53 protein-coding genes and 3 pseudogenes (1 of these 56 cut by a window edge) are annotated in these 55858 nt (G+C 62.0%); 33 read left to right on the forward strand and 23 right to left on the reverse strand.

Translation table 11 applies throughout. The annotated features are described in order from the left end of the window. Positions 1-918, reverse strand: partial view of a bifunctional phosphopantothenoylcysteine decarboxylase/phosphopantothenate--cysteine ligase CoaBC gene (gene coaBC, locus BLO97_RS04390; RefSeq protein WP_003206865.1) — the 5' portion only. 291 nt of this gene lie to the left of the window's left edge; only the first 918 of its 1209 coding nucleotides appear in the window; its start codon is at positions 916-918; its stop codon lies off the left edge, out of view. 144 nt (positions 919-1062) lie between these two features. Between coaBC and radC the strand changes: the two genes are divergently transcribed. Then, entirely contained in the window at positions 1063-1737 is a 675-nt protein-coding gene (gene radC / locus BLO97_RS04395) for a RadC family protein (protein ID WP_092345148.1), read from the forward strand. An 84-nt stretch (positions 1738-1821) separates the two neighbouring features. Here radC and BLO97_RS04400 read toward each other — a convergent pair whose 3' ends face one another. Then, positions 1822-3411, reverse strand: a complete 1590-nt coding sequence (locus BLO97_RS04400) for an ABC transporter substrate-binding protein (protein WP_092345150.1) — start codon at positions 3409-3411, stop codon at positions 1822-1824. Positions 3412-3848: 437 nt separating this feature from the next. Between BLO97_RS04400 and rpmB the strand changes: the two genes are divergently transcribed. Continuing rightward, positions 3849-4082 (forward strand): 50S ribosomal protein L28, encoded by a 234-nt coding sequence (gene rpmB, locus BLO97_RS04405; RefSeq protein ID WP_003177273.1) that lies wholly within the window; start codon positions 3849-3851, stop codon positions 4080-4082. Between the two features lie 11 nt (positions 4083-4093). Next, positions 4094-4249, forward strand: a complete 156-nt coding sequence (rpmG, locus tag BLO97_RS04410; protein ID WP_003177274.1) for a 50S ribosomal protein L33 — start codon at positions 4094-4096, stop codon at positions 4247-4249. A gap of 90 nt (positions 4250-4339) precedes the next feature. Here the strand turns inward: rpmG and BLO97_RS04415 are convergent, their stop codons facing one another. Further along, positions 4340-4558 carry a peptidase inhibitor gene (locus tag BLO97_RS04415; RefSeq protein WP_063323806.1) on the reverse strand — a complete coding sequence of 73 codons (219 nt, stop codon included), beginning with the start codon at positions 4556-4558 and terminating at the stop codon, positions 4340-4342. A gap of 165 nt (positions 4559-4723) precedes the next feature. Beyond that, a complete protein-coding gene (locus tag BLO97_RS04420) occupies positions 4724-5086 on the reverse strand; it encodes a cupin domain-containing protein (protein WP_072343141.1) in 363 nt (120 codons plus the stop codon). Positions 5087-5320: 234 nt separating this feature from the next. Between BLO97_RS04420 and BLO97_RS04425 the strand changes: the two genes are divergently transcribed. Together BLO97_RS04425 and BLO97_RS04430 are read left to right on the forward strand one after the other, a co-directional pair. After that, positions 5321-6814: an aldehyde dehydrogenase gene (locus BLO97_RS04425; protein ID WP_057449428.1), complete on the forward strand. Its 1494-nt coding sequence runs from the start codon at positions 5321-5323 to the stop codon at positions 6812-6814. Between the two features lie 183 nt (positions 6815-6997). Then, a complete protein-coding gene (locus BLO97_RS04430; protein ID WP_092148288.1) occupies positions 6998-8140 on the forward strand; it encodes an MFS transporter in 1143 nt (380 codons plus the stop codon). Between the two features lie 120 nt (positions 8141-8260). Here the strand turns inward: BLO97_RS04430 and BLO97_RS04440 are convergent, their stop codons facing one another. Both BLO97_RS04440 and BLO97_RS04445 read right to left on the reverse strand, forming a co-directional pair. Further along, positions 8261-9826 carry a phospholipase D family protein gene (locus tag BLO97_RS04440; protein WP_092345152.1) on the reverse strand — a complete coding sequence of 522 codons (1566 nt, stop codon included), beginning with the start codon at positions 9824-9826 and terminating at the stop codon, positions 8261-8263. 61 nt (positions 9827-9887) lie between these two features. Next, positions 9888-11321, reverse strand: a complete 1434-nt coding sequence (locus BLO97_RS04445; protein ID WP_092148282.1) for an aminotransferase-like domain-containing protein — start codon at positions 11319-11321, stop codon at positions 9888-9890. 180 nt (positions 11322-11501) lie between these two features. Between BLO97_RS04445 and BLO97_RS04450 the strand changes: the two genes are divergently transcribed. Next, on the forward strand, positions 11502-11747 hold the full coding sequence (locus tag BLO97_RS04450; RefSeq protein ID WP_092221266.1) for a DUF1127 domain-containing protein: 246 nt from the start codon (positions 11502-11504) through the stop codon (positions 11745-11747). Positions 11748-11864: 117 nt separating this feature from the next. Here BLO97_RS04450 and BLO97_RS04455 read toward each other — a convergent pair whose 3' ends face one another. Next, positions 11865-13178 (reverse strand): NAD(P)/FAD-dependent oxidoreductase, encoded by a 1314-nt coding sequence (locus BLO97_RS04455; RefSeq protein ID WP_092345154.1) that lies wholly within the window; start codon positions 13176-13178, stop codon positions 11865-11867. A gap of 145 nt (positions 13179-13323) precedes the next feature. On the opposite strand from BLO97_RS04455, the gene BLO97_RS04460 reads away from it, so the two are divergent. Continuing rightward, a complete protein-coding gene (locus BLO97_RS04460) occupies positions 13324-13677 on the forward strand; it encodes a YkgJ family cysteine cluster protein (protein ID WP_063323814.1) in 354 nt (117 codons plus the stop codon). Between the two features lie 64 nt (positions 13678-13741). On the opposite strand, the gene BLO97_RS04465 is transcribed toward BLO97_RS04460, so the two are convergent. Continuing rightward, positions 13742-14230, reverse strand: coding sequence for an Lrp/AsnC ligand binding domain-containing protein (locus BLO97_RS04465; protein WP_003206849.1), 489 nt, complete (start codon positions 14228-14230; stop codon positions 13742-13744). 155 nt (positions 14231-14385) lie between these two features. Between BLO97_RS04465 and dadA the strand changes: the two genes are divergently transcribed. From dadA to BLO97_RS04495, 6 genes are all read left to right on the forward strand, one after another. After that, positions 14386-15690, forward strand: a complete 1305-nt coding sequence (gene dadA, locus BLO97_RS04470; protein ID WP_092148276.1) for a D-amino acid dehydrogenase — start codon at positions 14386-14388, stop codon at positions 15688-15690. Further along, complete coding sequence (locus BLO97_RS04475; protein ID WP_003206844.1) at positions 15662-16015, forward strand: RidA family protein; 354 nt, start codon at positions 15662-15664, stop codon at positions 16013-16015. Before dadA ends, BLO97_RS04475 begins: the two co-directional genes overlap by 29 nt. Before the next feature lie 97 nt (positions 16016-16112). Then, complete coding sequence (alr, locus tag BLO97_RS04480; RefSeq protein ID WP_092148273.1) at positions 16113-17186, forward strand: alanine racemase; 1074 nt, start codon at positions 16113-16115, stop codon at positions 17184-17186. 128 nt (positions 17187-17314) lie between these two features. Further along, positions 17315-17863: a cupin domain-containing protein gene (locus BLO97_RS04485; RefSeq protein WP_003206841.1), complete on the forward strand. Its 549-nt coding sequence runs from the start codon at positions 17315-17317 to the stop codon at positions 17861-17863. Positions 17864-18045: 182 nt separating this feature from the next. Further along, positions 18046-18459: a c-type cytochrome gene (locus BLO97_RS04490; protein WP_063323817.1), complete on the forward strand. Its 414-nt coding sequence runs from the start codon at positions 18046-18048 to the stop codon at positions 18457-18459. A gap of 136 nt (positions 18460-18595) precedes the next feature. Continuing rightward, the gene (locus tag BLO97_RS04495) at positions 18596-20518 is read left to right on the forward strand and encodes an acetyl-CoA hydrolase/transferase C-terminal domain-containing protein (protein WP_092345156.1); all 1923 of its coding nucleotides are present in this window, start codon (positions 18596-18598) and stop codon (positions 20516-20518) included. A gap of 54 nt (positions 20519-20572) precedes the next feature. Here BLO97_RS04495 and BLO97_RS04500 read toward each other — a convergent pair whose 3' ends face one another. Together BLO97_RS04500 and rep are read right to left on the reverse strand one after the other, a co-directional pair. Next, entirely contained in the window at positions 20573-21145 is a 573-nt protein-coding gene (locus BLO97_RS04500) for a xanthine phosphoribosyltransferase (protein WP_092148267.1), read from the reverse strand. Between the two features lie 57 nt (positions 21146-21202). Continuing rightward, entirely contained in the window at positions 21203-23212 is a 2010-nt protein-coding gene (gene rep, locus BLO97_RS04505; RefSeq protein ID WP_092148264.1) for a DNA helicase Rep, read from the reverse strand. 273 nt (positions 23213-23485) lie between these two features. On the opposite strand from rep, the gene BLO97_RS04510 reads away from it, so the two are divergent. Beyond that, positions 23486-25156: a putative bifunctional diguanylate cyclase/phosphodiesterase gene (locus tag BLO97_RS04510; protein WP_063323821.1), complete on the forward strand. Its 1671-nt coding sequence runs from the start codon at positions 23486-23488 to the stop codon at positions 25154-25156. 50 nt (positions 25157-25206) lie between these two features. Here the strand turns inward: BLO97_RS04510 and BLO97_RS04515 are convergent, their stop codons facing one another. Continuing rightward, positions 25207-26601, reverse strand: a complete 1395-nt coding sequence (locus BLO97_RS04515; protein ID WP_063325198.1) for a NorM family multidrug efflux MATE transporter — start codon at positions 26599-26601, stop codon at positions 25207-25209. Between the two features lie 159 nt (positions 26602-26760). On the opposite strand from BLO97_RS04515, the gene BLO97_RS04520 reads away from it, so the two are divergent. From BLO97_RS04520 to BLO97_RS04530, 4 genes and pseudogenes are all read left to right on the forward strand, one after another. Then, a complete protein-coding gene (locus tag BLO97_RS04520; protein WP_063323822.1) occupies positions 26761-27681 on the forward strand; it encodes a LysR substrate-binding domain-containing protein in 921 nt (306 codons plus the stop codon). A 346-nt stretch (positions 27682-28027) separates the two neighbouring features. Then, positions 28028-28942 (forward strand): annotated as a pseudogene (locus BLO97_RS32180) (Cache 3/Cache 2 fusion domain-containing protein); the annotation flags it as partial. Positions 28943-29122: 180 nt separating this feature from the next. Then, on the forward strand, positions 29123-29845 hold the full coding sequence (locus BLO97_RS32185; RefSeq protein ID WP_371856170.1) for a methyl-accepting chemotaxis protein: 723 nt from the start codon (positions 29123-29125) through the stop codon (positions 29843-29845). 237 nt (positions 29846-30082) lie between these two features. Further along, a complete protein-coding gene (locus tag BLO97_RS04530; protein WP_092221277.1) occupies positions 30083-31297 on the forward strand; it encodes an aldose 1-epimerase family protein in 1215 nt (404 codons plus the stop codon). Here BLO97_RS04530 and BLO97_RS04535 read toward each other — a convergent pair whose 3' ends face one another. Continuing rightward, positions 31298-32791: a YifB family Mg chelatase-like AAA ATPase gene (locus tag BLO97_RS04535; protein WP_063323825.1), complete on the reverse strand. Its 1494-nt coding sequence runs from the start codon at positions 32789-32791 to the stop codon at positions 31298-31300. It abuts the gene before it with no gap. Between the two features lie 265 nt (positions 32792-33056). Between BLO97_RS04535 and BLO97_RS04540 the strand changes: the two genes are divergently transcribed. Then, positions 33057-34334, forward strand: coding sequence for a sensor histidine kinase (locus BLO97_RS04540; protein ID WP_092148252.1), 1278 nt, complete (start codon positions 33057-33059; stop codon positions 34332-34334). Positions 34335-34352: 18 nt separating this feature from the next. Here the strand turns inward: BLO97_RS04540 and BLO97_RS04545 are convergent, their stop codons facing one another. Next, positions 34353-34613, reverse strand: a complete 261-nt coding sequence (locus BLO97_RS04545) for an accessory factor UbiK family protein (protein ID WP_063323829.1) — start codon at positions 34611-34613, stop codon at positions 34353-34355. Positions 34614-35026: 413 nt separating this feature from the next. On the opposite strand from BLO97_RS04545, the gene glnK reads away from it, so the two are divergent. From glnK to sutA, 4 genes are all read left to right on the forward strand, one after another. Then, the gene (gene glnK, locus BLO97_RS04550; RefSeq protein WP_002555808.1) at positions 35027-35365 is read left to right on the forward strand and encodes a P-II family nitrogen regulator; all 339 of its coding nucleotides are present in this window, start codon (positions 35027-35029) and stop codon (positions 35363-35365) included. 33 nt (positions 35366-35398) lie between these two features. Then, positions 35399-36733: an ammonium transporter gene (locus BLO97_RS04555; RefSeq protein WP_063323830.1), complete on the forward strand. Its 1335-nt coding sequence runs from the start codon at positions 35399-35401 to the stop codon at positions 36731-36733. Between the two features lie 218 nt (positions 36734-36951). Next, a complete protein-coding gene (locus BLO97_RS04560; protein ID WP_092345338.1) occupies positions 36952-37377 on the forward strand; it encodes a secondary thiamine-phosphate synthase enzyme YjbQ in 426 nt (141 codons plus the stop codon). A 102-nt stretch (positions 37378-37479) separates the two neighbouring features. Then, a complete protein-coding gene (gene sutA / locus BLO97_RS04565) occupies positions 37480-37803 on the forward strand; it encodes a transcriptional regulator SutA (protein WP_003206813.1) in 324 nt (107 codons plus the stop codon). 207 nt (positions 37804-38010) lie between these two features. On the opposite strand, the gene BLO97_RS04570 is transcribed toward sutA, so the two are convergent. Genes BLO97_RS04570 through BLO97_RS04595 form a run of 6 tightly spaced genes read right to left on the reverse strand, consistent with a single transcriptional unit; the run spans position 38011 to position 42615 of the window. Beyond that, entirely contained in the window at positions 38011-38715 is a 705-nt protein-coding gene (locus BLO97_RS04570) for an HAD family hydrolase (protein ID WP_063323831.1), read from the reverse strand. Continuing rightward, positions 38712-39611: a tyrosine recombinase XerC gene (xerC, locus tag BLO97_RS04575; RefSeq protein WP_003206809.1), complete on the reverse strand. Its 900-nt coding sequence runs from the start codon at positions 39609-39611 to the stop codon at positions 38712-38714. The genes BLO97_RS04570 and xerC overlap by 4 nt, the downstream gene beginning before the upstream one ends. Before the next feature lie 2 nt (positions 39612-39613). Continuing rightward, entirely contained in the window at positions 39614-40336 is a 723-nt protein-coding gene (locus tag BLO97_RS04580) for a DUF484 family protein (protein ID WP_063323833.1), read from the reverse strand. Positions 40337-40349: 13 nt separating this feature from the next. Next, positions 40350-41180: a diaminopimelate epimerase gene (dapF, locus tag BLO97_RS04585; RefSeq protein WP_003206804.1), complete on the reverse strand. Its 831-nt coding sequence runs from the start codon at positions 41178-41180 to the stop codon at positions 40350-40352. Between the two features lie 4 nt (positions 41181-41184). Then, positions 41185-42432 (reverse strand): diaminopimelate decarboxylase, encoded by a 1248-nt coding sequence (lysA, locus tag BLO97_RS04590; RefSeq protein WP_092148247.1) that lies wholly within the window; start codon positions 42430-42432, stop codon positions 41185-41187. 9 nt (positions 42433-42441) lie between these two features. Then, positions 42442-42615, reverse strand: a complete 174-nt coding sequence (locus BLO97_RS04595) for an LPS translocon maturation chaperone LptM (RefSeq protein WP_092345158.1) — start codon at positions 42613-42615, stop codon at positions 42442-42444. Between the two features lie 185 nt (positions 42616-42800). Here BLO97_RS04595 and cyaY point away from each other — a divergent pair, with 185 nt between their 5' ends. The 3 genes from cyaY to rnk all read left to right on the forward strand — a co-directional run bounded on the left by cyaY (position 42801) and on the right by rnk (position 44067). Next, positions 42801-43133, forward strand: a complete 333-nt coding sequence (gene cyaY, locus BLO97_RS04600; RefSeq protein ID WP_092148244.1) for an iron donor protein CyaY — start codon at positions 42801-42803, stop codon at positions 43131-43133. Positions 43134-43137: 4 nt separating this feature from the next. Next, the gene (locus BLO97_RS04605) at positions 43138-43356 is read left to right on the forward strand and encodes a DUF1289 domain-containing protein (protein ID WP_092345160.1); all 219 of its coding nucleotides are present in this window, start codon (positions 43138-43140) and stop codon (positions 43354-43356) included. A gap of 300 nt (positions 43357-43656) precedes the next feature. After that, complete coding sequence (gene rnk, locus BLO97_RS04610; RefSeq protein ID WP_014340819.1) at positions 43657-44067, forward strand: nucleoside diphosphate kinase regulator; 411 nt, start codon at positions 43657-43659, stop codon at positions 44065-44067. Between the two features lie 7 nt (positions 44068-44074). Here the strand turns inward: rnk and BLO97_RS04615 are convergent, their stop codons facing one another. From BLO97_RS04615 to BLO97_RS04625, 3 genes are all read right to left on the reverse strand, one after another. After that, entirely contained in the window at positions 44075-46918 is a 2844-nt protein-coding gene (locus BLO97_RS04615) for a class I adenylate cyclase (protein ID WP_092345162.1), read from the reverse strand. 167 nt (positions 46919-47085) lie between these two features. Further along, positions 47086-47331, reverse strand: coding sequence for a TIGR02647 family protein (locus BLO97_RS04620; RefSeq protein ID WP_003206789.1), 246 nt, complete (start codon positions 47329-47331; stop codon positions 47086-47088). A 226-nt stretch (positions 47332-47557) separates the two neighbouring features. Further along, positions 47558-47842 (reverse strand): hypothetical protein, encoded by a 285-nt coding sequence (locus BLO97_RS04625; RefSeq protein WP_092148235.1) that lies wholly within the window; start codon positions 47840-47842, stop codon positions 47558-47560. Positions 47843-47966: 124 nt separating this feature from the next. Between BLO97_RS04625 and BLO97_RS04630 the strand changes: the two genes are divergently transcribed. Then, on the forward strand, positions 47967-48626 hold the full coding sequence (locus BLO97_RS04630; protein WP_092148232.1) for a glutathione S-transferase family protein: 660 nt from the start codon (positions 47967-47969) through the stop codon (positions 48624-48626). A gap of 132 nt (positions 48627-48758) precedes the next feature. On the opposite strand, the gene argH is transcribed toward BLO97_RS04630, so the two are convergent. Beyond that, the gene (gene argH / locus BLO97_RS04635; protein ID WP_063323839.1) at positions 48759-50153 is read right to left on the reverse strand and encodes an argininosuccinate lyase; all 1395 of its coding nucleotides are present in this window, start codon (positions 50151-50153) and stop codon (positions 48759-48761) included. Between the two features lie 316 nt (positions 50154-50469). Between argH and BLO97_RS32190 the strand changes: the two are divergent. The 6 genes and pseudogenes from BLO97_RS32190 to BLO97_RS04660 all read left to right on the forward strand — a co-directional run. Beyond that, a pseudogene (locus BLO97_RS32190) lies at positions 50470-50619 on the forward strand (sensor histidine kinase); the annotation flags it as partial. Beyond that, positions 50616-51362 carry a LytR/AlgR family response regulator transcription factor gene (locus BLO97_RS04645; protein ID WP_003206780.1) on the forward strand — a complete coding sequence of 249 codons (747 nt, stop codon included), beginning with the start codon at positions 50616-50618 and terminating at the stop codon, positions 51360-51362. The pseudogene BLO97_RS32190 and the gene BLO97_RS04645, both read left to right, overlap by 4 nt. Before the next feature lie 137 nt (positions 51363-51499). Then, positions 51500-52441 carry a hydroxymethylbilane synthase gene (hemC, locus tag BLO97_RS04650; protein WP_063323841.1) on the forward strand — a complete coding sequence of 314 codons (942 nt, stop codon included), beginning with the start codon at positions 51500-51502 and terminating at the stop codon, positions 52439-52441. Next, positions 52438-53184, forward strand: a pseudogene (locus tag BLO97_RS31845) (uroporphyrinogen-III synthase); the annotation flags it as partial. The gene hemC and the pseudogene BLO97_RS31845, both read left to right, overlap by 4 nt. A 36-nt stretch (positions 53185-53220) precedes the next feature. After that, positions 53221-54354 carry a uroporphyrinogen-III C-methyltransferase gene (locus BLO97_RS31850; RefSeq protein ID WP_256571678.1) on the forward strand — a complete coding sequence of 378 codons (1134 nt, stop codon included), beginning with the start codon at positions 53221-53223 and terminating at the stop codon, positions 54352-54354. Next, the gene (locus tag BLO97_RS04660; protein ID WP_072343040.1) at positions 54351-55598 is read left to right on the forward strand and encodes a heme biosynthesis protein HemY; all 1248 of its coding nucleotides are present in this window, start codon (positions 54351-54353) and stop codon (positions 55596-55598) included. Before BLO97_RS31850 ends, BLO97_RS04660 begins: the two co-directional genes overlap by 4 nt. Positions 55599-55858: the final 260 nt, after the last annotated feature.

The raw sequence follows: 55858 nt of genomic DNA on the forward strand, positions 1-55858 counted from the left end.
GTTGCGCACCATTTGCAGGAGCAGGCCGTCGCCGCTTGTAGGGTCTTTCTTCAATTTTTGCGGGGCGACGACTTCGGGGCGGTAGTCCGCCACCGCCGCCGAGGCGATGAACAGGTCGCAGGGGATGGCGGCCTCGCAGGCTGCGAGCATGTCCCGGGCGCTGACCACATCGATGCGCGTGACCCGGTCCGGAGTCGGCAGGTGCACGGGGCCGGTGATCAGTGTTACCCGGGCGCCGGCTTCTACCGCGGCTTCGGCCAGGGCGAAGCCCATTTTCCCGGAGCTGTGGTTGGTGATGTAGCGCACCGGGTCGATGTTTTCCTGGGTCGGTCCGGCGGTGATCAGCACGTGCTTGCCGGTCAGGGCCTGGCGCTGGAAGCAGTCGGCGGCGCACTGGGCCAGGTCGGTGGCTTCAAGCATGCGGCCCATGCCGACATCGCCGCAGGCCTGGCTGCCGGAGGCCGGGCCGAAGACTTTCAGGGCGCGGCTTTCGAGCAATTGCAGGTTGGCCTGGGTGGCCGGGTCGCGCCACATGGCCTGGTTCATGGCCGGCGCCACGGCGACCACCGCGTCGGTGGCGAGCACCAGGGTGGTCAGCAGGTCGTCGGCGATGCCCTGGGCCAAACGGGCGATCAGGTCGGCCGTGGCCGGGGCGATCAGCACCAGGTCGGCCCACTTGGCCAGTTCGATGTGACCCATGGCGGCTTCGGCCGCCGGGTCGAGCAAATCCAGGTGGACCGGGTGCCCGGATAGGGCTTGCATGGTCAGCGGGGTAATGAACTCGCTGCCACCGCGGGTCATGACGACCCGTACTTCCGCGCCCTGGTCGATAAGCCTGCGAACCAGCTCGGCGCTCTTGTAGGCGGCAATGCCGCCGCCGACGCCCAGAACGATGCGTTTCCGATACAGCCGCTGCATAGGCCTGCCTTTCGATTTCAGTGGTCAGTGCAAGACGAACCCCTTGGCAGCAGCTGCCAGGGTGCAAATCGCCTGCAAAAAAGATGGGCTACGATATCACAGCGACCGCTATGGAACAGCGGCGCTCACAATCAGGGAGATGCCATGAGTATTCGCGATTGGCCCGCGGCCGAGCGGCCACGGGAGCGGTTATTGGCGCTAGGGGCGGGGAGTCTATCGGACGCCGAGCTGCTGGCGATTTTTTTGCGCACCGGCGTGTCGGGCAAAAGCGCGGTGGATCTGGCGCGACAACTATTGATTCAATTTGGCAGTCTGCGCGCGCTGCTTGAAGCCGATCAGATCACATTCAGTAATCATATGGGGCTCGGACCGGCGAAGTTTGCCCAACTGCAAGCGGCTCAGGAAATGAGTCGTCGGCATTTGGCTGAACGGGCACGGGAAAAGACCACGCTGGAAAGCCCGTTCGCGGTGCGTGAGTACCTGAAATCGATGTTGCGTCACGAACCCCACGAGGTGTTCGGGTGCCTGTTTCTCAATGCCAAGCACCAGGTGCTGACCTTCGAGGCACTGTTCCGCGGCTCTATCGACAGCGCCAGTGTCCATCCCCGGCAGGTCGTCAAGCGCGCCCTGGCCCACAACGCCGCCGCGTTGATCCTGTGCCACAACCACCCCTCCGGCAACACCGAGCCCAGCCAGGCCGACCGGGTGCTCACTGAGCGGCTTCAGGAGGCGTTGGAACTGATCGATGTGCGGGTGCTCGACCACTTCATTGTTGGCGATGGGGAGCCGCTGTCGATGGCGGAGCATGGGTGGATGTGAGGCAGCGGCAAGCTGTCAGCTTCAAGCCGCAAGTTCAGAGCCGGGTGTGATCTGCTCTTGAGCTTGCAGCTTGCAGCTTGCAGCTTACGGCTTGAGCCTGACCTTCGAGTAATCCTGCCGCCCAAACGGGCTGACCGAGTAACCCTGCACATCCTTGCGGGCCAGGGCGAACGCGGTCGGGTGCGCCAGGGGCAGCCACAGGGCCTGTTGCTGGATCTGGGCCTGGGCCTGCTCGTAGAGCTTGGCCCGCACGCCTTGTTCGCCGGTGGTCTTGCCGGCGCTGATCAGTTTGTCCAGGTCGGGATTGCAGTAGCGGGCGAAGTTGGTGCCGGACTTGACCGCCGCGCAGGAAAACTGTGGCGTGAGGAAGTTGTCCGGGTCGCCGTTGTCGCCGGCCCAACCCATGAACAGCAAATCATGTTCGCCGGCCTTGGCGCGACGGATCAGTTCGCCCCATTCGATCACCCGGATCTCGGCCTGGATGCCGATCTGCGCCAGGTCGGACTGCAGCAGTTGCGCGCCGACGCTGGGGTTGGGGTTCAGCAGGCTGCCGGAAGGGCGGGTCCAGATGGTGGTCTGGAAGCCTTCCTTCAAGCCGGCCTTGGCCAACAGGTCGCGGGCCTTGGCCAGATCATGGGCGTAGCCGGGCAGGCTTTTGGCGTAGCTCCAGGTGTTGGGCGGGTAGGGGCCATTGGCGGCTTCGGCGGTGCCTTCGAAGACGCTCTTCAGGTAGCTGGCCTTGTCGAAGGCCAGGTTGATGGCTTGGCGCACCTCAGGCTTGTCCAGCGGCGGATGCTGGCTGTTGATGGCCACGAACGCGGTCATGAAGGCGTCGGTCTGCTCGACCTTCAGCGTAGGTTCTTGCTTGGCGGCTTGTACGTCCAGCGGCTTGGGCGACAGGGCGATCTGGCATTCGTTGCGACGCAGTTTCTGCAGGCGCACATTGGCATCCGGCGTGATGGCGAAGACCAGCGGGTCCACTTGGGGCTTGCCGCCGAAATAGGCGTCGTTGGCCTTGTAGCGAATCGAGGCGTCCTTCTGGAACCGGCTGAAAATGAACGGGCCGGTGCCGATCGGCAGGCTATTGAGCTTTTCCGGCGTACCGGCCTTCATCAACTGATCGGCGTATTCGGCCGAGTAAATGGAGGCAAAACCCATGCCCAACGTCGCCAGGAAGGTCGAGTCGGCGTGATCGAGGGTGAAGCGCACGGTCAACGGGTCCAGCGCATCGACTTTCTTGATCAGCGCTGGCAGTTGCATGGACTGGGCGTGGGGGAAACCGCTTTGCGCCACCTTGTGCCAGGGGTTCGCCGGGTCGAGCATGCGCTCGAAGCTGAACTTCACGTCCTCGGCGGTCAGGTCGCGGCGCGGCGTGAAGTAGTCGGTGTGGTGGAACTTGACCTGTGGCCGCAGCTTGAACACGTAGGTCAGGCCATCGGTGGAGACTTCCCAGCGCTCGGCCAGGCTGGGGACCACTTTGCCGCCGGCGGTATCGAAGTCCACCAGGCGGTTCATCAGCACGTCGGCGGAGGCGTTGGTGGTCGTCAGGGAGTTGTACTGGACGACATCGAACCCTTCCGGGCTGGCTTCGGTACAGACGCTCAGGGCGGCGGCCAAGGCCTGTGGGGTGATCAGCAGAGGGGCGAGCAACAATGGTAGGGCAGCGAGGCGCATGGTCGGTTTCCTGTGCAAGTCGAAGGCCCATCTGCGAGTGCAGTCTGGAAAAGGCCTACCCTAGTGGGCTCGCCGCTAAATGACTATCCCCTTTTTGCATTTTCCGGCACTCTGCGCCAACGCGTGGATGGACTAAAAATCGCCACAGGTGAAAAAAACCTGCATGCAGCGACGAGCGGTAAGGTGCTGTGCCAGCCTCTGCCCCCGCCGCCCGGGGCGGTTGGTCGATGATTCGCCATGAAGACAAATCACATCGGCTGTTGTTGCGCTGTGGTCTTTCTGGTATAAAGCAGCGCTCTTTTCTAGGGGCCCGGTTCCTTCACTGTAGGTGTAGCCGGTAAGACCCTTAAAGAAACGCGGCGCCTGGCGCCAAATGACTGAGAGATTAAGCGGCCAACCCATGCCGGGTTGGGCATGTGGTTTTAGAGGGCTGAGGCATGTCGAGAGTCTGTCAAGTTACCGGTAAGGGTCCGGTGACTGGGAATAACATTTCCCACGCAAACAACAAAACCCGTCGTCGTTTCCTGCCGAACCTGCAGCATCACCGCTTCTGGGTTGAAGAAGAGAAACGTTTTGTGCGTCTGCGCGTATCTGCCAAGGGCATGCGTATCATCGACAAGCGTGGCATCAGTGTCGTGCTGGCCGAACTTCGTCGCGATGGCAAGGTTTAAGGGAGCTAATCATGCGTGAATTGATTCGTTTGATCTCGAGCGCCGGTACTGGTCACTTCTACACTACCGACAAGAACAAGCGTACTACCCCGGACAAAATCGAGATCAAGAAATATGATCCGGTTGTTCGCAAGCACGTGATCTACAAGGAAGGCAAAATCAAGTAATTGATTTTTCCCTTCTTACGAAAAAGGCCCGTATCGCGAGATACGGGCCTTTTTTGTTGCGCTTGGATTGTGTGGTCAGCGACGAGGGGGTCAGCCGCAGTTGATGCTGACAATGATCCTGTCGGCGTCGGTGTGCAGGTTGATCCGGCGCGGACGCAGGTCCCAGCTCGACGGATATTTCGGGCCTGTGGCGCGGACGGGGGCTCCATTGGCCAAGGCGCGAACCTCTTCAAGCAATTGAGGGGTGCATTTTTGGCCGATGGTGTATTGGGCGATGGCGAGATCGCATTGATCGGGTACGACGGGCATATTGCCTCCTTGCAATAGTGATAGGGTCAGGGCGCTCACCTGTCGGTTGGCCGCACGTCCTGTGCGTGCCGTTGCGACGATAAAATACGTGATGCCCGTGAGCAGTCTTATCTGCTGCGCTGGTTTTTACCAGCGATAGAGTGTCAGCTTCTTTTTCGGCGGGGCTCAAGCCTTCTGCTCGAACACCACGTAAATCTTGCGGCACGGCTCCAGCACTTCCCAAGTGCCCTGGAAACCCGCTGGGATCACAAAGCGGTCGCCAGCCCGCAGGGTCTTGGCATTGCCATTGTCGTCCCGCAGCACGGAAACACCCTGGACGATCTCGCAATACTCATGCTCGGTGTAATTGACCGTCCACTGGCCGACGGCGCCTTCCCATACGCCCGCGTTCATCTGCCCGCAGGGGCTGCTGTAATGGTTGAACACGGTTTGCTCGGGGTCGCCCTTGAACACCTTGGCCGGGTCCGGGCGATAACGTTCGGCGGTGGTATTGGCCTGGCTGAAATCGACGATGTCCTGAATGCTCATGCGGGTGATCCCCAGTGATCGCTTGGAAGGCTTCGAGTCTATGTTTATTAAAACGAACATCGCAAGGTCGTTTGCCCGCGTTGTGTCAAATATATTGAAACATGACCAGCCGCTGGTTTAGGGTGGCGGGTGCCCTATGCCGAAAACGGCGCCGAAACCAGGCTGGTTGGGCAGAATACTTTTGAGCGCTGCGCACCGCGCGGCGTTCGTACTCAATAAGAGGAGGACACACGCATGACCACCCTGACTCGTGCCGACTGGGAACAACGCGCCCGCGACCTGAAGATCGAGGGCCGCGCCTTCATCAACGGCGAGTACACTGATGCGGTGTCCGGCGAAACCTTCGATTGCCTCAGCCCGGTCGATGGCCGCCTGCTGGGCAAGATCGCCAGCTGTGACGTCGCCGACGCCCAGCGTGCGGTCGAAAACGCCCGCGCCACATTCAGTTCCGGCGTCTGGTCGCGCCTGGCACCCAGCAAGCGCAAAGCCACCATGATTCGTTTTGCCGGCCTGCTCAAGCAGCATGCCGAAGAACTGGCCCTGCTCGAAACCCTGGACATGGGCAAGCCGATCAGTGATTCCCTGAACATCGACGTTCCCGGCGCGGCGCAAGCCTTGAGCTGGAGCGGTGAAGCCATCGACAAGCTCTACGACGAAGTGGCGGCTACGCCGCACGATCAGTTGGGCCTGGTAACCCGTGAGCCGGTGGGTGTCGTGGGCGCTATCGTGCCCTGGAACTTCCCGTTGATGATGGCCTGCTGGAAGCTCGGCCCGGCGCTGTCCACCGGTAACTCGGTGGTGCTCAAACCGTCGGAAAAATCCCCGCTGACCGCTATCCGCATCGCCGCACTGGCGATTGAGGCCGGCATTCCGAAGGGCGTGCTGAACGTGCTGCCAGGCTATGGCCACACCGTCGGCAAGGCCCTGGCCCTGCATATGGACGTCGATACGCTGGTGTTCACCGGCTCTACCAAGATCGCCAAGCAACTGATGATCTACTCCGGCGAATCCAACATGAAGCGTATCTGGCTGGAAGCCGGCGGCAAGAGCCCGAACATCGTGTTCGCCGATGCCCCGGACCTGCAAGCCGCCGCCGAATCCGCCGCCAGCGCCATCGCCTTCAACCAGGGCGAAGTTTGCACTGCCGGCTCGCGGCTGTTGGTGGAGCGTTCCATCAAGGACACGTTCCTGCCACTGGTGATCGAAGCCCTCAAGGGCTGGAAGCCTGGTAACCCTCTGGACCCGGCCACCAATGTCGGCGCCCTGGTCGATACCCAGCAGATGAACACCGTGCTGTCCTACATCGAGGCCGGTCACAGCGACGGCGCCAAACTGGTGGCCGGCGGCAAGCGCATCCTTGAGGAAACGGGCGGTACGTACGTCGAGCCGACGATTTTCGACGGCGTGAGCAACGCCATGAAAATCGCCCAGGAAGAGATTTTCGGCCCGGTCTTGTCGGTCATTGCCTTCGACACCGCCGAGCAGGCCATCGAGATCGCCAACGACACGCCGTACGGCCTGGCCGCGGCGGTATGGACCAAGGACATCTCCAAGGCCCACCTGACCGCCAAGGCCCTGCGTGCCGGCAGCGTCTGGGTCAACCAGTACGACGGCGGCGACATGACCGCGCCGTTCGGTGGTTTCAAGCAATCGGGTAATGGTCGCGACAAGTCGCTGCATGCGTTCGACAAGTACACCGAGCTGAAGTCGACCTGGATCAAACTCTGATCCCTTTTGTGGGAGCGGAAGATTTGCGGTAGACACACATCCCCTGTGGGAGCGCGCTTGCTCGCGATCGCGGTATGACAGTCGACGACTTTGTTGAATGTTGCGCCGCTATCGCGAGCAAGCTCGCTCCCACAATGTTTTGGGTGGCGCTTGGGATTGATAACTGTCCACAGGAGCGTGGAAATGCGTTGGGCGACCTATTTCGCCGTGTTGGCGTCTGTCCTGAGTGTCGGCCTGGCCTTGGGCGTGAGCATGCCGCTGGTGTCGCTGCGCCTGGAGGGCTGGGGCTATGGCTCGTTCGCCATTGGCGTGATGGCCGCCATGCCGGCCGTGGGGGTGTTGCTCGGGGCCAAGGTGTCCAGCCGGCTGGCGGCGCGGTTTGGCACGGCAGCGTTGATGCGTCTGTGCCTGTGGGGCGGCGCGGTGTCCATCGGGTTGCTGGCGCTGCTGCCCAGCTATCCGGTCTGGCTGCTGCTGCGCCTGTTGATTGGCGTGGTCCTGACCTTGGTGTTCATTCTGGGTGAGAGTTGGATCAACCAACTGGTCATTGAGAAATGGCGTGGGCGACTGGTGGCGCTGTACGGCAGCAGCTACGCCTTGAGCCAGTTGTCCGGCCCACTGCTGCTGGGCGCGCTGGGGACCGCTCATGACTACGGGTTCTGGGTGGGTGTCGGTTTGCTGCTGATCGCACCCTTACTGTTGCTGGGCCGTAGCGGTGCGCCGAGCAGCGAGGCCGGCAGCGTTACGTTTGGCGACTTGTGGACGTTTTGCCGGGGCTTGCCGGCGATTGCCTGGGCGGTCTCGTTGTTCGCTGCGTTCGAGGCCATGATCCTCACGTTGCTGCCGGTGTATTGCCTGCGCCAGGGCTTCACCGCCGACGTAGCGCTGGCCATGGTCAGCACCGTGGTGGTCGGTGATGCCCTGTTGCAGTTGCCCATTGGTGCCCTGGCCGATCGCGTGTCTCGTCGGGCGCTGTTGACGGGCTGTGCAGTGGCGCTGACGTTATCGAGCCTGGCGGTTCCGCTGTTGATCGATACCCTGTTGATCTGGCCGCTGTGGGTACTGTTCGGCGCCAGTGCCGGCGGTTTGTTCACGTTGTCGCTGATCCTGATCGGCGAGCGTTACCGTGACGATGCGCTGGTGCGGGCCAACGCCCACGTCGCGCAACTGTGGGGCCTTGGTTGCCTGATCGGGCCACTGGTGGCGGGAGCGGGCAGTCAGTGGATCAGCGGGCATGCGCTGCCCTTGTTCATGGCCGCAGGGGCGTTTGGCCTGGTGATCCTGCTGTTGCGCCAGGGGGCGTTCGGGGCGACCCAAGCGGCCTGAGCACACCAAACCCCGTGGCGAGGGAGCTTGCTCCCGCTCGGTTGCGCAGCAACCGCAAAAGCCGGGACTGCTTCGCAGTCCAGCGGGAGCAAGCTCCCTCGCCACAACAGCGGGGTGCCCCTACAGCATCCGCTCCAACCCGATCGTCGTGCTGAACCAGGCATTGAATCGGCGCCACCAACTGCCCGGTTCGCGGTTCAGGTCGTGCGTCTGGCCATTGTCTTCGGTGGTCCAGACGAGCGTTCCATCCTCCAGCCTGGCCTGATAGCTCAGGGCTGGCGCCATGCCCTGCAAGGCCAGTTCGCGCACTTGGCTGGCGAGTTCAGGGCTGTCCACCAGCACGCCGACTTCGGTGTTCCACAGCACCGAGCGCGGGTCGAAATTGAACGAGCCGATGAACGATTTCTGCTGGTCGAAGATGATCGCCTTGCTGTGCAGGCTGGAGTCCGATTCGCCGTAGGATTTGCTGTAGAACAGGTGCGGGCTGCTGCCGGTGTCGCCCGGTTGTCGTCGCAGTTCGAACAGGCGTACGCCATGTTGCAACAGGGCCTTGCGGTACGGTGCATAGCCGCCGTGCACGGCGGGCACGTCGGTGGCTTCCAGGGAGTTGGTCAGCAGGCTCACCGACACGCCGGCATCGGCGCGACTGGTCAGGTACACCAAGCCTGGCTGGCCGGGGACGAAGTAGGCGGAAATCATGATCAGTTCTTTGCTGACACCCGTCAGCTCGGGGGCCAGTTGGGTGGTCAACAACAGTTGAGGGTCCGGTTCGTCCTTGGCCAGCACTTTGCTGGGCGCGTCCCACAGTGCCTGGTTCCAGGCCCAGATCAGCTGATCGCGCCAAGTGTCCAGGCGCGGTTGGGTTTTGTAGGCGGTCAGCTGTTGGTAGAGCGCGTGATTTTCCTTTTGGGTCTGCTCCATGGATTCTTGCAGGCGCAGGCGGCTGTTGGCCAGTTCCTTGGGCGTGGGGCGATGGGACAGGAACTGCTCGATGGGTTTGCTCAGGGCGCTGTTCCAGTACTGGTCGAAGCTGTGACCCAGTTGTTCGGCCACCGGGCCGACACTGAGCAGGTCGATGTCGGTGAAGTTCAGGTTGGGTTCGGCGTCGAAATACTCATCGCCCAGGTTGCGACCGCCGACGATGGCCATGCTGTTATCCGCCAGCCACAGCTTGTTGTGCATCCGGCGGTGTTGCTGCGAAAGGTTGAGCAGGCGCCCGAGGCTGCGAGTCACGCCGGTGGCACGTCCCAGGTGCAGCGGGTTGAACAGGCGGATCTGGATCTGCGGATGAGCGGCGAGGGTGGCGATGATCTGATCCTGGCCATCGCTGGTGGTGTCGTCCAGCAATATCCGTATGCGCACGCCCCGGTCGGCGGCCTTGAGCAATTCATCTACCAGCATCCGCGTGCTGATGCCGTCATGGACGATGTAGTACTGCAAATCCAGGCTGCCTTGGGCGTGGCGAATCAACTCGGCCCGGGCAATGAACGCGTCGGTGCTGTCCGATAGCAGCCGAAAGCCCGAGCGTCCTTCATGGGCGGCAGCCTGGGCCTGGACCGAGCGGCCGAACGAAGATTCGGCGGCCGGTAAGGCCTGGGAGGGCTCGCGGGTGACATCAAGACCGGCGCAGCCGCTCAGCAGTGAGGCGACTAACAGCAGCGCAGGCAGGATCGGTCTGGATCTCACGTAGGATCGTTCCGCTTGTTCACGTTGATCGGCTGTTGGGTGCTGCTTCCCTGGGTAAAGTTCAGACGACGTCGCGCTGGGTTTCGTTCAACAACGCGATAGCGGCGGTTCCCACCTTGCGTACGGCGTCTTCGATCTGGGCCGTTGGCTTGGCAGCGTAGTTCATCCGCAGGCAGTTGCGGTACTTGCCCGATGCCGAAAAGATGCTGCCGACAGCGACCTGCACGCCTTGGTCGAGCAGGACCCGATTGAGCTTCAGCGTGTCGAAGCCTTCCGGCAATTCGACCCACAGCATGAAGCTGCCCCGCGGGCGACTGGCCCGGGTGCCCGGTGGGAAATAGCGGCTGACCCAATCGATCATCACGTCGCGATTGCGCTGGTATTGCGTACGCATCCGGCGTAAATGGGGTTCGAAATGCCCACCCTTGAGAAATTCGGCAATGGCGATCTGCGGTTGTGGCGCGGTGGAGCCGGTGCTGATGTATTTCATGTGCAGTACCCGCTCCAGATACCGGCCCGGCGCGACCCAGCCAATGCGCAGTCCTGGCGCCAGGGTCTTGGAAAAAGAACTGCAGAGCAGGACGCGGCCGTCTTCATCGAAGGACTTGATGGTGCGCGGGCGAGGGTAGGTGTAGGCCAGCTCGCCATACACATCATCTTCGATGATCGCCACGTCGAAGCGCTGTGCCAGGGTCAGCAGCGCGCGTTTATTAGCGTCGGGCATGATGTAGCCCAGCGGGTTATTGCAGCTGGGAGTCAACTGTATGGCCTTGATCGGCCATTGCTCCAACGCCAGTTCCAGGGCATCGAGGCTGATGCCGGTGAGCGGGTCAGTGGGGATTTCCAAAGCCTTCATGCCCAGGCCCTTGAGGGTTTGCATGGCCCCGTGAAAGCTGGGTGAATCCACTGCGACGATATCGCCTTGTTCGCAGGTGGCACGGATGCTGACCGACAGGGCCTCATGACAGCCAGTGGTGACGATCAAGTCGTTGGGCCCCAGCTGGCAGCCGGAGTCCAGCGACAGCCGGGCGATCTGTTCACGTAGCGCGAGGTTGCCGTAGATGTTGTCGTAATACAGGCCGGGCATGTCTTGTCGGCGGCTGATCTGCGCCAGGCTGCGCAGCAGCGGTTTCATGGTCGGCGAATGGATATCCGGCATGCCGCGTCCCAGTTGCACCACGTCCGGGCGCGGTACGGCGCGGATCAGTTCCAGCACCTGGTCCCACTGGGAAATATCCACTGGGCGCTGGGCCGGACGGCCTACCACCGGCAGGTCCGGCAGTTCGCGGCCCACGGGTACGAAATAGCCGGACTTGGGCCTCGGCATCGCCAGCCCGCTGTCTTCCAGCACGCGATAGGCCTGCTGCACCGTACTCAAGCTGACCCCATGTTCCGTGCTCAATGCCCGCACTGATGGCAGCCGGTCGCCGGGGCGGTAGAAGCCCTGTTCGATGCGGGTACCGAGCAATTCGGCGAGGTTCACGTAGAGGGTCATGGTGCGCTCCCGATGAGATGAGGCAACTGCAACCAATACAGTTGGGGCGGAAAATGGCAATTCAGTGCCGTTAATGCTGAATCTGTATGCTTATAAAAGAAATCAGTTGAATCTGTATCGCTTCAAGCCGTCCGCGCATCATGAAACCTCTGGCTACCCAAGTAAACAGGAGCGATCAAAATGAACGGCTTGAGCGATGTGCGGCTGACGTTACACAGTCAGGAATTGGCGGCAGGGCGGGAGAAAGGGCTGCGCAGCGCGACATTGCGCAATGCGCCGTCCGGCCTGAACCGCTGGGCCCTGTTCTGGCATCGTCTGCATACACGCAAGGCCTTGTTGGAACTTACACCCGAACAGTTGCGTGACATCGGGCTGAGTCGGGAGCAGGCACGGGAGGAGGGGCTCAAACCGTTCTGGCGGCTTTGAAGCAATAGGAACCCGGTGGCGAGGGAGCTTGCTCCCGCTCGGTTGCGCAGCAACCGCAAAAAGAAGGTCTGCTACGCAGCCCAGCGGGAGCAAGCTCCCTCGCCACCGGATCCAGGACTAAACCAGCTCTTTCAACCGATGCCACAACATCCCCAGCGCCAACAGCGGTGAGCGCAAATGCTTGCCTCCCGGGAAGGTCATGTGCGGGACCTGGGCGAACAGATCGAAACCGCTGCTGTGTTGCCCGCTGATGGCTTCGGCCAACAATTTGCCAGCCAGGTGCGTGGCATTCACCCCATGGCCGGAATAGGCCTGGGCGTAATACACATTGGGTTGGTCCTTGAGCCGACCGATCTGTGGCAAACGGTTGGCGCCGATACCAATCATCCCGCCCCATTGATAATCGATTTTCACATCCGCCAATTGCGGGAACACCTTGAGCATCTTCGGACGCATGTAGGCGCCAATATCCTGCGGGTCGCGACCGGAATAGTGACAGGCCCCGCCGAACAGCAAGCGGCGATCCGCCGAAAGCCGGTAGTAGTCCAGGGCCACGCGTTGATCGCAGACCGCCATGTTCTGTGGCAACAACGCCTGCGCCTGGGCCTGGCTCAAGGGTTCGGTGGCGATGATGTAGCTGCCAGCGGGCAGCACTTTGCCGCCCAGTTGCGGATTGAGTCCATTGAGGTAAGCGTTGCAGCCCAGCACCAGCGTTTTGGCGCGGACCGAGCCCTGTTGGGTGTGCACCTTCACTTCAGGACCGTAGTCGATGTGTGTGACCGCCGATTGCTCGAACAGCCTGACCCCCAGCTGTTGCGCGGCGGCGGCTTCGCCCAGGGCCAGGTTCAGTGGATGCAGATGCCCCGAGCCCATGTCGATCAACCCACCGACGTAGCGATCCGAACCCACGACGCTGCGCATTTCGTTGGCTTGCAGCAGTCGGGTCGAATGGCGATAACCCAGGCTGCGCAGTTCTTCGGCGTCTTCGGCGAAGCCCTCCAGGTCGCTGGGCTTGTTGGCGAGGTCGCAGTAACCCCAGGTGAGGTCGCACGGGATCTGGAAACGCTCGACGCGCTGTCGGACGATTTCCACGGCCTCAAGGCCCATGAGCTTCATCTGGCGCACGCCGTCGGCGCCGATGATCGGCGCAAACTGATCGAGGCCATGGCCGACGCCACGAATCAATTGGCCGCCGTTGCGCCCGCTGGCGCCCCAGCCGATCCGGTGCGCTTCCAGCAGCACCACGCTCATGCCGCGCTCGGCCAGTTCGATGGCCGTGTTCAACCCGGAGAACCCGCCGCCGACCACGCAGACATCCGCCAGCAGTTCACCCTGCAGCAGCGGATGGTCCGGTTGCGGCAGGCTGCTGGCGGCGTAATAAGAGGCGGCGTGCGCGTGGCTCGGGACAGGTTGCTGAACACGGGCGTTCATGTGCGTAATCCTGATTTTTGTGTTTGAGAAATTTTACGGAGCATAAGCTGGCGATTCCTTACTGGGCAACACCGGTCGGCTGGCGCTGTCTGGTGCGCGGCTTTTAAGGCAGAATCCTGGACCGTCTCCTTCGGTAACCGCCTCGATGAGCTGCAACAGTCAAAAAATCCGCACGCTACGCCAGCAGATTCCCTCGTTCGAGTGCGTACCGGGCTGCCATGACTGCTGTGGTCCGGTGACCACCTCGCCCGAGGAAATGGCCCGCTTGCCCCGCAAGACCCGGGCCGAACAGGACGCGGCCATGGACGCACTCGACTGCGTGCACTTGGGGCCCGACGGTTGCACCGTCTACGACGAGCGCCCGCTGATCTGCCGGCTGTTCGGCACCACGGCGACCTTGCCGTGTCCCAATGGACGGCGGCCGGTGGAATTGATTCATCCGCGGGTCGAAAAGCAGATTCATGAATACATGGCTGCTAATCGGCAGGTTCTAGTCTAGTGAGATCGTTCCCATGTTTCGCGTGGGAATGCTGCCCGCTCGCGAAAGCGGTCCGGAGCCAGGCTCAATCCGGAATCGGCAGGTTCAAGCTCTCCTTCACCTCTTCCATCACGATGTAGCTCTTGGATTCACGCACATGGGGCAGCTTGAGCAGGATGTCCCCCAGCAGCTTGCGGTACGAAGCCATCTCGGAAATCCGTGCTTTCACCAGATAGTCGAAATCCCCTGACACCAAGTGACATTCCAACACGTGAGGCAGTTTCAGCACGGCGCGTCGGAACTCTTCGAACGTGTCGCCGGATTTGTAGTCGAGGCTGATCTCGACAAACACCAGCAGGCTACCCTTCAAGTGCTGCGGATTGAGCCGGGCGTTGTAGCCCATGATGATGCCCTCACGCTCCAGGCGCCGTACCCGCTCGGTGCAGGGCGTGGTGGAGAGGCCGACCTTTTCCCCCAGCTCGGTGAAGGAGATGCGCCCGTCCGCCTGGAGAATGCGCAGGATATTGCGGTCGATCTTGTCCAGCTCACGTTTGGTCTGGGTGTTGGTACGCACAGGTGATGCGCCTCCGTGAAAAGGGTTTTTGCCGAGAATTCTCGCCAAATATAGGCGTTTATATAGTGAAAAGCACTGGCTGATCTTTTTTACACTGCGACCATCAAAGCTATGTACAACAAACGTCAGCGGTTATCCGCGATGAGGGCATCAACATGCGCGTTCTGGTCTTGGGTAGCGGCGTCATCGGTACCGTCAGTGCTTATTATCTGGCCCGTGCCGGGTTTGAAGTGGTGGTGGTCGACCGTCAGCCAGCGCCTGCCATGGAAACCAGTTTCGCCAACGCCGGCCAGGTGTCGCCGGGTTATGCCTCGCCGTGGGCCGCGCCGGGCGTGCCGCTCAAGGCCATCAAGTGGCTGCTGCAGCGCCACGCGCCGCTGGCGATCAAGGCCACGGCCGATATTGACCAATACCTGTGGATGGCACAGATGCTGCGCAACTGCACCGCCAGCCGCTATGCGATCAACAAGGAGCGTATGGTGCGCCTGTCCGAGTACAGCCGTGACTGCCTCGACGAGCTGCGCGCCGAAACCGGCATTGCCTACGAGGGCCGTAGCCTGGGGACCACCCAGCTGTTCCGCACCCAGGCCCAGCTCGACGGCGCGGCAAAAGACATCGCCGTGCTGAAAGAGTCGGGTGTGCCGTTCGAAGTACTCGACCGCGAAGGCATCGCCCGGGTCGAGCCGGCCCTGGCCAATGTCACCGACATTCTGGCCGGTGCCTTGCGCCTGCCCAACGACCAGACCGGCGACTGCCAGATGTTTACCACGCGCTTGGCGGAAATGGCCGAGAAGCTCGGAGTGCAATTCCGCTTCGGCCAGGATATCCAGCGCCTGGACTTCGCCGGTGACCGCATCAACGGTGTCTGGATCGACGGCAAGCTGGAAACCGCCGACCGCTACGTCCTCGCCCTGGGCAGCTACTCGCCGCAACTGCTCAAGCCTCTCGGGATCCGTGCACCGGTGTATCCGCTCAAGGGCTACTCCCTGACCGTGCCGATCACCAACCCGGCGATGGCGCCGACTTCGACCATTCTCGACGAAACCTATAAGGTCGCGATCACCCGCTTCGACAACCGTATTCGGGTGGGCGGCATGGCGGAAATCGCCGGTTTTGACCTGTCTCTCAACCCACGTCGGCGCGAAACCCTGGAGATGATCGTCAACGACCTTTATCCTCAGGGCGGCAATCTGGCCGAGGCGAGTTTCTGGACCGGCTTGCGCCCGACCACTCCGGACGGAACGCCAATCGTGGGCGCCACGCCCTTCAAGAATCTGTTCCTGAACACCGGCCATGGCACCCTTGGATGGACCATGGCCTGTGGTTCCGGTCGCCTGTTGGCCGACCTGATGGCGAAGAAAAAGCCGCAGATCAGCGCCGAAGGCCTCGATATTTCCCGTTATGGCAGCAAACACCAGGAGTCTGCAAAACATGTCAATCCAGCGCCAGCTCACCAATGACCGCATGAGCCAGGTTGTCGTGCACAACGGCACCGTTTACCTGGCCGGACAGGTCGGCGACGACATGAACGCCGGTATTGAACAGCAGACCCGCGAAAGCCTGGCCAATATCGAGCGCTTGCTGGACCTGGCCGGAACCGACAAGAATCGTTTGCTATCGGTGACGATCTACTTGAAGGACATCGAGGCTCACTTCGAAGGCATGAACGCGGTCTGGGACAAATGGTTGCCCAAGGGCGTCGCCCCGGCCCGCGCCACGGTGGAAGCCAAGCTGTGCGAACCGGAGATCCTGGTAGAGCTGTCCGTCGTGGCCGCGTTGCCTTAAATACCGGCCCAAACGATCCCTCTCCCGGTGCTGTTGGTGGTTCATGCTGTCAGCCAGCACCGGTTTTTTATTCATGACCGCCTAGAAGCCTGCCGCCATGCGTCCTGCCCGTGCCCTGATCGATCTCCAAGCCCTGCGTCACAATTACCAATTGGCCCGCGAAGTCACGGGGGCCAAGGCCCTTGCGGTGATCAAGGCCGACGCCTACGGGCACGGCGCGGTGCGTTGCGCCGAGGCGCTGCAGGACACGGCAGACGGGTTTGCCGTGGCCTGCATCGAAGAAGCCCTGGAACTGCGGGCCGGTGGGATCCGCGGACCGATCCTGCTGCTGGAGGGTTTTTTCGAGGCCAGTGAGCTGCCGTTGATCGTCGAGCACGATTTCTGGTGCGTGGTGCATTCGTTGTGGCAGCTCGAAGCGATTGAAAAAGCCGCGCTGAGCCAGCCGATCACGGTCTGGCTCAAGCTCGATTCCGGTATGCACCGGGTCGGCCTGCATCCGGCGGATTACCAAGCGGCCTACCGTCGCCTGCTCGCCAGCGGCAAGGTGGCGAAGATTGTCTTGATGAGTCACTTCGCCCGTGCCGATGAACTGCACGATCCCAGCAGCACTGAGCAACTGGCGATATTCGACAAAGCCCGCCAGGGCCTGGTGGCGCAGATCAGCCTGCGCAACTCACCGGCCGTGCTGGGCTGGCCGCAGGTACCCAGCGACTGGGTGCGCCCGGGCATCATGCTCTACGGGGCCACGCCCTTCGACGAGCCCAACGCCGTCGCCTCGCGCCTGCAACCGGTGATGACGCTGGAGTCGAAGATCATCTGCGTGCGCGAATTGCCCGCTGGCGAACCGGTGGGCTACGGTGCCCGTTTTGTGACCACGCAACCGACCCGGGTCGGGGTGGTCGCCATGGGGTATGCCGACGGCTACCCGCGCCAGGCGCCGAACGGTACGCCGGTGCTGGTGGATGGGCAGCGCAGCCAACTGGTCGGGCGGGTGTCGATGGACATGCTGTGTGTCGACTTGACCGATGTCCCCCAGGCCGGGCTCGGCTCGACCGTGGAGTTGTGGGGCAAGAACATCCTTGCCAGCGACGTTGCCAAGGCCGCCGACACGATCCCCTATCAGATTTTCTGCAACCTGCGGCGGGTGCCACGGCTCTATTCCGGGCATTGACGTACGGCGTCGGCTACCGAAAGTCGCTTCACCGCACAGGATTCGGGTCCAAGTGTTGTAAATACTGAACGCTGTCGCCATGATAACGCTCACTTTCCTCACAACCTGATTCCCTGGAGGCTCCAGCATTGGACGTCGGTGAACGACTGCAATCCATTCGTAAACTCAAAGGCCTTTCCCAGCGTGAGCTCGCCAAGCGTGCGGGCGTCACCAACAGCACTATTTCAATGATCGAGAAGAACAGCGTCAGCCCCTCGATCAGCTCGCTGCGTAAGGTCCTTGGCGGGATTCCCATGTCCATGGTCGAGTTTTTCTCCGAAGAAATCCTTCAGGAGAAACCGACTCAGATCGTTTATAAAGCCAACGAACTGATCGACATCTCCGACGGCGCCGTGACCATGAAGCTGGTGGGCAGGGCACACCCAAGCCGGGCGATCGCCTTCCTCAACGAAATCTATCCGCCTGGCGCCGACACCGGTGAAGAAATGCTCACCCATGAGGGCGAGGAAACCGGGATCCTGGTGGAGGGGCGGCTGGAACTGGTGGTTGGTGTCGAAACCTTCGTGCTCGAAGCGGGCGACAGCTACTATTTCGAAAGCACCAAGCCCCACCGTTTTCGTAATCCGTTCGACGTGCCGGCGCGACTGATCAGCGCAGCCACGCCGGCCAATTTCTAGAAAAAGCGGCGCCGGCCCCTGCGGCAAAGGCGCCCAGGGAAGTAACCGTCATTGCAAACAAGACCCTTGCGACTTTGGGGTTGTTTCAGTGTGACGGCCTTACCGCTATACTTGCGCCCGCCTGCAAACCGTGGCCGCAGGCGTGACTAGCCACCATTGAGGGTGTACGCGTGAACCTAATTATGAAAATGCTGGCTGCACCAGCAACCGTATTGGCCCTATGGGCAGTCAGTGCCCAAGCGGCGACCACCGACGAAATCGCCAAGCGCCTCGAACCGGTTGGCCAGGTCTGCGTCCAGGGGAAAGAATGCAAAGGCATGGAAGTTGCCACTGCCGCTGGCGGCGCGGGTGGTGCCAAGAAGCCGGCTGACGTGATTGCAAAGCATTGCAACGCTTGCCACGGCACAGGCCTGCTGGGCGCGCCGAAAATCGGTGACAAGGCGGCCTGGAAAGAGCGCGCCGATCACCAGGGCGGCCTCGACGGCATCCTGGCCAAGGCCATTACCGGCGTCAATGCCATGCCGCCGAAGGGCACCTGCGCCGATTGCTCGGATGACGACCTCAAGGGCGCCATCAAAGAGATGTCCGGCCTGTAATACGCCGATATCTTGCGCAAAAAAGCCGCTTACGAGCGGCTTTTTTGTGCCCCGGGGTTTTCCAGGGCTGTTCATCGCAACCAAGACCCGGCAAGCTCGGTCCAACCCACATTCATGGAGTGTCCAGGAGGGTCCGATGGTGCAGTTGTGTTCAATCGAACAGGCGGTGGATGACGTGCTCGAGCGCCTGCCCGCGCATATTCATCTCGGCATGCCCCTGGGGCTAGGCAAACCCAACCTGTTCGCCAACGCGCTGTACCGGCGCATTGCACAACTGCCCGAGCGGCAGTTGACCATCTACACGGCCCTGAGCCTGGGCCGACCGAAATTGGGCGATGGTCTGCAGAAGCGCTTCCTCGAGCCCTTTGTCGAACGGGTCTTCGGCGACTATCCCGAACTGGATTACCTGGCCGACCTGCATCAGGACAGTCTCCCACCCAACATACGAGTCGAGCAGTTCTTCATGCAGCCGGGCAGCCTGCTGCACAGCGCCTCGGCCCAGCAGAGCTACGTCAGCAGCAACTACAGCCATGCTGCCCGGGACATCAACGCTGCCGGCTTGAACCTGGTGGCGCAGTTGGTGGCGAGCGATCCTGAGCATCCGGATCGCCTGAGCCTGAGCTGCAATCCGGACATCACCCTCGACCTGCTGCCGATGATCGCCAAGCGGCGGGCGGCCGGGGAGACCATCCTCCTGGTCGGCCAGGTGCACAACGATTTGCCCTACATGCCGGGCGACGCGGAAGTCGGCATCGACGCCTTCGACCTGTTGATCGACGAGAAGGACGGCCACACGTTGTTTTCCACGCCGAACATGCCGGTGGGCTTCCAGGACCATCTGATCGGCCTGCACGCCAGTACCCTGGTGCGCGACGGCGGGACGCTGCAGATCGGCATCGGCGCCATGGGCGATGCATTGACGGCGGCGCTGTTGGCGCGCCAGGCCGATAACGCCGGTTACCAGGCGTTGCTGGCGGACCTGAACCTTAGCCAGTGGGCGCAACTGATCGAGCGCGAGGGTGGGGTCGAGCCGTTTGCCAAAGGGCTTTATGGCTGCAGTGAAATGTTCGTCAACGGTTTGCTGGTGCTGGCCGAGGCCGGAATCGTCCGGCGCAAGGTCTATCCCGATGTTCCGACCCAGGAACGGGCCAACGCCGGCACCCTCGATGAGGCGGCGCAACCTGACGGCATTTGCATACACGGCGGATTTTTCCTCGGGCCGCGCAGTTTTTATGAGCGCCTGCGCGAGTTGCCGCAAAGCCGTCTGCTCGAATTCAACATGACGCGCATCAGTTACATCAACGAGCTGTTCGGCCAGGAACAGCTCAAGCGCCTGCAGCGCCTCGACGCCCGCTTCATCAACACGGTCTTCATCATGACCCTGATGGGTGCCGGGGTGGCCGATCAGCTGGAGGACGGGCGGGTACTCAGCGGCGTGGGCGGGCAGTACAACTTCGTTGCCCAGGGCCATGCGCTGGAGGGTGGGCGTTCGATCCTGCTGCTGCGCAGTTGGCGTGAGGCCGGGGGCGAGATCAGCTCGAATATCGTCTGGGACTACGGACATTGCACGATTCCCCGGCACTTGCGCGACATCGTGGTGACCGAATACGGCATCGCCGACCTGCGCGGCAAGACCGACGCCGCGGTGATCGAGGCGTTGCTGAACATCAGCGACTCACGCTTCCAGCCGGGGCTGATCGAGCAGGCGCAAAAAGCCGGTAAGTTGCCGAAGGATTTTCGTCTCGATCCGCGATTCGCCGACAACACTTCGGAGCGTTTGCAGGCGATCCAGGCGCGGCATCCAAACCTGTTTCCGGAGTATCCGCTGGGCTGCGATTTTGACGACGTAGAGCGAGACCTGTTGCGGGCGCTGAACTGGCTCAAGAGCAAGTTCAAGCTCACCGAGATCCTGGAGCTGGGCAAGGCCGCCCTCGATGCGCCGGAGCCCTGGGAGTTTGCCGGGCATTTGGGGCGGATGCAGCTGACCAGCCCCGAAGGGCTGAAGGAGGAGTTGTTCCAGCGGTTGTTGCTGGCGGGGCTCAAGGCTACTGCGCCTTAGCGACCCACCTAAGACCCTTGTGGGAGCGAGCTTGCCCCCACAGGAGGCACAGGGTTATTCGATGAAGGTCACAACCCCACCGGCCAACGACTTCACCCGCGCCAACGATTCAACCCGATAGCCCTGGGCATCCAATTCCGCACGGCCGCCCTGGAACGACTTCTCGATCACGATCCCCAGCCCGGCGACGGTCGCGCCAGCCTGCTTGATGATGGAGATCAGCGCCTGGGACGCTTTGCCGTTGGCCAGGAAGTCATCAATGATCAGTACCCGGTCGCTGCTCGTCAGGTGACGTGGGCTGATGGCGACGGTGCTTTCGGTTTTCTTGGTGAACGAATACACGGTGGCCGACAGCAGGTTTTCCGTCAGGGTCAGGGACTGTTGCTTGCGGGCGAAGATCACCGGTACGCCCAGGTTCAGCCCGGTCATGATCGCCGGGGCAATGCCCGAGGCTTCGATGGTGACGATCTTGGTGATGCCCGAGTCCTTGAACAACGCGGCAAATTCGTCGCCGATCAGCTTCATCAACTGTGGGTCGATCTGATGGTTCAGGAACGCGTCGACTTTCAGGACCTGATCGGAAAGCACGATGCCTTGTTCACGAATTTTCTGCTGCAGGGCTTCCATGAAGCCTCCTCTGATGACGCCTTGAGCGCCTGAAGTCGTTGAAAAAAGTAGTCGATTCTAGCGCTTTAGCATCGCGCGTATATCCGCCAGGGCGCTGTTGCCGCGAACGACTTTGACTTCCGTCGGCGTGTCGTCGTTGCCTTCCCAGGCCAGGTCGTCCGGCGGCAGCTCATCGAGAAAGCGGCTGGGGGCGCAGTCGATCACTTCGCCGTATTGCTTGCGCTTGGCGGCAAAGGTGAAGGCCAGCGTCTGGCGGGCCCGGGTAATCCCGACATAGGCCAGGCGCCGTTCTTCCTCGATGGTGTCGGCCTCGATGCTGGAGCGGTGCGGCAGGATTTCTTCTTCCATGCCCATGATGAACACGTAAGGAAATTCCAAGCCCTTGGAGGCGTGCAGCGTCATCATCTGCACACCTTCGGCGCCGTCTTCCTCTTCCTGCTGGCGTTCCAGCATGTCCCGCAGCACGAGTTTGCCGATGGCGTCCTCGACGGTCATGTCGCCGTCTTCGTCTTTTTCCAAGGTGTTCTTCAACGCCTCGATCAGGAACCAGACGTTGCTCATGCGGTAGTCGGCAGCCTTGTCGCTGGAGCTGTTGGTACGCAGCCAGTTTTCGTAGTCGATGTCCATGACCATGCTGCGCAGTGCTGAAATCGGATCTTCCCCGGCGCACTGTTCGCGAACCTTGTCCATGAAGCGCTTGAAGCGCGCCAGGCGGTCGGTGAAGCGGCTGTCCAGATGCTCGCCCAGGCCGATTTCGTCCGTGGCGGCGTACATCGAGATCTTGCGCTCGGTGGCGTAGTTACCGAGTTTTTCCAAGGTGGTCGAACCGATTTCCCGGCGCGGGACGTTGATCACCCGCAGGAAGGCGTTGTCGTCGTCCGGGTTCACGATCAGGCGGAAGTAGGCCATCAGGTCCTTCACTTCCTGGCGTCCGAAAAAGCTGTTGCCCCCCGACAGGCGATAAGGAATCTGGTGGTGCTGCAGTTTCAGCTCGATCAGCTTGGCCTGGTAGTTGCCGCGGTACAGGATCGCGAAGTCGCTGTACGGCCGGTCGGTGCGCAGGTGCAGGCTGAGGATTTCCATGGCCACGCGCTCGGCTTCGGCGTCTTCGTTGCGGCAACGGATCACACGGATCTCGTCGCCGTGGCCCATCTCGCTCCACAGTTGTTTTTCGAACTCGTGGGGGTTGTTGGAAATCAGCACGTTGGCACAGCGCAGGATGCGGCTGGTGGAGCGGTAGTTCTGCTCCAGCATCACCACTTTGAGCGACGGATAGTCATCCTTGAGCAGCATCAGGTTTTCCGGCCGCGCGCCGCGCCAGGCATAGATCGACTGGTCGTCGTCGCCCACCACGGTGAACTGGTTGCGTTTGCCGATCAGCAGCTTCACAAGCAGATATTGGCTGGCGTTGGTGTCCTGGTATTCGTCCACCAGCAGGTAGCGGACCTTGTTCTGCCATTTTTCGAGGATGTCGGCGTGGTCCTGGAACAGCTTGACCGGCAACAGGATCAGGTCGTCGAAGTCCACCGCGTTGAACGCCTTGAGGGTGCGCTGGTAGTGGGTGTAGACGATGGCGGCGGTCTGTTCCTTGGGATTACGGGCGTTTTCCAGGGCTTGTGGCGGCAGGATCAGGTCGTTTTTCCACGAGCCGATCATGTTCTTGATTTCGTCCACGCCGTCGTCGCCCGAGTATTCCTTCTGCATGATGTCGGTCATCAGGGCCTTGACGTCGGTCTCGTCGAAAATCGAGAAGCCCGGCTTGTAGCCCAGCCGCGCGTGTTCCTTGCGGATGATGTTCAGGCCCAGGTTGTGAAAGGTGCAGACCGTCAGGCCGCGGCCTTCGCCGGCGCGCAGCAGGCCGCCGACCCGTTCCTTCATTTCCCGGGCGGCCTTGTTGGTGAAGGTCATGGCGACGATGTACTGGGCGCGGATGCCACAATTCTGGATCAGGTGCGCGATCTTGCGGGTGATTACGCTGGTCTTGCCGGAGCCTGCACCGGCGAGCACCAAAAGAGGGCCGCCGACATAGTTCACGGCTTCTTGCTGCCGGGGATTGAGTCGGGACATGACAGAGTCAGGGAGTCGTTTGCGAAATGGGCCGGCATTTTAACAGGCTCAGCGAATTGTGCTGCTCTGTCCGACTTGTGACGCATAGCGCATTGTCATTTGCCGCTTCTGCTACTTTCACGCAGGATGTGGGGCCAATTGCGTCCAGCGCAGGGTTTTGAGTGGAAAAAAACCACCAAAACCGCGTGTTTGAGAACCATTGGCATTGGTCATTGCCCATCGGCGCGTCATAATGCCCGGCGCCTACCACCTTGCAGAGTCTAGGGAGTCAGCTTGTCAACGCCTGTCGAACCCTTGCGTTTGCTGTTATTGGCCCAAGAGCCTGCGTGGTCAGCAATATTGCGCGAGTGCCTGGCGCCCTTGGGGCCCTCGGTCGTGTTGATCAGCGCCCCGAGCTGGGAATCGGTCAGCAGCCTGTTCGAAGATAATCGCAACGCGGTGTTGTTGACCGTTACGGCGTTGCAGCCGGCGCCGGGCCGTTGCAGCCTGCCGACGATCCTGTTGCTTGAGCACGAGCCGGCGGTTGCCCCCGACGGTGTCAGCGACTGGTTGGTGCGTGATGTCCTCGACAGCGCGACCCTGCGTCGTTGCCTGCGCCATGTGCGCGAACGCGGCGTGCTGGAAAACACCTTGCAGCGCCTCGCCGAACAGGACCCATTGACGGGCATCGCCAATCGCCAGGGTTTCCAGACGCTGCTGGCGGCGCGCCTGGCGGAAAACGACGGCCGCGGCCTGGCGCTCGGTCACCTGGACCTGGACAACTTTCGTCACGCCAACGACGCCCTCGGTCACCAGGCCGGTGACCGCTTGATCCTGCAAGTGGTGTCGCGGCTCAAGAGCTCGCTCGAGGCCGGCGATCAATTGGCGCGGTTGGGCAGTGATGAATTTGCCCTGCTGATCGACACCCGCCGCGCACCACAGCGGGCCGAGTGGATGGCCGAGCGTATTACCGAAGCCTTGGCCGAACCCTATTGGGTGGACGGTGAAAGCCTGCTGATCGGCTGCAGCCTGGGCGTTGCCCATGCTCGCGCCCAGGCCGGCGCCGATCCGCTGATGTGGCACGCCCACATCGCCATGCAGCAGGCCAAGAGCACCCAGGGCTGCACCTTTCATATCTTCAACGAGCGCATCAATCGCAACGCCCGCAGCCTCGCCGACCTGGAAAGCGAACTGCGCCGGGCACTGCGCCGTGACGAGTTGGAACTGCATTACCAGCCACGGCTGAACCTCGATGGCGGCCACATTGTCGGCCTCGAAGCGTTGGTACGCTGGCGTCACGGCGAACGTGGCTTGCTGCCACCGAGTGAGTTCGTGCCGCTGGCCGAACAGAGCGGCCTGATCGTGCCGCTGGGCTACTGGGTGATTTCCCGGGCGCTGCGGGACATGCAGGCCCTGCGCGAGCGTGGGCTGGCGCCGTTGCACATGGCGGTCAACCTGTCGTTCCGACAGTTCCAGGACAGCCAGTTGCTGCCGACCCTGAGCCGGCTGATTGCCGAGCGGGGTGTCGAGGCGCAATGGCTGGAGTTCGAACTCACCGAAACCGCCGTCATGCGCCGCAGCGAACTGGTCAAGCAGACCATGGATGCCCTGGGCCGCCTGGGGGTGCGCTTCTCCCTGGACGACTTCGGCACCGGCTTCTCCTCGTTCGTGCACCTCAACAGCCTGCCGATCGCCTTGCTCAAGATCGACAAGAGCTTCGTCGGTGGCATGGAGCAGCGCGAAGAGAACCGCAAACTGGTGCACGCGATGATCAACCTGGCGCACAACCTCAATCTGGAAGTGGTGGCCGAAGGGGTGGAAACCCAGGAACAACTGGACCTGCTACGCGGCTTCGGTTGCGACCAGGTGCAGGGTTTCCTGATCAGCAAGCCGTTGCCGTTGCCGGAGTTGGTTGAGTACTTGATGTTCGAGGGTGATCAGCAGTCGATGCTGGAAATCAGCTGACACAAACCCATGTGTGTGCGGGCTTGCTCGCTCCCACAAAGGGATGGATTTCACTTGGCCTGGATGGCCTCGAAACGCTGCCGTCCGGGCTCACTGCGAATCATCCGCTTCATCTTCCATTCAAACGCCGCTGTCAGGCTCACGGCCGCGCAGGCCAGCCCCAGGGCCAGGCCCCACCAGACGCCAGTCGGCCCCCAGTTCAGGTGGAACGCCATCCACCACGCCGCCGGCGCGCCGATCAGCCAATAGCAACCCAGGCCCACCAGGAAGGTGGTCTTGGCGTCCTTGAGCCCGCGAATGCAGCCCATGGCGATGGTTTGCGTGCCATCGAACAGCTCGAACCACGCCGCCACCGCCAGCAGGCTCACAGCCAGGTTGATCACATCGCGGAACGCCGGGTCGTCGTGGTCCAGGAACAAGCCGACCAATTGATGGGGCAGCAGCCAGAACACCATGGCGAACGCCAGCATGGCGGCCGCGCCAAAGCCAATCCCGACCCGACCGGCCAGGCGTGCCATCAGCAGTTGCCCGGCACCGTAGTGCTGGCCGATGCGCATGGTGATGGCGTAGGACATCCCGGCCGGCACCATGAACGCCACCGAGACGATTTGCAGCGCGATCTGGTGGGCTGCCAACGACGTGCTGCCCATGGTGCCCATGCACAGCGCGGCGAACGCAAACAGCCCGACCTCCACCGCGTAGGTGCCGCCAATCGGCAGGCCCAGGCGCCACAGTTCCTTGAGGTACTGGCGATTGGGCCGCGACAGGCCTTCGAGCAACGGATAGGCGCGGTAGGCCGGGTGCCGATGGATATGCCAGGCCAGCGCCAGGGCCATGCAGTTGGCAACGATGGCCGTGACCAGGCCGATCCCCATCAGGCCGAGTTTCGGCAGACCGAACATTCCGGTGATGAGCGCGTAGTTGAGCAGGAAGTTGGCCACGGTGCCGCCGAGGCTGATCACCATGACCGGTGTGGCCCGGCCAATGGCGCTGGTGAAACCGCGCAGGGCCATGAAGCTCAAGTAGCCGGGCAGGGCGAACGGCAGCGCCAGCAGGAACTGTCCGGCGGACAGCACGTTGGTTTCGGTCTGGCCGAACATCAGCAGCACTGGCTTGAGATTCCACAACAGCAACCCGGCCATCAGCGCCATCAGCCAGGCCAGCCATAACCCGGCCTGGGTCAACCGGGTGGCGCCTTCGACATCGCCTGCGCCCTGGCGGATCGCGACCAGCGTGCCCACCGCAGCGATCACGCCGATGCAGAAGATCGACACGAACGAATAGGTGGCCGCCCCAAGCCCACCGCCGGCCAAGGCTTCGGGGCTCAGGCGCGCCATCATCACGGTGTCGGTGAGCACCATCAACATGTGCGCCAACTGCGAGGCAATCAACGGCCCCGCCAGCCGCAGGAGGGCCCAGAGTTCGGTACGCACCGGATGCCGCATGATCATCACGCTCCATGTTCAAACAAGGCAGTAAAGCAACGATTCTCGGCGCTCTCGGCGGATTGCACAAAGGGATAAAAAAGATCGCTGGCATGATTAAAACTCATGCTGGACGCGTTTCTGGTAGGGTTTGCAAACAACGACCATGGAGCTTTTGCGATGTCTCGTCGTCTTCCTCCTCTTTATGCGCTGCGGGCATTCGAAGCCGCGGCGCGCTACAGCTCGTTCACTCGCGCCGCTGAAGAGCTGTCGATCACCCAGAGCGCCGTCAGCCGGCACATTCGCACGCTGGAGGATCACTTTGCCTGTCGGCTGTTCCTGCGCAGCGGCCGTAACCTGCAATTGACCGAGGCCGCACGGTTACTGTTGCCGGGCGTACGTGAGGGTTTCATGGCGCTGGAGCGGGCTTGCCATACCTTGCATGGTGAGGATGGCATCCTGCGCATGAAGGCGCCTTCCACGCTGACCATGCGCTGGTTGTTGGCGCGCTTGAGTCGCTTCCGGCACTTGCAGCCCGGCAACGAGGTGCAACTGACCAGTGCCTGGATGGACGTCGACTCGGTGGACTTCAACGTCGAGCCCTTCGATTGCGCCGTACTACTGGGCAACGGGCATTTTCCGGCAGACTGGGAGGCCAGTTTGCTGTTTCCCGAGGAATTGATCCCGGTGGGCGCGCCGAACCTGTTGAACGACCAGCCCTGGGATGTGGCTCGGTTGGCCAGCGCTGAATTGCTGCACCCCACGCCGGATCGCCGGGACTGGCGCAATTGGCTGCAACGCATGGGGCTGTCCGACAAGGTCTCGCTCAAAGGGGGGCAGGTGTTCGATACCCTGGAGCTGGGCATGATCGCGGCAGCACGCGGCTATGGGGTCTCCATGGGCGATCTGCTGATGGTGGCTGAAGACGTCGCCCAGGGGCGCCTGAGCCTGCCATGGCCGACGGCTGTCGCCAGCGGTGAACACTATTACCTGGTCTGGCCGAAAACCCGGCCGGGAGGTGAACGTTTGCGCCGGCTCAGCGACTTCCTCCAAGGTGAGGTGAAGGCCATGCAATTACCTGATGTGCAACGTCTGGGCTGAAACGTTGCAGTTGGCGTGCTAGCCACTTGATATTAATCCTTCCAAGCCGCTCAAGTATTTGGCTTTGCCGCCGAATCCGTGAAGATGGAACCTTCGTTCAGAAAGGCCAACTTACACCCTACCCCGAATAAAATGCCGAGCGTGCGAGCGTGATCAGGATGATCCGGTCTCTCGGCCAGGAGCCGTCATGTCTCAACCCCGTGCCCGGATCGCCTCACAGCTAGGCCTTGCCCTCGCTGTGATATTGGCGGTCGTGATCTCCGGCAGTACCGTCTTTGCCCTGCGTTCGCTGGACGCTGCCAACCTCGCCACCCGTGAAGAACACCTGGCCAGCGAAGCGCGCCTGATGGCCGATCAGCTCAATACGTTCCACGGTACCTTGCGCGAGAGTACCCAGCGCTTGGCCGGCCTGTTCGAAAAGCGCTTCAGCGCGGGCCTGAGCGTGCATCCAGACCAGCCGGTGACAGTGGCGGGCGTGCAAACCCCAGGCTTGAACCTGGGTAGCGAAGTGTTGAACAACAACTTCAAGGAAGTGGACGACTTCAAAGCGATGACAGCCGGGGTCGCCACGGTATTCGTGCGCAGCGGCGACGATTTCATCCGCGTCAGTACTTCCGTCAGCAAACAGGACGGTACGCGGGCCATCGGCACTGTGCTCGACCGCGCCGGTCCCGCCTACGGCCCGGTGATCAGCGGGCAGAGCTACATTGGTCGGGCCCTGCTTTTCGGGCGCTTCTACATGTCGCAGTACACGCCGGTACGCGACAGCAGCGGCAAGATCATTGCCGTGTTGTACGTAGGCTTCGACTACACCGATGCGCAGAACGCGCAGTTCGAGAACCTCAAGCGCTTCCGTATCGGCCAGACCGGTTCCCTGGCGCTGCTGGACGAACAAAACAAATGGCTGGTACCGCCGGCCGGCGTGCAGGCGCTGGACAACGCCACCGCAATCATCACGGGCCTGATCAAAAAGCCGGGCAAAGGCGCGTTCTGGACCGATACCGCCGAAGATTTCTACAGCGTTGCCGTACCGTTCGAAGGTGGGCCGTGGGCGGTGGTGGCGAGCATGCCCAAAACCGAGATTCGTGCCGTGACCTGGAGCGTCGGTACGCAACTGGCCATTGGCAGCCTGCTGGCGATGTTGTTGGCGGTCGGCTCGGCGATGTGGTTGCTGCGCAGCAAACTGGCGCCGCTGGGGGACCTGGTGCGCCAGGCCGAAGCCTTGGGCGCCGGTGACCTGAGCGTGCGCCTGAACGTGTCGAGCCATGATGAGATCGGGCAGTTGGCCCGTGCCTTCAACCAGATGAGCCAGGCCTTGTCGACCATGGTCGAGCACATCCGCAAGGCCTCCCAGGAGGTCAACAGCCGTGCCCAGGCGCTGTCCGGGTTGTCCAGCGGGGCGTATGAAGGCATGGAGCAGCAATCCGGCGAAATCACCAGCATGGCCGGCGCGGTGGAAGAGTTCAGTGCGACCTCATTGAACATTGCCGACAACATGGGCAACACCGAGCGCCTGGCCCAGGAAAACGCCCAGCAAACCCGCATTGGCCGAACCTCGATGGACGAAGCGTCGTCGTCCCTGGAGCAAATTGCCGGTGCGCTGAACAGCACGGCCACGGTCATCAATACCTTGGGCCAGCGTTCCCAGGAAATCGGCGGCATCGTGGGTGTGATCACCTCGATCGCCGAGCAGACCAACCTGCTGGCCTTGAACGCCGCCATCGAAGCCGCCCGCGCAGGCGAGCAGGGCCGTGGTTTCGCCGTGGTGGCCGATGAAGTCCGCAGCCTGGCTTCCCGTACTCGCCAGGCTACTGACGAAATTTCCAGCATGATCAATAGCATCCAGCAGGAAACCGGCAATGCCATCAGCACGATGGAGCAGGGCAACCTGTTGATGCAGGAAGGCCTGTCGCGCAACGCCAACGTGGCCACGGCCCTGGCCCGAATCGATGAGCAGAGCCGTTCGGCGGGCCAGCAGTTTGCGGCGATCACCACCGCCACCCAGGAACAAAGCAGCACTGCGACCCTGCTCAGCAGTAACCTGCAAAGCATCGCCATGGCCAACAGCGAACAGCGCGAAGTGGTCTCGAACCTGGCACTCACCGCCAAGGAACTGGAGAAACTGGCCCAGGACCTGCGCCAAGAGGTTGATCGGTTCCGCTGAAGCCTCCCGTCATGAGCAAGCTCACCCATATCCCTGTGGGAGCGAGCTTGCTCGCGATGACGGCTGTCCGGCCAACATCATCTCAATCTGACCCAGCGCCTTCGCGAGCAGGCTCGCTCCCACAAAAGCTGCCATCTGGTGGTCGTGCCTTTTTTAGGAAAATTGCTGTTTTTAAGCTTGCTGAAACGTTTCTTCAAGTCTATAAAAACCGCACAACTCCAATAAAAGGTCGTGACCATGACTCCGCTCAAACTCCTCATCACCCTTGGCGCCTTGGGCGCTGCCTCCCATGCGATGGCTTGGGACTACGTCCTGCTGGATACGGATAAAGCCGCTCAACCCTGGCAAATCACCAGCCAGCAACTCGGTGTGAAAACCGGCAAGCCCTTTTCCGTGACGATGCGCACCCTGCACGGCGGCCGGCAGGAAGGCGTCAGCATCGTCGACATCGACAATGGCACCCTGAAGCTTTCAGTCGTCCCGACCCGTGGCATGAACGTGCTGCAGGCTTCGGTCGGGAATGTGCGCATGGGTTGGGATTCGCCCGTCAAGGAAGTGGTCAACCCGGCGTTCATCGAACTCAACGGTCGAGGCGGGCTGGGCTGGCTCGAAGGGTTCAACGAGTTGGTCACCCGTTGCGGCTACGAGTGGGTCGGCCATCCCGGCATGGACAATGGTGAGCTGCTGACCCTGCATGGTCGCGCCGCTAATATTCCTGCCAACAAAGTCACGTTGCACATTGATGAAAAACCGCCTTACGCCATCACCCTGCGGGGCGAGTTGAAGGAGCAGGCGTTCAAGAAGGTCGACTTTTCGGTACAGACCGAACTGGTCACCGAGCCCGGCAGCGTGACGTTCGCGCTCAGCGACACACTGACCAACAACGGCGATTACCCGAAGGAATACCAAGCGCTCTACCACAGCAATTTCAGCACGCCTTTCCTGGAGCAGGGCGCTCGTTTCGCGGCACCGGTCAAGCAGGTCTCGCCGTTCAACGACAAGGCCAAGGGCGATTTGCCGGATTGGCAAACCTACCGAGCCCCGACCAAGGATTATGACGAAACCGTCTATAACGTCGTGCCCTACGCTGACGCCAAGGGCGACACCCTCACCGTGCTGCACAACAAGGCCGGCAGCCTCGGTGTGTCGGTAGGCTTCAACACCGGTACGCTGCCCGTGTTCTCCCTGTGGAAAAATACCGATACCCAAGGCCAGGGCTACGTGACCGGGTTGGAACCGGGCACCAGTTTTTCCTATAACCGCCGGTATCAGCGGCCACTGGGCCTGGTGCCCACGATCGGGCCGAAAGAGCACAAGCAGTTCCAGATCCACTACAGCCTGTTGGCGGACAAGGGCGCTGTGGATAAGGCGCTCAAGCGCATCGATGCGATCCAGAACGGTCAAAAGACCGAAGTGCGCGATACGCCGCTGGTGGACCTGACCAAGCCGTGATCAGGGTGTAGCAGGCCGATACTGCAACGCTTCGGCCAGATGCTCGCGGCGGATGCTTGCCGCTTGTTCCAGGTCGGCCAATGTCCGGGCGACCTTGAGCAGGCGGTGGGCGGCACGCAGCGACAAGGTCAGCCGCTCGCAGGCGGTTTCCAGCCAGGTTTCGTCGGCTGTGGATAACTTGCAATGCCGACGCAGGCCCGGCAGATCCAGGAAGGCATTGGCGCAGCCCTGGCGTCGTTGTTGGCGTTCCCGGGCCTCGGCCACTCGTTCGGCGACAGTGGCCGTGTCCTCGCCCGTTGTGCTCTTCGGGTTAAGTGCGGTGGCTTCCCGGGCCACGGTCAAGTGCAGGTCGATACGGTCCAGCAAAGGACCGGACAACTTGTTGCGGTAGCGCTGCACCATGTCCGGTGAGCAGGAGCAACGACCGCTGGGTTCGCCAAGATATCCACAGGGGCAGGGGTTCATCGCCGCCACCAGTTGGAAGCGTGCCGGGAACCGTACTCGATCACGGGCGCGGGACACCACGATGTGCCCTGACTCCAGCGGTTCTCTCAAGACTTCCAGCACCTTGCGGTCGAACTCCGGCAGCTCGTCGAGAAACAGCACGCCATGGTGGGCGAGGGTTATTTCCCCGGGTTGCGGTTTCGAGCCGCCACCCACCAGTGCTGGGCCGGAAGCCGAGTGATGGGGCTGGCGAAACGGCCGCTGCGGCCAATGGCTCAGCGGCACGCAACTGGCAACCGACTGAATCGCCGCCACCTCAAGGGCCTCGCTCTCGGCCAGGGGCGGCAGCAGCCCAGGCAGACGGCTCGCCAGCAAGGTCTTGCCAGTGCCTGGTGGTCCGCTGAACAACAGGTTATGGGCCCCCGCGGCAGCGATCAGCAGGGCACGCTTGGCCCCGGCCTGGCCTTGTACTTCATTCAGGTCGGGGTAGGGCTTGCTGGCCGAGAGCAGCCCATTGGAAACGAAAGGCTCGACCGGTGTGTGCCCATTGAAGTGGGCCACTGCTTCGAGCAGATGATCCACGGCGATCACCTTCAGGCCCGACGCGAGGCAGGCTTCCTCGGCGTTGGCTCGTGGCACCACCAGCATGCGTCCGGCCTTGCGAGCCGCCAGCGCCGCTGGCAGTACCCCGCGCACCGGGCGCACCGCGCCGGACAAGGCCAACTCACCGAGACACTCGACGTCGTCCAGCGTCAGGGTTGGCACCTGCACACTGGCCGACAGGATGCCCAGGGCAATCGCCAGGTCGAACCGCCCGCCGTCCTTGGGCAGATCCGCCGGCGCCAGGTTCAGGGTGATGCGCCGCGCTGGGAAGCTCAGGCCCGAATTGATGATCGCGCTGCGCACCCGGTCCTTGCTTTCCTTCACCGCCGCCTCCGGCAGGCCAACCATCGTCAGCGACGGCAAGCCATTGGCCAGGTGGACTTCAACGGTAACGGCAGGCGCCTCGACCCCTACTTGGGCGCGGCTGTGGACGATGGCAAGCGACATGAATCATTCCTTGAGTGAATAGGGCGCCGCGTCCTGCGGCTCTGGAAGGTTAGTCGTGGGGATGAGCTTGGGCGCGGCAATTGAAGGGGGAAAATTTGGCAGGATGTTTCGACAGCGAGTGACGGCCGAGGGCGACAAGCGAGGTGCGGTAGCGCATATCACCGTCTCGCCTGTCCACGCAAAATGCCCGGGAAGGGCCCTCTGCTAGACTCCGATTTGCCCAGTCGGCACTTGGCGGTATCAACGGCACAACGAGGAAGTGGCCATGAACGATTTGCTGGCTCTGTTAACCGACAAGCGCTTCATGCCCCACGGGCATTGCTACATGTGGCGTCCGGATCTGCTGTGGACGAATGTGATCGCCGATAGCTTGATCGCCCTGTCCTACGTCACCATCCCCTTCACGCTCCTGTACTTTATCCACAAGCGCAAGGACGTGCCGTTCGACTGGATGCTCGCGGCCTTTGGCGTGTTCATCCTGGCCTGCGGGACCAGCCATGTGATGGAGATCCTGACCATCTGGCAGCCTTATTACTGGTTGATGGCGCTGGTCAAGGTCATCACTGCGATTGCCTCGGTGATTACCGCCATCCTGCTGGTCCGGCTGGTACCGGCGGCCCTGAAGATCCCCAGCCCGCAGCAATTGGCCAAGGTCAACGACGAGTTGCGCGAGGCCCAGGCCGAACTGGTCACCACCGCCCGCCGCGCCGGCATGGCGGAGATCGCCACCAATGTGCTGCACAACGTTGGCAATGTGCTCAACAGCGTCAATGTGTCAGCCCAGGTCCTGTACGAGAAGGTGCACACCTCCAAGGGGCCAGGGGTGGCCAAGGTTGCCCAGCTGATGAAGGAGCATCCCGATGACCTCGGTGACTTCATCAGCAGCGACCCGAAAGGTCGCGCGCTACCGGACTATCTCGACAAGCTGGCCGACGCGCTGGCCGTCGAGCAGCAGGGCATGATCGCCGAGTTGGCGCAGTTGACCCGCCGCATCGACCACATCAAGGAAATCGTCGCCACCCAGCAATCCTACGCCGGCAACGCCAGCGTGCTGGAGCCGGGCTCGTTGCGTGAGCTGGTCGAGGATGTCGTGCGCATTTGCGATGTGTCCCTGGCCCGCCACCACATCACGCTGATCAAGGAGTTCAGCGATATACCGCAAATGCCACTGGACAAGCACCGCGTGCTGCAGATCCTGGTGAATCTGATCAACAACGCCAAGCAGGCGCTGGACGCCGGTGTGAACCGGCCACCGCAGATCATCCTGCGCCTGAAGGTCGTTGACGATAGGCGCGTGTGGGTCGAGGTCCAGGACAATGGCGAGGGGATTGCGCAGGACAATCTTGCGCGGGTGTTCGAGCACGGCTTCACCACGCGTGTCGACGGTCACGGCTTTGGTTTGCACAGCTGCATTCTGGCGGCGCACGAGATGGGCGGCGATCTGACGGCGCAGAGCGCGGGGCCGGGCCAGGGCGCGCTCTTTATCCTGGAGCTGCCGCTGGCACTGACCCCGGAGCCGTTTCAACACGCTGCGAGTGGTTGAGTGGCCCGCAGGGGCTGCTTATTCCTGGGCCGGAACCAGTCGCGCTTCCAGCTCTGCGACCTTGGCCTCCAGGCTTTCGAGCCGCGCTCGGGTCCGGGCCAGCACGACCATCTGGCTGTCGAATTCTTCCCGGCTTACCAGGTCCAGCTTGCTGAAGCCGCTTTGCAACAGGGCTTTGAACTGGCTTTCGATTTCGCTTTTTGGCAGGGGGGTGTCACCACTCAAGAGGCGGGAGGCGTGGCCGCTCAGGGCGTCGAGGAGGTCTTTGGGCGCAAGCATGGCAGGTGTCCTGAAAACAATGGCGGGCAGTGTATCACGCAGTGTCTATAGTCAATTCGCAAGCCAGGGATGCACGCTTTTCGCGCATGGACCTGGGCATCGTTGCACTGTTGTTGTGCGTATCGCTGCGGTTCATGGCGCAACGCACGTCGAGCAGGTGGCCAAGAGACTGAAATCAGAGGGTTTGATGCAGATGGCAAGGTTTCTGCTTAGAGGCTGATGACCCATGCACTGATGCAGTCGCTGTGACGAATGCAGTGCAGCAGGCGAAACGGGGAGTTTCGCCAGGATCGGTTAACTGGCACCTGTCGGGCAACTTGGGCCGACGACGCGTTACAAAGCCAGGCACTGCGCTTAGACTTGAGTCGGGTTTGTTTTCCTGGGGCAAGTCCACCAATTCGGGAGAAAGTTTCATGAAGCTAGTCACTGCCATCATCAAGCCGTTCAAGTTGGACGACGTGCGCGAGTCGTTGTCCGAGATCGGCGTGCAGGGCATTACCGTTACTGAGGTCAAAGGCTTCGGTCGGCAGAAGGGTCACACCGAGCTGTATCGCGGCGCGGAGTACGTGGTCGATTTCCTGCCCAAGGTGAAGATCGATGTCGCCATTGACGACAAGGATCTGGACCGGGTGATCGAGGCAATCACCAAGGCCGCCAACACCGGCAAGATCGGTGACGGGAAGATCTTTGTGGTCAATCTGGAACAGGCTATCCGCATCCGTACCGGCGAAACCGATACCGACGCCATCTAAGCCGCCAAACCCAACGCCCCAGGAGAAAACAATATGACTCTGCGTAAATTCGCAGGGCTAGGAGCCCTGTTGTCCTTCGCAATGCCTGGCCTGGCCATGGCAGAAGAAGCGGCAGCCCCAGTCCTGAACTCCGGCGACACCGCCTGGATGCTCACGGCAACGATTCTTGTACTGTTCATGACCATTCCCGGCCTGGCGCTGTTCTACGGCGGCATGGTTCGGTCGAAAAACCTTCTTTCCGTGATGATGCAGTGCTTTGCCATTACCGGTCTGATCAGCATCCTGTGGGTCATCTACGGCTACAGCATTGCGTTCGACACCACCGGCATGGAGCAGGGCGTCGTCAACTTCAACTCCTTCATCGGCGGTTTCGGCAAAGCCTTCTTGGCGGGCGTCACGCCCGCCAGCCTGACCGGCCCGGCAGCGCTGTTCCCTGAAGCGGTGTTCATCACCTTCCAGATGACCTTCGCCATCATCACCCCGGCCCTGATCGTCGGCGCATTTGCCGAGCGGATGAAGTTCTCCGCCATGCTGATCTTCATGGGCGTGTGGTTCACCCTGGTGTATGCACCGATTGCCCACATGGTCTGGTCCGGTAACGGCGGCCTGCTGTGGGACTGGGGCGTACTGGACTTCGCTGGCGGCACCGTAGTGCATATCAACGCCGGTATCGCAGGCCTGGTGGCGTGCCTGGTATTGGGCAAGCGCAAAGGCTTCCCGACCACGCCAATGGCACCGCACAACTTGGGTTACACCTTGATGGGCGCGGCCATGCTGTGGGTCGGCTGGTTCGGCTTCAACGCCGGTTCCGCTGTCGCCGCCAACGGCACCGCCGGCATGGCGATGCTGGTGACCCAGATCGCGACCGCTGCGGCGGCGCTGGGCTGGATGTTTGCCGAGTGGATCACCCACGGCAAGCCAAGCGCACTGGGCATCGCCTCGGGCGTCGTGGCAGGCCTGGTTGCCATCACTCCGGCTGCCGGCACCGTGGGCCCGATGGGCGCCCTGGTCATCGGCCTGGCAGCGGGCGTGGTGTGCTTCTTCTGCGCCACGACCCTCAAGCGCAAACTCGGCTACGACGATTCCCTGGACGCCTTCGGCGTACACGGCATCGGCGGTATCCTCGGCGCGATCCTGACCGGTGTGTTCGCAGCACCGGCCCTGGGTGGCTTCGGCACCGTGACCGATATCGGTGCGCAAGTGTGGATTCAATTCAAGGGTGTGGGGTTCACGGTGGTCTACACCGCGATCGTCACCTTCATCATCCTCAAGGTCCTGGACGCCGTCATGGGTCTGCGTGTCACCGAGGAAGAAGAAGCGGTGGGCCTGGACCTGGCCCAGCACAACGAACGTGGCTACAATCTGTAAGCACACGCACACGCAATAAAAAATGCCCGGTTCGCCGGGCATTTTTTTGCCTGGGATTTGTCATTGCTCAGAGGGCGCCCCGGTTTTTCCGACGCCTTTTGTTGTGGATGCGACATGGGTTTTTATACCGCCAAAGGCTTACACCGAAGCAAGAATATTAGGCCCTTTGTTTTTTCCCAGAGCGCGCTAGAATGCGCGCCGAACGTGCGGAGATCTGTATGTGGCAACAGACGCTGATAACCCTGCGGGCAAGGCCTCGGGGCTTTCATCTGGTGACGGACGAGTTGCTTGCCGGCCTGCCTGAACTCCAGGCGTGTCGTGTCGGTCTGTTGCATCTGTGGCTGCAGCATACCTCGGCTTCGTTGACCATCAACGAGAACGCCGATCCGGCGGTACGTCGAGACTTCGAACGATTTTTCAATCGGCTGATCCCACAAGGAGCCGCCGATTATGAGCACAACGACGAAGGCCTGGACGACCTCCCGGCGCACTTCAAGGCCAGTGTGCTCGGTTGTCAACTCAGTCTGCCGGTCACGGCAGGGCGGCTGGCATTGGGTACCTGGCAAGGTGTTTATCTGGGCGAGCACCGTGATCACGGCGGTGCTCGTAAAGTCCTCGCCACCTTGCACGGTGAAGGGGCATAACCGCTGATTGCCGGCGGATGTTGAATTTTTTCTGGCAGCCTTCGAACAGATGGCGAAGCTGGGCTATAACTAATCTGCTTTTCGCAAGTCATGAGGTAGAACATGAGCGACGATGATCTGGAAAACGACGACCTCGAAGTAGGTGACGAAGACGAGACCGAAGAAGGCCTTGAAGCGGCGGCGGAAGACGTTGCCGACGACGATGGGGCCGATGTTCCGGTTCCTACCGCCAAAGGCAAGGCCAAGGCGGCCGTTTCGGTCGACGAGTTGCCGAGCGTAGAGGCCAAGAACAAGGAGCGTGATGCGCTCGCCAAGGCCATGGAGGAATTCCTGGCCAGGGGCGGTAAGGTGCAGGAAGTGGAGGCCAACGTGGTCGCTGATCCGCCCAAGAAGCCTGACAACAAGTACGGCAGCCGCCCTATCTGAGTATCGGCTTCATTGCTTGCTGAAAAAGCCCGCCGTCGCTGCGGGCTTTTTCATGGGCGCGATTCCATTCCCAGGCCAGGCACAATCCCTGTGGGAGCGAGCTTGCTCGCGATAGCGGTGGGTCTGTTGGCATTGATGTTGGATGTGCTGCCGTCATCGCGAGCAAGCTCGCTCCCACAGAGGGCTTTGGCGGCTGTGAAGCAGGGTTCAGCGCTGGCGATGCCACCCTGCCAATAACCCTGGCAGTTCGGTCAGGCTGCGGATCTCCGCATCCGGTGCATGGTCGGCCTCCCAGGCCTTGCCCGTCGGGTTGAACCACACCGCACGCAGGCCGGCCTGCTGGGCGCCGGCGATGTCATCGCCGGGGTGATCGCCAATGTGCACGGCGGTCTGCGCCGTCGCGCCGCCGCGCAGCAAGGCCTCGTGGAATAGCCGCGCGTCCGGCTTGGCGATGCCGATGTCTTCAGCACACAAGGCGAACTTGAAATAGTCCGCCAGCCCCAGGCGGCGCACATCGGCGTTGCCATTGGTGACCACACCGAGGGCGAAATGATTGGCCAGGATCTCCAGGGTGGGCTGCACCTCGGGGAAAATCTCCAACTGATGACGGGCGTGCAAGAACGTCTCGAAGGCCTGGTCTGCCAGCTCAGAGGCTTGCCACTGGTCGTAGCCGGCTTCCTGCAGGGCGCGAAACAGCACCCGTCGGCGCAGGGCGCTGATGCGGTGCTTCAGCCCAGGCTCCTCGCGCAGCACTTGTTCGCGAATCGAAAAAAGATGCTCCACCGGCACGCCGCCCAGGTTCGGCGCGTTGTCGGTCAGCCATTGGCGGAGTATGGCTTCGGCGCTGGCGATCACCGGCGCGGTGTCCCACAGGGTGTCGTCCAGGTCGAAAGTGATGAGCTCGATGGTCATGATTCGTCGCCCTTGATGCGTTTGGCCCTGGGGTGGGCACTGTCATAGACCGTCGCCAGGTGCTGGAAATCCAGGTGGGTGTAGATCTGGGTGGTCTTGATGTCCGAGTGCCCCAATAGCTCTTGAACGGCGCGCAGGTCCTGGGAGGACTCCAGCAAATGGCTGGCGAAGGAGTGCCGGAGCATGTGCGGGTGCAGGTTCTGTCCCAGCTCCCGTTCGCCGGCAGCCTTGACCCGCAACTGAATGGCCCGCGGGCCAAGGCGCCGTCCCTGTTGGCTGACGAAGACCGCGTCGTCGGCGGGGTTGGTCAGCGCCCGCAGCGGCAGCCATTGCTCCAGGGCTTCACGGGCCTTGCGGCCGACGGGCAGCAGGCGGGTCTTGCTGCCTTTGCCGAGCACTTGGACCATGCCATCGGCCAGGTCCAGTTGATCCAGGTTAAGCCCTGTCAGCTCTGAAAGTCGCAGGCCGGAAGAATAGAACAGCTCGAGAATCGCCTGGTCGCGCCGGGCGAGGAAGTCATCCTCGACGGCACCTTCGAGCAGTTGCAGGGCGCGGTCGGTGTCGAGGGTCTTTGGCAGCCGGCGCTCGCCTTTGGGCGGTGCCAGCCCGGTGGCCGGGTCGTGGTCGCACAGGCCTTCGCGATTGAGGTAGTGATACAGGCCGCGTACCGCTGACAACAGGCGTGCCAGGCTGCGAGAGGACTGCCCCTGTTGATGCAGGCGGGCGATCAGGCTGCGCAAGCGCTGGATGTCCAGGGCCGCCCAGCTGCCGATGTTCTGCTTCTGGCACCAGCCCAGCACTTTTTCCAGGTCGCGGCGATAGGCCGACAACGTGTGGGGCGACACCTGGCGCTCACTGCGCAGGTGTTCGCAGTAGGCGTCCAGTTGCCGTTCCATCCTCAGCGTACCGAGCGCAGCGAACCGGCGACCCGCGGCAGCACCCGGCCGGTGACTTCGGCGATGTAGCTCAAAAACAGCGTGCCCACCGAGCTTTTGTAGTGCTGCGGATCGCGGCTGGCGATGGCCAGCACGCCGTGCACGCCCTGATGGGCGATGGCGACGACGGCAGTGGAGCCGATCTGCTTGCGTTGTTCTTCGCCGAACAGGAAGTCCAGCTCATGCTCGCGCAGGCTGCCGCTGACGCTTTTGTTTTCCGTCAGCAGGCCGCCGATGGCCGTCTGCGCTTCGGCATGGGTCACCCAGCGGCCCACCGGCATGGCGTTGTCGCCGAACAGGATCAGGCTGACAAAGGGCACTTGGAAATCCTGGCGCAGGCTGTCTTCGACGCTCATGACCAGGTCTTCGAGGGTGCTGGCGTCCATCAGGGCGAGGATCAGCCGACGGGTCTTGTCGAACAGTCGGTCGTTGTCCCGGGCTACATCCATCAGGTGCGAAAGACGATGGCGCATTTCGATGTTGCGCTCGCGCAGGATTTTCATCTGGTGCTCCACCAGCGACACGGTATCGCCGCGCCGGTGGGGGATGCGCATCGTCGCGAGCAGTTCTTCATGCGCGACGAAGAAGTCCGGGTTAGCCTCCAGATAAGCCGCTACGGCCGCGGTTTCTGGCAGACTGGGGGATTCGTCGGGCTGTGGGGCTGGAACCTGTGGCTGGTCGGTCATGGGTTTGGCTCACTCAAAGACGAACTTGTCCTTCGTATACGCGCACTGCCGGGCCGGTCATCATCACCGGTTGGCCAGGGCCTGCCCATTCGATGGACAGGCGCCCGCCGGGCAGGTCGATCAACAATGGCGAATCCATCCACCCCTGGCTGATCGCAGCGACGGCAGCGGCACAGGCGCCGGTACCGCAGGCCTGGGTTTCCCCGGCACCGCGCTCCCAGACGCGCAATTGTGCGCGGTGACGGTCGATGACTTGCAGGAAACCGACGTTCACTCGCGCGGGGAAGCGCGGATGATGCTCGATTTTCGGCCCCAGCTCATGCACCGGAGCACTGTTGATATCGGCCACTCGCAGCACGGCATGGGGGTTGCCCATGGAAACCGCTGCCAGTTCCACCGTGGCGCCGTCGACGTCCACCTGATAGCTCAAGGCCTGGGCCGGCGCCTGGAATGGAATGTCCGCCGGTACCAGGCGCGGAGCGCCCATGTTGACGCCGATCTGGCCGTCGCTGCGCACATCCAGTTCGATGATGCCGCTTTTGGTCTCGACGCGGATCTGCCGCTTGGCGGTCAGGCGCTTGTCCAGCACGAAGCGGGCGAAGCAGCGCGCGCCATTGCCGCATTGCTCCACTTCCGAACCGTCGGCGTTGAAGATCCGATAACGGAAATCCACGTCCGGGTTATTGGGTGCCTCGACGATCAACAACTGGTCGAAACCGATACCGGTGTGCCGGTCCCCCCATTGCTTGGCGTGCTTGGGCAGGATGTGCGCGTGCTGGCTGACCAGGTCGAGGACCATGAAGTCATTGCCCAGGCCGTGCATCTTGGTAAAACGCAGCAGCATGGTTTTACTCCGGTAGCAGGCTTTCGCCGGCATACAACTCGGCTACCGTCTCGCGGCGACGCACTTCGAATGCCTGATCACCGTCCACCAGCACCTCGGCGCAACGGCCGCGGGTGTTGTAGTTGGAACTCATGACAAACCCGTAGGCTCCAGCCGAATGCACGGCCAGCAGATCGCCTTCTTCCAGCGCCAGCTCCCGACCCTTGGCGAGGAAGTCGCCGGTTTCGCAGATCGGCCCGACGATGTCGTAGGGGCGGGCCGCAGTGTCGCGAGGGCGCACGGCAGTGACGTCCATCCAGGCCTGGTACAGCGCCGGGCGGATCAGGTCGTTCATCGCCGCGTCGACGATGGCGAAATCCTTGTGCTCAGTGTGCTTGAGGTACTCGACCTGGGTCAGCAGCACGCCGGCGTTGGCGACGATGTAGCGGCCCGGTTCGAACATCAGCGCCAGGTCACGCCCGTCGAGGCGCTCACGCACGGCCTTGATGTAGTCGGCCACCAGCGGCGGCTCTTCATCGCGATAGCGCACGCCGACACCGCCACCGAGGTCGATGTGGCGCAGGTAGATGCCGCAGTCGCCGAGGCGGTCGACCAGCGCCAGCAGGCGGTCGAGGGCATCGATGAACGGTTCGAGGGTGGTCAGTTGCGAGCCGATGTGGCAGTCGACGCCCAGCACTTCCAGGTTCGGCAGTTGGGCAGCGCGTACGTACACGTCTTCGGCGTCGGCAATGGCGATGCCGAACTTGTTTTCCTTCAGACCGGTGGAAATGTACGGGTGGGTGCCGGCGTCGACGTCCGGGTTCACGCGCAGGGAGACCGGTGCGCGAACGCCCAGCTCGGCGGCGACAACCTGCAGGCGCTCCAGCTCGTCGGTGGATTCGATGTTGAAGCAGTGCACGCCGACTTCCAGGGCGCGGCGCATGTCTTCACGGGTCTTGCCGACGCCGGAGAAGACGATCTTGTCGGCGCTGCCGCCAGCGGCCAGCACACGTTCGAGCTCGCCACCGGAGACGATGTCGAAACCGGCCCCCAGGCGCGCCAGGACATTGAGCACACCCAGGTTGGAGTTGGCTTTTACAGCGAAACACACCAGGTGCGGCATGCCCACGAGGGCATCGGCGAATGTCCGGTACTGGGCTTCAATGTGAGCGCGGGAATAGACATAGGTCGGCGTGCCGAAACGTTCGGCGATCGCGGACAGGGCAACCCCTTCCGCGAACAGCTCCCCGCCACGGTAATTAAAAGCGTCCATGGCGTTCCCTTAGTAAGTGGTGGTGTGGGTGTCGTGCGAGTGGGATTTGGTCTGGGACGACTTGGCCTGTTCTTCAGGGGACTTGCTGTCATCAGGCAGGTACAGCGGACCTTTTTGACCACAGGCTGTCACGAGGCAGGCAACCGCGACGAGCGCAGCAAGGGAAGAGATCAGGCGCTTCATGGCGAAATCCTTGAAAATGCTTTAATTGCGCCGGAGTATACCGGCCACCCGTCAGCTTGCCTATGCAACGGGGTGCCCGTCTGGCGGCGCTGGTGATCGTCAGTGGGTATATCCTTTGCAATCGCCGGGAAGCGTCCGTATCTTGCGGCGCTTGAGCATGAGCAGACATTTTCGAGGTTGCCGCAATGAGTTTGACTGAAGCCCGTTTCCACGATCTGGTCGATGCGACCCAGCAAACGCTGGAGGATGTGTTCGATGACAGTGACCTGGACATTGACCTGGAAGTCTCTGCCGGTGTACTCACCGTCAAGTTCGAAAACGGCAGTCAGTTGATTTTCAGTCGCCAGGAGCCGTTGCGGCAATTATGGCTGGCGGCGGTCTCCGGTGGCTTTCACTTCGACTACGACGAAGAAAGCGAGCGCTGGATGTGCGACAAGAGCGAAGAGCAGTTGGGCGAAATGCTCGAGCGCATCGTCAAGCAGCAGGCGGGCGTGGAACTCGATTTCGAAGGGCTGTAACCGCGTGAACCAGACAGCCCCGGCGCGGCCACCCAAGCCGCTCTACAGCAACGTCAGCCCCGCCGTCCCGTCGCCCTGCACCAGCGTGTGCAAGCTGGATGAACAGAAGGTCTGTCTCGGCTGTTTCCGCCATGTGGAAGATATCCGCGAATGGCGCTCGGCCGACGATGAGCGCCGCCGGGTCATCTGCGCCGAGGCGGCTAAGCGCCAATCCTTGAGGTAACCATTGGCCTTGGAAGCTTTTGTGGCGAGGGAGCTTGCTCCCGCTCGGCTGCGCAGCAGTCGCAGGATTTTGGGGTCGCTTCGCAACCCAGCGGGAGCAAGCTCCCTCGCCACAGGGATTTGTTTGGTCCGGGGACATGGTTCACTGTCCATAGATAGGGCAGGTCCCGCCTGACTTGTTTATTTATTGAGCTGTGATAGTGTCCGGTTACGCCTCAATCCATCGAGGCCCGTGAAAACCCCGCCTTTTTGTGGCGGGGTTTTGCTTTTTTTGTGCAGAAGAAAGGAGTCTGCCAGGATCATGACCGCACCTTCCATCACCCTTACCCGTCTGGACGTACAGCGTCTGGAACGCCTGATCGACAGCCTTGATGAAACGCTGCCGGGTGTGATTGCGCTGCAAACCGAACTGGATCGCGCCGAGAACGTGGTGGGCCACGAAGAAGTGCCTGCCGATGTCGTGACCATGAACTCGCGCGTGCATTGTCGCGAAGAAAGCAGCGGCAAGGACTATCACCTCACGCTGGTTTATCCGCAGGACGCGAACGCCGACGAAGGCCGGATCTCGATCCTGGCGCCGGTGGGCAGTGCGTTGCTGGGCCTGAAGGTCGGCCAGCACATCGACTGGCCGGCCCCGGGTGGCAAGACGCTGAAGCTGACGTTGCTGGAGGTCGAGTCGCAGCCGGTCAACGGCGGCGACTGTGCGTTCTGAACCCGTCTCAGACCTGGTTCAGTGCCTCGTTCAGGGCGCGTTCCAGGTCGGCCTTGTAGCGCAGGTACAAATTGCTTGAACAGGCACCGTCGCCCACCAGGCCCGAGAGGTCCAGGTCGGTGATGTAGCAGCGATAGCGCTGGGCTTCGCGGCGCTGTTCGACGATCTCCCTGGCGACCACGCGGAACAGTTGGTCGCCATGTTCCAGTTCGGAAAACTCCTGCTGATCGCAGTACAGGGTGACGTGCACCTGCCCGTGCGCCGCTTTGCCGATGATCGCCTGCACGTCATAGAACGGCTTGTTGACCAGCATCTGCGGGGCTTGCCGCGCTTCGATCCGTCGCGCCCGGCCGCTGCCTGAGGGCAATAACTGGTAGTACAGGGTTTCCAGGGTCAGCGGCTGGGCGGCATCCAGCGGCAGCAGGGCATCGCGACGATAAAGCACCGACTGCAAAAAGCGTTGCAGCGGCACCAGCAGGCTTTGTTCGTCGTGGTAAGGCACGTGTTGTTGCCACAGTGCGTTGAACTCGTCGAGCACGTACAGATCGGCCTCGTCTTCGTTGACGCGGTAGAACACCTGGATGCACTCGGGCTGGCCCATGGGCAGGATCAGCGCCAGGTCATGGTCCTCCAGGGCCATCGGGTCCAGGTGCAAGGGGCTGTAGGCTGTCAGTTCCTCGCCCAGGTAATCCATCAGCGCCGACAGGCTGCCCAGCGCCACGTGATTGACCTGGCCGGGCACCAGCTCCAACACGTGATAGTGCTGTTGGACCTGAAGCAGATAGCGGTGATTGAGCCGGCTCAGCAGCAGGGTCTGCGCCGTGTCGATGACTTCTTCCACGCGCCGCGCAATGAATTGGGCGCGGTTGTGGCAGAAGCAGCGCACCTGCAAGCGTGGTTGGTGCTGGGTGACGGGCAGGTCGTTGAGGTAATCGCGCAGGCAGTCGAGCAGGGCGTGTTCGCCGTCAAAACGGTTGACCAGCACCTCGTTCCAGCTGTTGAGCGTGACCTGGTCGAGGGTCAGCACCAGGTTCTCCCGGACCCCGGCATAGCTCAGGGAGTCGGTGCGCTCGGTGGTCATCAGGATATTCAGGTCGCGGTGGTGCTTGAGCGGGTCGACGCCGACGTTCACCAGGATCAACACTTCGCTGGGCACGCTGGCGCGCAGCAACTGTGCTTCATCCACGGTGGTCAAGGGCAGGGCGATGGACTGTTGCAGGCTGCCCAGCAGGTTGAACAGTTCGAACTCGCTCAGGTCGCTGTCGCCTGGGTGCAGCGCCAGGCGCGTGCTGCTGTCGATTACGCCGTTGCGATGGCACCAGGTCAGCAGTTCCAGTAGCTCGCGGCAGCGCTTGATCGGCGCGAAATTTTCCCACTCCAGGGCGTTGAGGCTGCCGTTGTACAGCGCCCACTGGTTCTGCCCCGGTTCTTTCTTGTTGGGTGACTGGACCAGCGTCAGGGTGTCTTCGGCCAGGTCCGGCGCAATGCCGGGGTTGATGAACTCGACCTTGTCGGCCTTGCGTTCGAAGGCGGCATACAGCCGCCGGCCAAGCACGTTGAGATCGCGCTTGTTGATCAGGCTGACGGTTTTCTCGGTGCGGGCGAACTGGGTCAGGAAGCGGTAGCTGTGGGTGAGTTCGTTGACCAGGGCCCGTCGCTCGTGGCTGACCTGGCGGACTTTCCATTGGCTGCGGGCGTCCAGCAGCGCCAGTTGACGCTGGTCCCAGCCCCATTCCCGAGCCAGTCGTTCGAGCAGCACCCGTTGCCAGCCGTTGCTACGCATCTGGCCGGTGAGCTTGCGATTGACCTTCAGGTACAGCGCGCGGCGGATCAACTCCAGGCGTTCGGATTCGCCGCGGGCATTGAGGTATTCCTCGATGCGGCGATAGACCAGCATGTACGGATCCAGCTCTTCGAGGTCCAGGCGATTGGCAAATACGGCCTGTTTGAAGCGCAGGCTCAGGCAGCGAACATTCGGGTGTTCACTGGCATAGACCTCGGTCAGCAGCAGCTTGAGCACGGATTTGTAGGGCGATTCGATACCCTTGAACAGCTGCCAGAGCCCGGCACCGACGAATTCGCCTGGCGGAATGTAGGCCAGGTGTCCCAGGTCCAGGGTTTCATCGGCGCGAATGAAACGCTTGGACATCAGCGTATGGGTGTATTGCTCATAGTTCTCTTCTTCATAGACCGGTACCAGCCACCAGATCGGCGTGCGCCCGGCCAGCCAGATCGCGGTGCGGTAGAACTCGTCCAGCAGCAGGTAATGCTGGGTGGTGCCGCAATCGTCGGAACTGAGCTGGTTGTCACGGTCACCCCTTACGAAACGCGCTGGGTCGATCAGGAAAAAGTGGGCTTCGGCGCCCTGGGTCGCCGCCCAGATCTCCAGCAACTGGCATTTCTTGCGCAGTTCGGCCAGTTCATCGTCGCTCAGGTCCGGCCCGTGGCACACCCACACGTCCATGTCGCTCTGGTCGGCCTGGGCCAGGGTGCCGAGGCTGCCCATCAGGAACAGGCCAAGGATCGGCCGTGGCGGGTTGCTGCCATGCCGGGGCTTGTAGGAAAACGAACGGGTCAGCCGCTGGGCTTCGGCAAGGATATTGGCGTCAGGCTCGTAGTTCGACAGCCCGGCAGGCGTGCTGCCGGAAACGTAGCCGGGCAGCAGCGGATGGTTGACGTGGAAGAACAGCGGCAGCAACGTCAGCACGCCTTGCTGGCGCGGCGACAGTCCTTCGAGGGCGCGCTCCATCCGCACGGTGTTGAGCTTGAGAAAACGTGCGCGCAACTGGTTCAAGACCTTGCGGTCGATTCCCTCGTCCAGATCAGGGCGTATTTCGTGATTGCGGGTCATGTCAGCTCAAACCGGCTCGCGGCGTCGAACGTGGGGTGATGGCAGGTTAGCGCCCGATCTTGGGAATACTTAAGCTGAAAACAGAATTCGGATGCCGGTTTTTTACGCAGGGCACCCGTGCGCCTGCGGAAATCCCGTAAGGGAGATTTCCGTGGGCGACAGGGGGATCAGGCGGCTTCTTGCACGCTGAGTATTGTCAGGACGGTTTGTACGTTTTGGGCGGCATCTCGGCCCAGGCTTGTCAGGTAACCACCATCGGGCTGGGTGATCAGTTCTTTTTCGAACAGGCGTTGGGCAGCGGCAATCGCTTTAGGGGCAGCGGTCTGATGAATTTTCAGGCCTTCCTGGGAACTGTCCAGGTTGAAGAGTGCAAGGATTTCCAGTTCGGCAACCAGCTCAGGGGTAAGCGACATAAGGACTCCAGACTTTCTAGGAATTTGGTCGACAGCGTCACTAAGGTGAGCGCACTCGGCCGAGCTGTCCAGTCTCAGTGTCATGGTTTTTTTGTTTAAAGCAATTCTTTGTGGCGAGGGAGCTTGCTCCCGCTCGGCTGCGCAGCAGTCGTCAAGCTATTGGGGCCGCTTCGCGCCCCAGTGGGAGCAAGCTCCCTCGCCACAGAAGCAACTTTTGCCTGTCGGTTCAGTTCTTTTCCGGCGGCAACTCGGGGAGGGCGCGCAGCGCCGCTTCGTACCATTGGGTATCGAACGCGCGGTCCTCTTCCAGGATCGCGTCGATTTCCACCGCCAGCACATGGGCCATCAGGTTGAGGATTTCTTCGCGCTCATAACCGACCAGGGTCAACTTGTTGAAAGTGGCCTTGGCCGCAGGCGGATTGTCACTTTCGATCTGGTTTTCGATGGCCTGGATCAGCGTGTTCTCGACGAATTCTTCTTCGTCGTTGTCGATGTCGGTTGGCTCGCTCATGGCAGGCTCCTGGGAGAAAGGTCGCCAGTTTACCTGCATTCAGCGGCGTGATGCGCCTGGCAAGAAATGCCCTGGCGGTCTATAACGCTTGGCTGCCAACCCCGCACGGCCTGGAGGCTTTGTGATGCTCAAGCTTTACGGTTTTTCTGTCAGTAACTACTACAACATGGTCAAGCTGGCGCTGCTGGAGAAGGGCCTGCCTTTCGAGGAAGTGCCGTTTTACCCAAGCCAGACCCCTGAAGCGCTCGCTGTCAGCCCACGCGGCAAGGTCCCGGTGTTGAAGACCGAACAAGGGTTTATCAACGAGACCAGCGTGATCCTTGAGTACATCGAGCAAACCCAGCCCGGGAAAGCCCTGCTGCCCGGTGACCCGTTCGAGCGTGCCCAGGTGCTGGCCTTGTGCAGGGAAATCGAGTTGTACATCGAGTTGCCGGGGCGAGCCTGTTATGGCGAGGCATTTTTCGGCACGCCGGTGCCCGATGCCATCAAGCAAAAGACCAAGGCCGAATTGCTGCTGGGGTTTGCCTCGCTTGGCAGGCACGGCAAATTCTCGCCCTATGTGGCGGGCGAGCGCATGAGCCTGGCCGATCTGTATTTCTTCTACAGCTTATCCCTGGCCTTGCAGGTGGGCAGGAAGCTGTTCGATATCGACTTGCTGGCAGGCATGCCAGCGGCCAAGGCGCTGATGGAGCGCTTGGAACAGAATCCAAATGTGCAGCGGATTGCGGCGGACAGAGAGGCGGCGATGCCGGCGTTTTTGGCGATGATCGCTGCCAAGAAGTAAATTGTTGTGGTGATCTCTGGATCGCCTTCGCGAGCAAGCCCGCTCCCACAGTAGATCTCCAGCGAACACAATTCTTGTGAACACACAGGGATCCAATGTGGGAGCGGGCTTGCTCGCGAAGCTTTTCAGCTTTTAGCGGCTGGCGAGCAACGCCTGGCCACGTACCACAGCTGCCTTGACCTGCGCCGGCGCGGTGCCGCCGATGTGGTCACGGGCATTGACCGAGCCTTCGAGGGTCAGCACGGCAAACACGTCCTGTTCGATCTGGTCGCTGAACTGGCGCAGTTCGTCCAGGCTCATTTCCGCCAGGTCCTTGCCGCTGTCCACGCCGTACTTCACGGCGTGACCGACGATTTCGTGGCAGTCACGGAACGGCAGGCCACGGCGCACCAGGTAATCGGCCAGGTCCGTGGCGGTGGAGAAGCCGCGCAGGGCCGCTTCGCGCATCACCGCGTGCTTGGGCTTGATGGCCGGGATCATGTCGGCGAAGGCCCGCAGCGAGTCGCGCAAGGTATCGGCGGCGTCGAACAGCGGTTCCTTGTCTTCCTGGTTGTCCTTGTTGTAGGCCAGTGGCTGGCCTTTCATCAGGGTCAGCAGGCCCATCAATGCGCCGAACACCCGGCCGCTCTTGCCCCGTACCAGCTCCGGCACGTCAGGGTTTTTCTTTTGCGGCATGATCGAGCTGCCGGTGCAGAAGCGGTCCGGCAGGTCAATGAACTGGAATTGCGCACTGGTCCACAGCACCAGCTCTTCGGAGAAGCGCGACAGGTGCATCATCGCGATGCTTGCGGCGGCGCAGAATTCGATGGCGAAATCGCGGTCCGAGACGTTATCCAGCGAGTTGCCGCCCACGGCGTCAAAGCCCAGCAACTGCGCGGTGTATTCACGGTCGATCGGGTACGTGGTGCCGGCCAGCGCGGCGCTGCCCAGGGGCATGCGGTTGGTGCGCTTGCGGCAGTCCACCAGGCGCTCGTAGTCGCGGCTGAGCATTTCGAACCAGGCCAGCATGTGATGCCCAAACGTTACAGGTTGGGCGGTTTGCAGGTGCGTGAAGCCCGGCATGATGCTCTCGGCTTCGCGCCCGGCTTGCTCCAGCAGGCCTTTTTGCAGGCGAGTGATTTCGGCCAGGATCAGGTCGATCTCATCGCGCAGCCACAGGCGGATGTCGGTGGCGACCTGGTCGTTGCGGCTGCGGCCGGTGTGCAGTTTCTTGCCCGTCACGCCGATGCGGTCGGTCAGGCGCGCTTCGATGTTCATGTGTACGTCTTCAAGGTCGACGCGCCAGTCGAACTGGCCGGCCTCGATTTCAGCCTGGATGGTCTTCAGGCCGTCGATGATGCTGTCGCGCTCGGCATCGGTCAGCACGCCGACCTTGGCCAGCATGGTGGCGTGGGCGATCGAGCCCATGATGTCGTGGCGATACAGGCGCTGGTCAAAGTTGACGGAGGCGGTGAAGCGGGCGACGAAGGCGTCGACGGGTTCACTGAAGCGGCCGCCCCAGGACTGATTGGTCTTGTCAGTGCTCATGAATTCGCTCGTGATCGGCTGTGGAGAAAGTAGCGGTTAAAGGCTGCGGCGGATGATAGCAGGGTTGCCGGGACTGGCGCTGGCACTGGTCGGCAGGTTTTTTCGATGCAAGCCTGGGATCCAACCGGGTTTTCCCGCAACGATATTTTTCGATTGAGCAATATCGTCGTGGCAACCGTCTACAGTGGACTGTAGGACTTTTGCTTTTTCCACCCATGGCGCAGCGGATATAGATAAGAAGGGGGGGCTCATATTGGTCAGATCGACAGTTAACAATCCCTACGGCGACGCCGTGCGACAACGGGCCTCGGGCATCGGTCGGCAAGCGCTGGTAAAGATAGGCAACCGCCTCGCGGCACTTTTTGGCCCTCGAACGAGTCTTAGCGTGGATCGCCGTGACGGATGTCACTTCCCCTGTCTACGCTATCCTTGTGCGAGACTCACGCAGGAATCCAGCGCAATATGAATGTCCTGATCGTTGATGACGAACCACTGGCCCGCGAGCGCCTGAGCCGAATGGTTGGCGAGCTCGAGGGTTACAGTGTCCTGGAGCCGAGCGCCACCAATGGCGAAGAGGCATTGGCCCTTATTGACAGCCACAAGCCGGATATCGTGCTGCTCGACATTCGCATGCCTGGCCTGGACGGTCTACAGGTCGCGGCGAAGCTGTGCGAACGAGAGTCGCCGCCCGCCGTGGTGTTCTGTACCACCCGGGACGACTTCCCTCCCGAGGTGTTGCAGGCCGGCGCCGTAGGCTACCTGGTCAAGCCCGTGGCGGCCGAGGCGCTGCTCGAAGCCTTGCGCAAGGCCGAGCGGCCCAACCGCGTGCAGCTGGCAGCGCTGACCCGTCCGGCCGCCGAAAGCGGCAGCGGCCCGCGCAGCCATATCAGTGCGCGCACCCGCAAAGGCATCGAGCTGATCCCGTTGAACCAGGTGGTCTATTTCATTGCCGACCACAAATACGTGACCTTGCGCCATGAGAGTGGCGAGGTGTTGTTGGATGAGCCTCTCAAGGCCCTCGAAGACGAGTTCGGCGAACGTTTCGTACGCATCCACCGCAACGCCCTCGTGGCTCGCGAGCGGATCGAGCGTTTGCAACGCACCCCCCTTGGGCATTTCCAACTGTTCCTCAAGGGCCTCAATGGCGACGCGCTGATTGTCAGCCGGCGACACGTGGCCGGCGTGCGCAAGATGATGCAGCAGCTTTAATGCGGCGGTCCAAGGCGTTCGATGCGTTTCAATTCGAGGATTTGGCGGCCAGGGAGGCCTTAGGGTCGTGATTCAAATCAAAGCGGTTTTGGCTGAGCTGTTATTATCTGCCGTATCTTTTAAGTACGGATTGATCCATGTCCCCTCGCGAGATCCGCATCGCCACCCGTAAAAGTGCCTTGGCCCTCTGGCAGGCCGAATACGTCAAAGCCCGCCTGGAAGCGGCCCATCCCGGCCTGATCGTGACCCTGGTGCCCATGGTCAGTCGCGGTGACAAGCTGCTGGATTCGCCGCTGTCGAAGATCGGCGGCAAGGGCCTGTTCGTCAAGGAACTGGAAACCGCGTTGCTGGACAACGAAGCCGACATCGCCGTGCATTCGATGAAAGACGTGCCCATGGACTTCCCCGAAGGCCTGGGCCTGTTTTGCATCTGCGAGCGGGAAGACCCCCGCGATGCGTTCGTCTCCAACACGTTCTCCAGTCTTGACGCACTGCCCGCCGGGAGCGTGGTGGGTACTTCCAGCCTGCGTCGCCAGGCACAGTTGCTGACTCGCCGCCCGGACCTGCAAATCCGTTTCCTGCGCGGTAACGTCAATACGCGCCTGGCCAAGCTCGATGCCGGTGAGTACGACGCGATCATTCTCGCCGCCGCCGGCCTGATCCGCCTGGGCTTTGAAGATCGCATCACCTCGGCCATCAGCGTCGACGACAGCCTGCCGGCCGGTGGACAAGGGGCGGTGGGCATCGAGTGCCGTAGCGCCGACAGCGACATCCATGCCTTGCTGGCGCCGCTGCACCATGAAGACACCGCTACGCGGGTATTCGCCGAGCGCGCCCTTAACAAACACCTCAATGGCGGTTGCCAAGTGCCGATCGCCTGTTACGCCGTGCTGGAAGGCGAACAGGTCTGGTTGCGTGGCCTGGTGGGGGATCCCAACGGTGGCCGGCTGCTCAGCGCCGACGCCCGGGCGCCGCGCCACGATGCCGAGGCGTTGGGCGTGCGGGTGGCCGAGGATCTGTTGAGCCAGGGCGCCGCCGACATCCTCAAGGCCGTCTATGGCGAGGCCGGCCACACGTGACGGGTTGGCGGCTGCTGCTCACCCGGCCGGCGGGCGAGTCGTCGGCGCTGGCGGCTGTCCTGGCCGAAGCGGGGGTCTACAGCAGCAGCCTGCCCTTGCTGGATATCGAGCCGGTCCCGCTGTCCGATGCCGGGCGGGCGATACTCCAGGTGCTGGACCAATACTCTGCCGTGATCGTCGTCAGCAAACCGGCCGCACGCCTGTGCGTCGAGTTGCTGCGCCAATACTGGCCCCAGCCTCCAGACCAACCATGGTTCAGCGTGGGGGCGGCCACCGGACAGATTCTCGTCGATGCCGGCCTCACGGTGTTTTATCCCGATAACGGCGATGACAGCGAAGCCTTGCTGGAACACCTGGTCTTGCGCCAGGCTGTTGCGCGGCCCGACCCCAAGGTTTTGATCGTGCGCGGTGAAGGCGGGCGTGGCTTGCTGGCAGAGCGTTTGCGCGAGCAAGGTGCTAGTGTCGATTATCTGGAATTGTACCGCCGCCACTTGCCCGATTACGGCGAAGGGGCGTTGCCGGCGAAAGTCGAAGCGGAACACTTGAACGCACTGGTGGTCAGCAGTGGGCAGGGCTTCGAGCATCTGCAGCGGCTGGCCGGCGATGCGTGGCCGGCCTTGGCGCGGTTACCGTTGTTTGTTCCAAGCCCAAGGGTTGCCGAGATGGCGCGTGCCGCCGGGGCCCGAACAGTTGTGGATTGTCGTGGCGCCAATGCCGCGGCTTTGCTGGCGGCGTTACGGGAACACTCCGTGCCGTTTTCTAATGCAAAGGATGGATACGTGAGCGAAACAGCCTTGCCAAAAGAAGATCTAGACCAGCCAGCGATCGATGCGCCGGTTGAAACTCCGCCCCCGGTGGCGCCGCGTCGCGGCAACGGGTTGGCCATAGTTGCATTGCTGCTCGGGGCCGCTGGCGTGGCCGTGGGCGGTTGGGGCGTGTGGCAGGTGCGTCACCTGCAAACCAATAACCAGCAGCAGTCCGCCCAGGTCCAGGCACTGAATGACCAGGCCCAGAGCCTCAAGCTCAACGAGCAACGCCTGAGCGAGCGCCTGGCGCAATTGCCTCCGGCCGAAGAGCTGGAGGGGCGGCGGCGCCTGGTGGCCCAGTTGCAAAGTGACCAGCAGCACCTGAACCAGCGCCTGGAAACCGTGCTCGGTGCCAGCCGCAAGGATTGGCGCCTGGCGGAGGCCGAGCACTTGTTGCGCCTGGCCAGCCTGCGTCTTTCCGCCCTGCAGGACATCAACAGTGCCCAGGCGCTGGTCCAGGGGGCTGACGAAATCCTGCGCGAGCAGAACGACCCCGGTTCGTTCGCCGCCCGCGAGCAACTGGCCAAGACCCTCGCCGCGTTGCGCAGCACCGAGCAACCGGATCGCACCGGGCTGTTCCTGCAACTGGGCGCCTTGCGTGACCAGGTCCTGGAGCTGACCGAACTGGCGCCCGAGTACAAGGACCGCGGTGAATCCTTGCTGGGCCTGACCGCCGACGGCGATGGCGCCAGTCGTTGGGCGCAGTGGTGGGACCAGATCTCGCGCTATATCCGTATCGACTTCAACGCCGATGAAAATGTTCGTCCGCTGCTGGCCGGGCAAAGCCTCGTGCAAGTGCGCCTGGCCTTGAGCCTGGCGCTGGAGCAGGCGCAATGGGCCGCCCTCAATGGTCAGGCGCCGGTCTACACCCAGGCGCTGACCGAGGCTCGGGACGTGTTGAAGAACAACTTCAACCAGGACAACCCGCAAAGCAAGATCATGCTCGAGCGCGTGGTCGAGCTGTCCAAGCAGCCGGTGACGGTGGTCACCCCGGACCTGACGGGCACGCTGAGCAGCGTCCAGGCTTACCTTGAGCGCCGCAACCTCAATGCCCAGGAATCGGTCAAGCCGTTGCCCGCGCCTGGCGCGCAGGAGGCCACGCCATGAAGCGTCTCTACGTGATTCTGTTCGTGGTCATCGCTGCCGCTGCCTTGCTGGGCGTGGCGATTGCCGAGCATTCGGGTTACGTGCTGGTGGCGTACAAGAACTTCCGTTATGAAGCTGGCCTTTGGGTCACCCTGGCGCTGGTGGCGGTGCTCTGGCTGGTGTGGCGAGGCCTGAGGGCGCTGATCGGGCTGGTGACTACGTCGAGCGGCGTGGTCAACCCGTGGTCGCGGCGCAACCGCAGCCGGCGGGTGCAAGTGGCGATCGAGCACGGCCAGTTGGACCTGGCCGAAGGTCGCTGGGCCAGTGCCCAACGACACCTGCATCGTGCTGCCGAAGCCGAGCGCCAGCCGCTGCTGTATTACCTTGGTGCCGCCCGTGCGGCCAACGAACAAGGTCTCTACGAACAGAGCGACAGTTTGCTCGAGCGCGCCCTGGAGCGTCAGCCCCAGGCGGAACTGGCCATTGCCCTTACGCACGCGCAACTGCAGACGGACCGAGGCGACACCGACGGCGCGTTGACCACGCTCCAGGCCATGCATGAGCGGCATCCCCATAACGTCCAGGTCCTGCGCCAACTGCAACGACTGCATCAGCAGCGCGGCGACTGGTCGGCATTGATCCGGCTGTTGCCGGAGCTGCGCAAGGACAAGGTCCTGCCACCCGCTGAACTGGCGGAACTGGAACGTCGTGCCTGGGGTGAAAACCTCACCCTGGCAGCCCACCGTGAGGAGGACGGCAGCGTCGGTTTGCAGTCGCTCAATCGCGCCTGGCAACAACTGACCTCCGCGCAGCGCCAGGAGTCCGCGCTGGTGCTGGCCTATGCCGAGCAGTTGCGTCAGTTGGGAGCCCAGGTCGAGGCTGAAGAGGTACTGCGAAGTGCGCTCAAGCGTCACTATGACAGCCATCTGGCGCGCCTGTACGGGTTGGTTCGAGGCAATGATCCGATCCGCCAGTTGCAAACGGCCGAAGGCTGGCTCAAGGATCATCCGGCGGATCCAAGCCTGCTGCTGACCCTGGGGCGCCTATGCCTGCAGAACAGTTTGTGGGGCAAGGCGCGGGACTATCTGGAAAGCAGCTTGCGCGTCCAACGCAACCCCGAAGCCTGTGCTGAACTGGCGCGATTGCTGGCGCAACTGGGCGATGCCGAGCGCAGCAACCAGTTGTTCCAGGAGGGATTGGGGCTGCTGGACGAGCGCCTGCTGGCCGCACCGTTGCCGGTTCCGGCTCAGGTGTTGTCCACTTGAGAGGGGCATGACTCATTCTTGAAAATGGTATGAACCCTTGTGGCGAGGGGATTTATCCCCGTTGGGCTGCGAAGCGGCCCTTTGAAGCTTGGGCTCGATGAAAATCTGATACAGCACGCACGGCGCCAGGCTTTAGGGCTGCCTCGCAGCCCAGCGGGGATAAATCCCCTCGCCACAGGTTCAGTGCCGTCCACGAGCGAAGGGTTGCGAATACCACCCTGGTTTTGGGGCTTTGGTCATGCCGTCAGTAAAGTCCTACA

It is taken from the genome of Pseudomonas sp. NFACC05-1 (genome assembly GCF_900100135.1).
In the GTDB taxonomy this organism is placed as follows: Bacteria; Pseudomonadota; Gammaproteobacteria; order Pseudomonadales; family Pseudomonadaceae; genus Aquipseudomonas; species Aquipseudomonas fluorescens_Q.

Coding starts and splice junctions, on each gene's coding strand:
- BLO97_RS04430 (WP_092148288.1), top strand. CDS start 6,998: ATGCGTTGGGCGACCTATTTCGCCGTGTTGGCGTCTGTCCTGAGTGTC.
- alr (WP_092148273.1), top strand. CDS start 16,113: ATGCGTCCTGCCCGTGCCCTGATCGATCTCCAAGCCCTGCGTCACAAT.
- BLO97_RS04420 (WP_072343141.1), bottom strand. CDS start 5,086: ATGAGCATTCAGGACATCGTCGATTTCAGCCAGGCCAATACCACCGCC.
- glnK (WP_002555808.1), top strand. CDS start 35,027: ATGAAGCTAGTCACTGCCATCATCAAGCCGTTCAAGTTGGACGACGTG.
- dapF (WP_003206804.1), bottom strand. CDS start 41,180: ATGCTGCTGCGTTTTACCAAGATGCACGGCCTGGGCAATGACTTCATG.
- BLO97_RS04630 (WP_092148232.1), top strand. CDS start 47,967: ATGCTCAAGCTTTACGGTTTTTCTGTCAGTAACTACTACAACATGGTC.
- xerC (WP_003206809.1), bottom strand. CDS start 39,611: ATGGAACGGCAACTGGACGCCTACTGCGAACACCTGCGCAGTGAGCGC.
- BLO97_RS04400 (WP_092345150.1), bottom strand. CDS start 3,411: ATGCGCCTCGCTGCCCTACCATTGTTGCTCGCCCCTCTGCTGATCACC.
- BLO97_RS04570 (WP_063323831.1), bottom strand. CDS start 38,715: ATGACCATCGAGCTCATCACTTTCGACCTGGACGACACCCTGTGGGAC.
- lysA (WP_092148247.1), bottom strand. CDS start 42,432: ATGGACGCTTTTAATTACCGTGGCGGGGAGCTGTTCGCGGAAGGGGTT.
- BLO97_RS04545 (WP_063323829.1), bottom strand. CDS start 34,613: ATGCTTGCGCCCAAAGACCTCCTCGACGCCCTGAGCGGCCACGCCTCC.
- BLO97_RS04495 (WP_092345156.1), top strand. CDS start 18,596: ATGGTGCAGTTGTGTTCAATCGAACAGGCGGTGGATGACGTGCTCGAG.
- BLO97_RS04460 (WP_063323814.1), top strand. CDS start 13,324: ATGAGCTGCAACAGTCAAAAAATCCGCACGCTACGCCAGCAGATTCCC.
- sutA (WP_003206813.1), top strand. CDS start 37,480: ATGAGCGACGATGATCTGGAAAACGACGACCTCGAAGTAGGTGACGAA.
- BLO97_RS04425 (WP_057449428.1), top strand. CDS start 5,321: ATGACCACCCTGACTCGTGCCGACTGGGAACAACGCGCCCGCGACCTG.
- BLO97_RS04500 (WP_092148267.1), bottom strand. CDS start 21,145: ATGGAAGCCCTGCAGCAGAAAATTCGTGAACAAGGCATCGTGCTTTCC.
- BLO97_RS04535 (WP_063323825.1), bottom strand. CDS start 32,791: ATGTCGCTTGCCATCGTCCACAGCCGCGCCCAAGTAGGGGTCGAGGCG.
- radC (WP_092345148.1), top strand. CDS start 1,063: ATGAGTATTCGCGATTGGCCCGCGGCCGAGCGGCCACGGGAGCGGTTA.
- dadA (WP_092148276.1), top strand. CDS start 14,386: ATGCGCGTTCTGGTCTTGGGTAGCGGCGTCATCGGTACCGTCAGTGCT.
- BLO97_RS04415 (WP_063323806.1), bottom strand. CDS start 4,558: ATGCCCGTCGTACCCGATCAATGCGATCTCGCCATCGCCCAATACACC.
- BLO97_RS04530 (WP_092221277.1), top strand. CDS start 30,083: ATGACTCCGCTCAAACTCCTCATCACCCTTGGCGCCTTGGGCGCTGCC.
- BLO97_RS04580 (WP_063323833.1), bottom strand. CDS start 40,336: ATGACCGACCAGCCACAGGTTCCAGCCCCACAGCCCGACGAATCCCCC.
- BLO97_RS04660 (WP_072343040.1), top strand. CDS start 54,351: ATGAAGCGTCTCTACGTGATTCTGTTCGTGGTCATCGCTGCCGCTGCC.
- BLO97_RS04475 (WP_003206844.1), top strand. CDS start 15,662: ATGTCAATCCAGCGCCAGCTCACCAATGACCGCATGAGCCAGGTTGTC.
- BLO97_RS04555 (WP_063323830.1), top strand. CDS start 35,399: ATGACTCTGCGTAAATTCGCAGGGCTAGGAGCCCTGTTGTCCTTCGCA.
- rep (WP_092148264.1), bottom strand. CDS start 23,212: ATGTCCCGACTCAATCCCCGGCAGCAAGAAGCCGTGAACTATGTCGGC.
- BLO97_RS04615 (WP_092345162.1), bottom strand. CDS start 46,918: ATGACCCGCAATCACGAAATACGCCCTGATCTGGACGAGGGAATCGAC.
- BLO97_RS04520 (WP_063323822.1), top strand. CDS start 26,761: ATGTCTCGTCGTCTTCCTCCTCTTTATGCGCTGCGGGCATTCGAAGCC.
- BLO97_RS32185 (WP_371856170.1), top strand. CDS start 29,123: ATGGCCGGCGCGGTGGAAGAGTTCAGTGCGACCTCATTGAACATTGCC.
- BLO97_RS04645 (WP_003206780.1), top strand. CDS start 50,616: ATGAATGTCCTGATCGTTGATGACGAACCACTGGCCCGCGAGCGCCTG.
- BLO97_RS04620 (WP_003206789.1), bottom strand. CDS start 47,331: ATGTCGCTTACCCCTGAGCTGGTTGCCGAACTGGAAATCCTTGCACTC.
- BLO97_RS04515 (WP_063325198.1), bottom strand. CDS start 26,601: ATGCGGCATCCGGTGCGTACCGAACTCTGGGCCCTCCTGCGGCTGGCG.
- rpmG (WP_003177274.1), top strand. CDS start 4,094: ATGCGTGAATTGATTCGTTTGATCTCGAGCGCCGGTACTGGTCACTTC.
- BLO97_RS04595 (WP_092345158.1), bottom strand. CDS start 42,615: ATGAAGCGCCTGATCTCTTCCCTTGCTGCGCTCGTCGCGGTTGCCTGC.
- BLO97_RS04625 (WP_092148235.1), bottom strand. CDS start 47,842: ATGAGCGAGCCAACCGACATCGACAACGACGAAGAAGAATTCGTCGAG.
- BLO97_RS04560 (WP_092345338.1), top strand. CDS start 36,952: ATGTGGCAACAGACGCTGATAACCCTGCGGGCAAGGCCTCGGGGCTTT.
- hemC (WP_063323841.1), top strand. CDS start 51,500: ATGTCCCCTCGCGAGATCCGCATCGCCACCCGTAAAAGTGCCTTGGCC.
- BLO97_RS04445 (WP_092148282.1), bottom strand. CDS start 11,321: ATGACCCTCTACGTGAACCTCGCCGAATTGCTCGGTACCCGCATCGAA.
- cyaY (WP_092148244.1), top strand. CDS start 42,801: ATGAGTTTGACTGAAGCCCGTTTCCACGATCTGGTCGATGCGACCCAG.
- BLO97_RS04540 (WP_092148252.1), top strand. CDS start 33,057: ATGAACGATTTGCTGGCTCTGTTAACCGACAAGCGCTTCATGCCCCAC.
- rnk (WP_014340819.1), top strand. CDS start 43,657: ATGACCGCACCTTCCATCACCCTTACCCGTCTGGACGTACAGCGTCTG.
- BLO97_RS04455 (WP_092345154.1), bottom strand. CDS start 13,178: ATGAACGCCCGTGTTCAGCAACCTGTCCCGAGCCACGCGCACGCCGCC.
- argH (WP_063323839.1), bottom strand. CDS start 50,153: ATGAGCACTGACAAGACCAATCAGTCCTGGGGCGGCCGCTTCAGTGAA.
- rpmB (WP_003177273.1), top strand. CDS start 3,849: ATGTCGAGAGTCTGTCAAGTTACCGGTAAGGGTCCGGTGACTGGGAAT.
- BLO97_RS04450 (WP_092221266.1), top strand. CDS start 11,502: ATGAACGGCTTGAGCGATGTGCGGCTGACGTTACACAGTCAGGAATTG.
- BLO97_RS04490 (WP_063323817.1), top strand. CDS start 18,046: ATGAAAATGCTGGCTGCACCAGCAACCGTATTGGCCCTATGGGCAGTC.